Genomic DNA, 55,028 nt, shown 5'->3' on the forward strand with positions numbered 1-55,028 from the left:
CTGGAGCTCAAGCTCAACGGCACCCGTGGCAGCACCGACAAGCACCGCATCCCGTACGACGACGCGCCGAGCCGGACGCTCACCCGGGAGGCGTTCGACTTCGTGCGCGACACCCTTCTCGCCGAGCTACACCTCATCGCCCCGGAGACGCTGGGGCCGGTGCTGTCCACCGACTACAAGCGGGTGACCTTCATTGACCCCTCGGGCGCGGCCAGGCTCACCTGCGACACGGGCCTGCTCTGCCACGACGGGTGCTCCAGCGCACCGGCGCGCCGCGACCTGGTGCTGCTGGAGTCGAAGTCCGCCGACGGGAAGGCGCTGGTGGACAAGGTCCTGCGCGGGCTGGGGGTGCGGCCGGTCACCGTGAGCAAGTACTGCCTGGCTGTCGCGGCGCTTCGGAACCTGCCCGCCAACCGCTGGCACCCGGTGCTGCAGCGCTATCTCGTCCATCGTCCCGAATCGGGTGCCCAACGCCTGGTGTCCAGGGGCTCAGCAGGGTGCTGGGGCCAGGCGGCCGCGCGGGGAAGGAGGCGGGCGGCGCCTCGGGGAGCACACGCCGGGGGGAGGAGCAGCGGCCTCGGCATCGGCATCCAGGGGTGATTCGGTGTCCGGGTTTGCTTCGGCGGGAGGGGGGTCGAGAGGGGGATCGCCGCGTTCGGATTGGTTCGGCGGGCGGGGGGATCGGTGTGTCTCCCTTCGTTGTGACGGCGGCTGATCAGGGTGGTGCGGTTTACGGGGTCCAGGCTGGGTCGCGGCCGATGATGCCGAGGAGGCGGTCGAATTGCGGGGCGCTGTCCGGCACGTCTACCGGTGGGCCGAAGGCGCCGCGTTGCCGGCCCATCTCCGCCATCTGGTCGGTGAAGTGGAGCGCCCGCGAGACGGTCTCAGCGTCCGGCTCGTAGTCCTGGCCGGTGGCTCTGGCCAGGTCCCAGCCGTGTACGACCATGTCGACGAGGTACATGTGGGCCAGCGTGGTCATCGGCAGGCCCATGGCGGGGCTGGTGCCCTCCCACGCCTCGGGCCGGGACCAGGCGGCTAGCGTGCGCTCCGCGCGCTCGGGGAAGTCGCCCGCGTACGGTTCCTGCTCGATCCTCTCCCCCTGGCGGCCCAGCGACTCGAACAGGTCCGCCACCCACTCGAGGTGGTTGATCAGGTCCTTGACGTCGAACTTCGCGCACGGCGTCGAGGAGCCGAACTGCTCGGGTCGCATCGCGCGGACCAATCCCGCGGTCCGTTCGGTGGCGCGCGTCATCAGCGGCATCATGTCGTCCATGGCAGCCATGATGCCCCGCCTGACCCAGGCGCGGCTTGTAGAAACGCGACAGCGCGGCTGGGTCGACCCGTACGCGGGGCTCGACGCCTTCGATTTCTTCAGACAGGCGCCATCAGCGGAGATTGCGACGTTTGTGGAGCACTTCTGGGTCGTCACGTGGACCGACCTCGCCGAGCCGTACGAACAGCGCATCGTCTCGCACCCCACCGTGAACATGACGATCACCACGGACTTCCATCAGTTCGCGGGAGTGATCAAGGGCGGGTTCTCGTACACGATGCGGGGCAGCGGCCGCGTGCTCGGCACGCGCTTCCGTCCGGGCGGCTTCCGGCCGTTTCTCGGCGGTCCGGTGTCGCAGTTGACCGACCGTTTCGTGGAGATCGGCGAGATGTACGGCTCGGCGGGCGCCTCGCTGGTCGAGCAGGTTCTGGCCGAGCCCGATGCCCGGGCCGCCATCGGGCTGGTCGAGAGGTTCCTGCTGGGTCTGGGGCCGGAGCGGGATCCGCTGGCCGAAGAGGTCGCGGCGCTGGTGGAGATGGCCGAGAACGAGGTCTCCATGACCCGGGTCGATGAACTGGCCGCCAGATCGGGGCGGTCGGTGCGCTCGTTGCAGCGGCTGTTCCGGGACTATGTCGGCATCGGCCCCAAATGGGTGATCCGCCGCTTCCGCCTGCACGAGGCGGCGGAGCGGGTCTACGAAGGGCTGGACCTCGCGACGTTGGCCGTCGAACTCGGCTATACGGACCAGGCTCACTTGACCCGCGACTTCACCGCCGCGGTCGGGATGCCGCCCGCGGCCTACGCCCGCCTCAGAGGATAGGCGCGAGCGTATAAGTGATTAGTCGATGAGGTGATTTGCTGGGGTTCGGGTGGATTTCTGGTAATTGCGGGTTTCTGCGCATTCGAGTGTTTCGGATAGCAGCCGTCGCACCGTTTCATCGAGCGAACTGTTCTGATCGATGACGGTTTCGTAGCCGCCGGGCAGCAGGTCCCGTTCGATGTACCATTCGCGCATCATGTCCGGGCCGAACTCCGCGCTCTGCGGGCGGGTGGCGTGGCGGCGGAGCGTTTCCTCGAAGGGGATGTCGAGGTAGAAGAAGCGGCTGCGGCCGGGGAAGTCCTCGCGCAGGGACTGGAGCATCGGGGCGTACCTGCCGGCCGTGAGGATGCCCTCGAGGATGACGTGGTGGCCGTGGTCGAGCGCGTAGCGGGTGACGGTGTCGATGAGGCCGATGTTGACGCCGTCCGGGACGTCGAGTTCGCGGAGGATGTCGCGGCGCAGCACGTCCTGGCTCACCACCGCGAGGCTGCGCCTGCCGTACGCCTTGCGGAAGGCTCGGGCGACGCTCGTCTTGCCCGAGCCGGAGTTGCCGCGCAGGACGATCAATTGTGTGAGCATCCCGGCCAGCGTAGCCGCTGCTCACGGGTTCGTGCCGCGAATCTGATGGGTACGGTCGTCATATGCTTGAGCGCATTCACGAGATATCGGGAGTCTTGCTAAGTGCGGACGGATATCTTGACGATTTCTGGCCGAATTTCCGGAACATTGATGACGTGTTCTGGAAACTCCAGCGTATTCAGCGCTTCGAGGCCGGGGAGCCAAGCTGGCTCGCGATGATGGACTGCGACTGGGAACGCTCGCTCAAGCTGGTCGACGACACGGGCGACGAGGGCCGGGGCAGGGCCTACCCCTGCCGGCGGATCCGGATCGTCGAGCAACCCGTCACGCCGTACCTGCAGTGGGAGATGCACGTGCTGGCGCTGCGGGTGGGGGTGGCCGAGCAGGTGCGGGTGCTCGACGCGGCGGAGGTGTCCGACCTCGAGATCGACCGGCGCCTGCCGGAGCTCGTCGTGCTGGGGTCGTCCGTCATGTACGAGGTGACGTACGACGCCTGCGGGACCCACAGCGGTGCGAGGCGGATTGACGACCCTGATGTGATCGCGGCGTGCCGGGGCGAGCTCGACAAGCTGTTCGCGGCCGGGGAGGACTTCCGGGCCTATTACGAGCGGGAGATCGTGACGATGCCGGCTCCCCGGGTGACGACCGTCTGAAGCCGCCCCGGGTGACGACCGTCCGTCACAGGGGGAGGCCGCCGGTGGCGGAGTTGGTGGAGCCGGTGGCCCGGTAGGCGGCGATGGTGCGTTCGGCGATGCGCATCTGGTGGATCTCGTCGGCGCCGTCGGCGAAGCGGGCCCAGCGGGCGTGCTGGAACATACCGGCCAGCGGCGTGTCCGTCGAGTAGCCGAGCGCCCCGTGCACCTGGATCGCCCGGTCCACGATCCGGTTGAGGCTGTTGGCCACGAAGTGCTTGGCCATCGACACCTCCGTACGGAAGTCCTCACCCTTGTCGATCTTGGACGCGGCGTGCAGGACCATCAGCTTGCACTGGTACAGCTCCATGGCCGAGTCGGCGATCATCCACTGGATGCCCTGCTTCTCGGCCAGCAGCGAGCCGTGGCTGTAGCGGTTGAGCGCGCGCTCGACCATCATGTCCAGGGCCGTCTCCGCCTGGGAGATCCAGCGCATGCAGTGGGCGAGCCGGGCCGGGCCCAGGCGGTACTGGCCGAGGCGGTGGCCGTTGCCGCGACCGCCCAGGATCTGGCTGTCGGGCACGCGGAGATCGGTGATGACGATCTCGCTGTGGCCCGTGGAGCCGTGCATCGTCTCGACCTCGCGCACGTCGTTCCAGCCCGGGTCGGGGAGGTCGATGAGGAAGGCGGTGTTCGCGCCGCGCGAGCCCTCGGGCACGTCCGGCTCCGTCCGCGCGATGAGGATCGCGAAGTTGGCCCGGCGCGCGTTGGAGATGAACCATTTGTGGCCGTTGATCAGCCACTCGTCCCCGTCCCGGACGGCCGTGGTGCGGATCAGGGTGGGGTCGGAGCCCGCCACCTCCGGCTCCGTCATGGCGAAGCAGGACATCTGCGTGCCCTCCAGCAGCGGCCGCAGGTACTTCTCCTTCTGCTCGTCCGTCGCCCAGTGCAGGAGGGTGTGCATGTTGCCCTCGTCCGGGGCCATGCAGTTGAGCACCCACGGCCCGACGCGGGTCTTGGCCGCCTCCGACTGCACCATGGCCAGCTCGACGTGGCCCAGCCCCATGCCGCCCCACTCCTTCGGCATGTGGGGCAGCCACAGCCCCTCGGCCTTGGCCTGGGAGCGGAGCCGGAAGATCGTACGCAGGTAGGCGTCCCGGTCGGCCTCCTTCACCTCCTCCATGGCGGGAATGACGGTCCCCTGGATGAAGGCGCGGACCCGCTTGCGGATCTCCTCGTGCTCGGGAGCGAGGGTGAAGTCGATGGCCATACCCGCCACCGTGTCACGGCCGGCGGAGCGGCGTGAAGGCCCAGGACATGCGCGGCTCCACGGCCCAGTGGAAGAGCTTGCGCACCGGCGGCGTGCAGAGCAGGGTGGCGGCGGCCACACCGAGCAGGATCGACAAAGGCACGCCCAGCTCGAACCGCTCGGCGACCTTGACCACGAACCCGTGGAGCAGGTACGCGTACATGGTGGCCGAGCCCAGATCGCTGAACCACGTGTGCCGCGCCGGGGTCACCGCGAGAAATGCCGCCACCAGCACCGCCCCGGCCACCAGCAGCCCCAGCCGCACGGCCGTGCCGGTGAGGTCGTCCACGTGCAGCGCCGAGTTGGACAGCCGCCATCGGATCCACTCCGTCGGCACCTGGTCGTGCACGAGCAGCGCCGCCGCCAGCCCCAGCCCGAGCGTCAGGAAGCCGGTCAGCCGCATGTACGGCCTGCGCAGCCACGCGAAGTGCTCCGGCTTGAGCATCAGCCCGAGCACGTAGAACGGCAGCAGCGCGAACGTCCGGTTCATGGCCAGCTCGTCGGGCAGCGCGCTCATCCCGGTCAGCAGCGACAGCACGACCGCGACCGCCAGCGGCCACCTGAGCTGCTGCCACACCGGCGTCGACAGCCGCCAAAGGAACAACGACAGCAGGAACCAGGTCAGGTAGTACGGATCCAGCAGGGTCAGCTCGAACTTCCCGTACAGGATCAGCCGCGGCAGCGAGTACGCCACCTCGAAGATCAGGTACGGCACCGCCAGCGTGGAGATGAGCTTGCGCGCCTTCCCCGCCGAGAACGTGAACCGGCGCGACAGATAGCCGCTCAGCACGATGAACAGCGGCATGTGGAAGACGTAGACGTAGAAGTAGAGCGCGTGGGCGATGGGGTGGTCCCGCTGGTCCTCGATGAGGTGACCGCACACCACGAGCAGGATGGCCAGGTATTTGGCGTTGTCGAAGAACGGGTCCCTGGCGGTCACGGACCGGGTGTCCAGGGCTACGGGAGCAGTCACAGATCACGCACCCTAGCCACCGAACGCGTAACCGCCAGGAAACGCCGAGTGAGGGCTTACCGAAGGGCCGGTGTCGCTTCGCGTACCGTGTCCGCCAGCGCGGACGCGGCGGCGGCGTCGAGCCTGCCGTCCACCACCGCCGTCACGACCCGCCTGGTCAGCGTGTCCTCGACGACGAGCGGCCGGTCCCAGGCCAGCGCCTGCCCGACCCCCGGATAGTGCTCGACCCGTACGAACCACGGGTCGCCGTCCGACTGCACGAAGACGAGCGTCCAGTCCCGCCCCTCCGGCGTGGTGCCGGACAGGCCGACCCAGGGGTCGCGGCTGCCGTGCACGGCCTCCTCGTCCCCGGGGAGCGCGATCCGGGCGGTGGAGGTGCCGGGGGCGCGCCAGAAGAAGCCGCCGTACCCCGCGCCCACGCGCCCCTTGGTGGCCGAGCTCCGGACCTCCAGCGGCGCGCCGGTGAGGTTGGTGAGCGTGAACGCGAAGTCCAACGCCCAGAAGTCCCCGAACGGCCGGGCCGTCACGGTCCGCTCCTCGCGCGCCACCACCCGCCCGCCGGGCCCCGCCCACTCCAGGTGCTCGACGAAGCCGGAGTCGTCGAGCCGGGAGAACGACAGGTGCCGCTGAGCGCCGTGATCGTCCAGCCAGGCGGGCCCCTGGTCCTTGACGTACGTGCGGCCGCCCCAGAAGTTCGCCCCGCCCAGGTCGGAGATCGCCACCCCGACCCCGAGGTGGTGCACGTGGTCCTCGGGACGCACCTCGGTGACCTCGACGCCGCCCAGCGTCCGCACCCCGTGGAGGTAGGGCCGCGGGGAGTCGGTGGCCGGCAGGTCGGGCCGCAGCTCGTACGAGGCCACCGCCCGCCCGGAGGCCAGCAGCTCCACCCGGGTCCAGGGGACGTCCAGCTCCGAGTAGAGCGACAGCGTCTCGGCGCTGCGGGCCGTCACGTCGGCGACACCCGGCAGGAACCGGTGCGTGACCTCGCCCGACGCGGCGTCCCGCTTGACGTCCTGGTAGCGCTCCGGGATCGGCAGCGGCTCGGGAGCCAGCCGCACCGCGTCCAGCACCTGCGTGAACGTCTCCGTGGCGGACAGCGGCACCATCAGCTCGGCGCCCGTGCGGACATGGTCGATGAGGTTCTCCAGCAGGTCGGTGCGCTCGTACGCGGTCGTCGTGACCGTGCCGTCCGGCAGCTCGACCTTGAGCCGGTCCTGCGTGTAGACGAGCGTGGCGCGGCCCGCGTCGCCGTGCACGACCAGGTACGGCTCGCTCCGGCCGGTCGCGCAGAGCGTCACCGCGATCGTGATCACGAAGCCGTCGTCGAGACGGATCCGCAGGCAAGACGTGTCGTCCGACTCGATCGGATGGGCGTGGTAGAGCTCGGCCTCGATCTCCGCGACAGGGCCGTCCACCAGGGCGAGCGCGGTCGCGACGGCGTGCGCGAACGGGTTCGTCAGCGCGCCGTCCACCACGTCCACGCCGTCGAGCCGGCGCTTGCCCGACCAGGCCGACCTGGTGAAGTAGGACGAGGGCCGCTCCCAGGCGCCCGCGCCGCCGATGCCGCGCACGCGCCCGATGGTGCCGTCGGCGATCAGCGAGCGCAGCGCGGGGACCGCCGCCGAGCCCAGCGACTGGAAGCCGACCTGGCAGGCCAGCCCCGTCTCCGCCACCGCCGCGGTGATCCGGGCGTGCGCGGAAGGGCTCGCCGCGGGCGGCTTCTCCAGCAGCACGTGGGATCCCGCGTGCAGAGCGGTCACCGCGAGGTCGGCGTGCGTGTGGATCGGCGTGCAGATGACCGTGATCTCCGCGCCGGTCTTCGCGAGCAGCTCGCCCAGGTCGGGCGACTGCAGCGGCGAGCCGAAGTCCACTTCGACGGGCACCACGTCGCAGATCCCGGCCAGCTCGATCAGCCCCTGGTCGGCCAGCCTGCGCAGATTGCCCAGATGGTGCCGCCCATGGCCGTGCGCACCAGCGAGTACCACCTTCATCGCGACCACCTCAGTCCGAGCCCCGCGTGCGCGCCCGCCCGCAGGACCCCGTCGGAAATCTGCACCGGGTACGGCTCCGCCAGCAGCCCGAGGGCCGCGAACGAGGCGTCCTCCACGTCCTCCGCCATGACCGGCAGCGGCAGGGCCAGCGCGAGCTGCCCGGACACCTCGCTCAGCAGATGCGGATAGACCGGCACGTCGTACGTCCTGGCCAGCTCCACGATCCGCAGGAACGGCGTGATCCCGCCGACCCGCACCACGTTCGGCTGGACGATGTCGCACGCCCCGGCCGCGAGCAGGTCACGGAAGCCGTAGGTGGTGTAGACGTTCTCCCCGACCGCCACCGGCACGTCGATGGAGCGCCGCAGCTCCACGTGCGCGGCCACGTCGTCGGCGGGCAGCGGCTCCTCGATCCAGTGCAGCCCGAACTCCCGCAACGCGGAAAGAGCCCGCCTGGCCCGGTGCAGGTCCCACCGCTGGTTGGCGTCGATCATCAGCAGCCGGTCGGGCCCGATCACCTCGCGCACGGCGGCCACCCTGGCCACGTCCTCCGCCAGGTCGGGCCGGCCCACCTTGATCTTGACCCCCCGGTACCCGGCCGCCACCCAGCGCCGCGCCTGCTCCACCAGCTCCTCCAGCGGGTAGTGCAGGTTGACGCCGCTTCCGTAGACCGGGACCTCGTCACGCCGCCGGCCCAGCACGTCGGTCAGGCCGCTGTCACCGCAGCGCAGGTCCCACAAAGCCAGGTCGATCCCGGCCAGCGCGATCGTCGTGATCCCGCCGGGCCCCGCCTCGCGCAGGTGCCGCCACAGCCGGTCCCACACCACCTCGGGGTGCGCGGGCAGCCCGATCAGCGCCTCCCGCAGGTCGTGGTCGAGCAGCGCCCGCACGGCGTGCGCCCCGATCTGCGGCGTCCACGAGAACCCGGTGCCGGTCCGCCCGTCCTCCAGCGTGACCTCGCACACGACCACGTGGTTGGCCGGCACGTCCGCGCCCCAGGGCCGCGGCAGCGGGGCCGTCCGCAGCGAGGTACGCAGGTCGGCGATCGTCATGACGCGGCCAGCTCCAGCCCCGTCTTGATCAGCGCCTCCAGCTCCTCCAGGTGCTCGTCGGTCGGCTCGACCAGCGGCGGGCGGACGGCGCCCACGTCCAGGCCGCGCAGCCGTACCCCGGCCTTGACCAGGGCGACCGGGTAGCCGGGGACCTTGCCGCGCAGCCGTACGAGCGGGGCGTAGAACCCGGTGAGCAGCCGCTCGTCACCGTTCAGATAGGCCAGCGCGATCTCCGGCGCGAACGCGAACACCGCGCTGGAGTACAGCTCCACGCCGATGCCCCGGTAGGCGGGCATGGTCAGCTCGGCCGTCGGCAGCCCGTTGAAGAACAGGAAGTCCGGGTACACCTCCCGCACCGCCAGCACGATCCGCTGCATCCGGTCGATGTCGCCGACGCCGTCCTTGAGCCCGATCACCCCGGGGATCCCGGCCAGCTCCACCACGGCCTCCGGCTCCAGCACCACGGAGCCCCGCTGGTAGACGATCACCGGCAGCTCCGCGGCCACCGCCGCCACGTAGGCGGCGAAGCCGTGCCCCGGCCCCTGCGCCAGGTACGGCGGCATGAGCAGCAGCCCGTCGGCGCCCGCCTCGCGAGCCGCCCGCGCCTGGTTCAGCGCCGTGCCGAGCGGGCCGCCCGCGCCCGCGAACACCGGCACCCGCCCGCCCACGACCTCGGCCGCCACCCGCACCGCCCGCGCGTGCTCGGCCTCCGACAGCGCCGAGAACTCGCCGGTTCCGCACGCCACGAACACGCCGCCGGGACCGTGCTCCATGCCCTGCCGGATGTGCTCGGCCAGCACCTCCTCGGCGAGCCGGCCGTCGGCGTCGAAGGGGGTCACGGGGAAGAACAGCACACCGCTCAGGTTCATTCAGCATCCTTCAGTTCGGTACGCCAGCTCCGCTTGGGCTGCCAGCCGAGCAGGCGCTCTGCCTTGGTGATCGAGAAGGCGGGGGTGGTGCCGGTGAGACCGGCGGCGAACGGTTCGGTGCCGGGCACGACCTGGGGCAGCAGGTCGGCGAGCGGCTTGCGGGCCAGCGCGTCCGCGGCCCCGGCGAAGAACACCTCGCCGTTGGGCAGCTCGGGCAGCGCCGCGGCCAGCACCGTGATCATGTCGGCGCAGTCACGGGCGTCGATGTAGTTGAACAGCGAGACCCCGCCCAGCTCCGGCCGGTCGAGGCGCTCACGTACCGTGTGGCCCGACTGGGTGGGCGCGCCCGCCCACTCCTCGGGCGGGATGACGAAGCACGGCCTGATCGCGGCCATCTTGGTCGTCCCGGCCAGCGCGAACGCCTTCATGGTCTGCTCTGCCGTGACCTTGGACAGGTTGTACGCGTTCCACGGGCGCACCGGGTGGTCCTCGTCGATCGGCAGGTACGCGGGCGCCCAGCCGCCGGGGGCGCCGTACCCGATGACGGTGGGGCTGCTGGCCACCACCACGCCCGGTACGCCCAGCGCGACGGACGCCTCGCAGACGTTGAACGCGAGCTGGGTGTTGACCTTGAAGATCACCGATTCCGGGAGGCTGAACGGGGTCGCGATCGCGGCCAGATGGATCACGGTCTCGGGCCGGAACCTGGCGATGACCTCGAAGGTCTCGCCCGTGTCCGTGAGATCGGCCGGTAAGGCCATCGCGGCCTCGGATGGCGTGCCGGGCGTTCGGTCGACGCCGATGACCTCGTGCCCGGCCGCCGCGAGCGTGGTGACCACGCTACGGCCGAGGCGTCCTGCGCTTCCGGTGACGAGGACTCTGCTCACCGTGAGGGCTCCTTCAAGACTGCAAACAGTTGCACTAAACCTTTGTGTCCTCAGGGCGAGGTCGTCAAGGGGTGATTTCGCCCCCCTCGCTGGAGCAGGGGTTTCCTGATGCAACGGGGCGGCAAGCGCTTTCATGGTACTCAGGGATTCTGCAAGCGGTTGCGTTAGGGTGGGCGACTGTGACAGTGACGATTCGTGATGTGGCCCGGGCTTCCGGTGTCCATGTATCGACCGTGTCGCGGACGTTCTCCGCACCGCACATGGTGAACGCGGCCACCCGTACCAGGGTGCTCACGGTGGCCGAGGAGCTGGGATACCGCCCCAACCGGGCGGCCAGGGCGCTCACGACGGGCCGCACCCACAACCTCGGCCTGATCGTGGCCGACATCGCCAATCCGTTCTTCCCCCCGCTGATCAAGGCGGCCCACTCGGCGGCCAGGCAGCGCGACTACCACCTGTTCGTGGCCGACACCGACGAGGAGGCGGCCACCGAGGAGGAGCTGGTGCAGGCGTTCTCCAAACAGGTGGACGGCCTGGTGCTGTGCAGCCCGCGCTCGTCCAACAAGGCGCTGGAACGGCTGGCCGCGCGGGTGCCGTTAGTGGTGATCAACCGGCGGCTGCGCGGCGCCGCCACGGTCCTGATGGACGTCGGGCACGGGGCCAGGCTGGCGGTCGAGCACCTGACCGGGCTCGGGCACCGCCGCGTGGCGCTCGTGTCGGGCCCGGCCGGCTCGTGGACCAGCGCGGAGATCCGTACGGCCGCCGAACAGGTGGAGGGTGTCGAGCTGATCGTCATCGGCCCCAACGCGCCCACCGAGCGGGGCGGGCTCGCCGCCGCGCGGCGGGTGCGGGACTCCGGGGCGACCGGCGTGCTCGCCTACAACGACCTGGTGGCGATCGGGCTCATCGAAGGGCTCGGTGACCTGGGGCTGAGCGTGCCGCGGGACGTCAGCGTGATCGGGATCGACGACATCGTCTCCGGACGGCTGAACCGCCCCAAGCTCACCACTGTCGCCATGCCCACCGCCGCGGCCGGCCGGCTCGCCGTGGATCTGCTCATCCAGGAGGTCACGGCCACCACCTCGCTGGAGACGCGCCTGGTGATCAGGGACTCCACTGCTCCGCCACGGTAGCGGGTCGGCTGCAAACGGTTGTACTAACTGAGCAGCGAATTCATCTGACTTCTCGGACGGGCAGGCTCTCTACCTGGGAAAACGTCGTAACGATATATCGGTAACGGCTATGTAACGTCTGCAAAGGGTTGACGTAACTTTCCCGCCAGCTATAGGAAAGCGCTATCCATTCACATCTCGCCGGAAGGTCCGTGAATGACGAATGAGTTCCGTCATGGCTGACACGGTGGCGGTGAAGACCCGAGCCCCGCGCGAACCGGCCACGCAGGCCGGCGGAGGCGGACCCCGCTCCCTGCGCGCCCGCCGCGAGGCCAGGGCCGCCTACCTGTTTCTGGCGCCCTGGTTCGTCGGCCTGCTTGTCATCACGGTCGGCCCGATCATCGCCTCGCTCTACCTGTCCTTCACCGACTACAGCCTCCTCAAGGAGGCCAAGTGGGTCGGGCTGGACAACTACATCAAGATGTTCACCGAGGACGAGAGGTTCATGTCCTCGCTGAAGGTGACCACGATCTACGTGGTCGTGTCGGTCCCGCTGCAGCTGGCCTTCGCACTGGGGCTGGCCCTGGTGCTCGACCGGGGGCTGCGCGGGCTGTCGTTCTACCGCTCGATCTTCTACCTGCCCTCGCTGCTGGGCGGCAGCGTCGCGATCGCGATCCTCTGGCGCAAGGTCTTCGGCGCCGACGGCCTGGTCAACGCGGCGCTGTCGATCTTCGGCATCCAGGGGCCCGGCTGGGTCGGCGACCCCGACACGGCGCTGGGCACGCTGATCCTCCTGCACGTGTGGACGTTCGGCGCCCCGATGATCATCTTCCTCGCCGGGTTGCGCCAGATCCCCAGCAGCTATTACGAGGCGGCGGCGGTGGACGGCGCCGGGACGCTGCGCCAGTTCCGCTCGATCACGCTGCCGCTGCTGACGCCGATCATCTTCTTCAACCTCGTGCTCGAGGTCATCAAGTCGTTCCAGTCGTTCACGCAGGCGTTCATCGTCAGCAACGGCAAGGGCGGCCCGGCCGACTCCACCCTCTTCTACACGCTCTACCTCTATCTGAAGGGGTTCAAGAGCTACGACATGGGCTACGCCGCGGCGATGGCGTGGGTCCTGCTGCTCATCATCGCCGCCCTGACCGGAGTGAACTTCCTCGCGTCTAAGTATTGGGTCTTCTATGGCGACACCAAGTAGGCCGCTCCCGGTGCTGTTCCGCCCTCTCAAGGGCGGGCCGGTGGTCAAGCACATCCTGCTGATCGGCTTCGGCCTGGTCATGCTCTATCCGCTGCTCTGGATGATCTCCAGCTCGCTCAAGCCGGAGGAGCTGATCTTCCGGGAGCCGGGGCTGTGGCCCAGCCAGGTCACGTTCGAGAACTACACCGAGGGCTGGACGGCGCTGAAGCACCCCTTCGGCTACTACCTGTGGAACTCCGCGGTCGTCACCGCGCTGTCCGTGGTGGCCAACCTGGTGGCCTGCTCGCTGGCGGCCTACGCCTTCGCCCGGCTGAACTTCCCGCTGAAGAAGCTCTGGTTCGCCATCATGCTGGGCACGATCATGCTGCCCCACCACGTCGTGATCGTGCCGCAGTACATCATGTTCTCGAAGCTCGACCTGATCAACACGATCTGGCCGCTGGTGATGCCCAAGGTGCTGGCGACGGACGCGTTCTTCGTCTTCCTCATGGTGCAGTTCATCCGTACGCTGCCGAGGGAGCTGGACGAGGCGGCCGAGATCGACGGAGCGGGCTATTGGCGCATCTTCATCAGAGTGGTCATGCCGCTCTGCCTGCCCGCGCTGGCCACGACCGCGATCTTCACGTTCATCTGGACGTGGAACGACTTCCTCAGCCAGCTCCTTTACCTCAACAACCCGGACAACTTCACCGTCCCGGTCGCGCTGCGCACGTTCCTGGACGCCAGCAGCGACTCGCAATGGGGACCCATGTTCGCCATGTCGATCATCGCGCTCGGTCCCATCTTCGGCTTCTTCCTGGCCGGCCAGAAGTACCTGATCCGTGGCGTGGCCACGACGGGGCTGAAGTAGCTCCATCCACCCCCCAACAAGAGGAAAACCCCTAGGAGGTAGAGCCGTGAGCTCTGGCAAGAAGGTGTGGTCGGCGGCATTGCTCGCCACCGCGATGCTGGCGGTCACCGCGGCCTGCGGCAGCGGCAGCGGCGGCGAAAGCGCCGATGGCAAGGTCAAGCTGCGCTTCTCCTACTGGGGTAGCGCCGCGCGACAGCAGATGACCGAAGAGGCGATCAAGAAGTTCGAGGCCAAGAACCCGACCATCGACGTCGAGGGCGAGTTCTCCGACTTCGCGGCATACTACGAGTCGCTGTCCACGAAGGTCGCGGCCAGTGACGCGCCGGACGTCATCACCCTCGAGATCCGCGGCCTGCGCGAGTACGCCGACCGCGGCACGCTGGCCGACCTGGCCAGCTCGGTCAACACCGGCGACATCGACCCCAAGGTGCTGGCCACCGGCGCCATCGACGGCAAGCAGTTCGCCATCCCCACCGGCGTCAACGCCTTCTCCCTGGTCGTCAGCCCGACCGAGCTGGAGGCCGCGGGTCAGAAGCTCCCCGACGACACCAAGTGGACGTGGGACGACTACGTCAACCTGGCGTCGAAGGTCAGCGAGAAGAGCGCCGGGAAGATCTACGGCACGCAGCAGAGCTTCAACCCGGCCTACCTCCAGATCTTCGCCGCGCAGAAGGGCGAGCCCTTCTACAACGGCAACAAGATCGGCGTCTCGCCCGAGACGATCAAGGCCTGGTGGGCCACTCACCAGAACCTGATCAAGACCAAGGGCTCGCCCGACGCCGCCAAGACCGCCGAGATCGGCGCCCAGAGCGTGGACCAGTCGCTGCTGGCCACCGGCACCGGCGCGATGGGCATGTGGTGGAGCAACCAGCTCGGCGGCATCGCCAAGAAGTCCGGCAAGGACGTGGACCTGCTCCGGATGCCGAAGCTGCCGGGCGCCACCACCGGCGGCATGTTCCTGCAGCCCGCGATGTTCTACACCGCCTCGTCGAAGTCCGAGCACGCGGCCGAGGCCGCCAAGTTCATCGACTTCATGATCAACGACCCTGAGGCGGGCGGGATCATCCTCAGCGACCGCGGCCTGCCGGCCAGCTCCAAGGTGCTGGCGGCGGTCAAGGACAAGCTGCCGCCCACGGACAAGAAGACGCTGGAGTTCCTCGACAAGGTCAAGGGTGAGCTGGCCGACCCGCCGGCCGCTCCGCCGAAGGGCGCCAGCGCCATGGAAGACATCCTCACGCGCTACTCCGAGGAGGTCCTGTTCGGCAGGATGACCCCCGACGACGCCGCGCAGAAGTTCATCACCGAGGCCAACGCCTCGATCGCAGGCTAAAGGAGAGACATGAAGTACGCGTTCGTCGGGCTCGGGCATCGTGCGCAGATGTATGTCGACGCGCTGCTCGGGGAGTGGCGCGACGCCGGCACCATCGTCGCCCTGTGCGACACGAACCGGACCCGCATGGACTACTACGTCGAGCGGATCGGTCACGAGGTGCCGCGCTTCGCGCCCGATGAGTTCGACAAGGTGCTCGAGCTCGCCGACGCGGTCATTGTCACCACCGTCGACGCTACCCACGCCCGGTACGTGTGCGCGGCGCTCGACGCCGGGCGCGACGTCATCGTGGAGAAGCCGCTGACCGTCGACGCCGAGGGCTGCGCGGCCATCGCCGAGGCGGCCGAGCGCAGCAGCGGCAAGCTGATCGTCACGTTCAACTACCGCTACTCGCCGCGTAACTCGGCCGTGCGCCGCCTGCTGCAGGAGGGCGCGATCGGCCGGGTGACGTCCGTGCACTTCGAGTGGACGCTCGACACCATCCACGGCGCCGACTACTTCCGCCGCTGGCACCGCGAGCGGATCAACTCGGGCGGGCTGCTCGTCCACAAGTCCACCCACCACTTCGACCTGGTCAACTGGTGGCTGGCCGCCGCCCCGCAGACCGTCTTCGCCCAGGCCGACCTGCGCTTCTACGGCTCGGAGAACGCCCGCGAGCGCGGCGTCACCGACCGTCCGGTGCGGGGCCAGGGCGCCCCGGGTCTCGGCACGGACCCGTTCATCCTGGACATCTCCAAGGACCCCCGGCTCAAGCGGCTCTACCTGGACGCCGAGCACGAGGACGGCTACCTCCGCGACCAGGACGTCTTCGGCGACGGGATCACCATCGACGACACCATGTCGGTGATGGTCCGCTACACCAACGGCGCCGTGCTCACCTACGCGCTGAACGCCTACGCGCCCGCCGAGGGCTACCGGGTGGCGTTCAACGGCACGGGCGGGCGGCTGGAGCTGGAGGTCGTCGAGCGGGCGTGGACCCCGCCGCACGCGGCCATCGACCCGAGCTCCGCCTCCAAGAAGCACAAGGCCGACTCCTGGGAGAAGCTCACCCTGCACCGCCACTGGAGCGAGGCGGAGGAGGTGCCGATCGAGAGCGGCGCCGGCGGCCACGGCGGCGGCGACCGGCTACTGCTGAACGACGTCTTCCGCGGCCCCGGCGACGACCCGCTGGCCCGGCAGGCCGGCTACCGCGACGGGATCCGCAGCGTGCTGACCGGCCACTCGGCCAACGTGTCGGCCGCGACCGGCGAGCCGGTGCACCTGGTGGACGACGGCACGCGTGTTCGCTGAGCTGGCCGAGGTCGCCGCCGCGCAACTCGGGCCGTACCCGTCTCTTCCGGGGCCCGAGCTGCGGCGGGCTGCGCGTGCCGCGATGGGGGTGCTCGACCTGGCCGCCGGTGACGTGCGGGTCGAGCGCTCGTGGACGGACGGTGACCTCGCCGGGGAGGAGCTCTCCTGGTCGGTGGGGTTCGGGCCGCGCACCCACGCCTACCTCCTGCGTCCCAGGGACGCGGCCGGGCCGCTGCCCGGGGTCGTGGCGCTGCACTGCCACGGCGGGATGAAGTGGGTGGGCAAGGAGAAGATCGCCGACGGCCCCTCCGTGCCTTCCCCTGGGCCATCCCTCGAGGTCCAGCGGGTCCGCGAGCGGCTCTACGGCGGTCGCGCGTACGCCAACGAGCTGGCCCGGCGCGGGTTCGTGGTGCTGGCCCCCGACGTGCTCACCTGGGGCAGCCGCCGCTTCCCGCTCGGCGTCGACGAGCCCGGCCCTTACGACGCGGCGGCCAGGGATCACGAGCACGTGGTCGCCAAGTACTGTGCCGCGCTCGGCACGTCCTTCGCGGGCGTGGCGGCGGGCGAGGACCTGGCCGCGGCGGCGTACCTCCGATCGAGGCCCGACGTGGGCACCGTCGGATGCGTCGGGCTCTCCGGCGGCGGCCTGCGGGCCGCGCTGCTCGGCGCGTTCGACCCTGACATGCGGGCCGTCGTGGTCGCCGCGATGGTCTCCTCCTACCGCGACATGATCGACGGGTACGTCGAGAAGCACACCTGGATGCTCTGGCCGCCGGGGCTGCCGCGCCTGGGCGACTGGCCCGACCTGGTGGCCGCCCGCGCGCCCGAGCCGCTCATGGTCCAGTACGCCCTGCGCGACGAGCTCTTCCCCGAGCCGGGCATGCGCCGGGCGCACACCATGATCGAGGAACGTTATCGCGAGGCTCCTGACGCCTACGAGGCGGTGTGGGCAGACGTGCCCCACAGCTTCGACGTGACCAGGCAGGAGCAGGCCTTCGACTGGCTGGCTCAGCGGTTGAAGGCCTAGGAGAATGCCGCCGCCCGGGACCTGCCCCCGGGCGGCGGCGCTCTGCGTTCATTGGCCGAGCCAACTCGGCGGTCTGAGATGGATGTCCTCGCTTCGCTGCGGATCCATCTCAGCGGTTAGTTCCCCGACTTCCAGGTGGCGATGAGCTTGTCGTAGTCGAGCGTCTCCGGCTTGCCCCGCTCGTCGGCCAGCTTCGGCGCGGGCGCGCCCGGCTGGTCGAGCCAGTACTGGGCGGGCCGCTCCGGGTTCAGCTTCGGCGCGCAGTTGCCGCCGTAGCCGCGCCGCTCCAGCCGGGCCAGGATCTCGTCCTGCTGCTTGGCCAGGTTGTCCATCGACTGCTGGGCGGTCGTCTCACCGGTCACCGCGGTGGCCACGTTCTGCCACCAGAGCTGGGCGAGCTTGGGATAGTCGGGAACGTTCGTCCCGGTCGGGGTCCACTGCTTGCGGGCCGGCGAGGCGTAGAACTCGATGAGCCCGCCGTACTTCTTGGAGTTCTCGGAGAAGAAGTCGCTGCGGATGTCGGAGTCGCGGATGAACGTCAGGCCCTTGATCGACTTCTTCAGCGACACCGACTTCGACGTGACGAACTGCGCGTACAGCCAGGCCGCGGCCCGGCGGTCCTGCGGCGTGTTCTTGAGCAGCGTCCACGAGCCGGCGTCCTGGTAGCCGAGCTTGTTGCCCTGCTTCCAGTAGGCGCCGTGCGGGCTCGGCGCGATGCGCCACTTGGGTGTGCCGTCGCTGTTGACGACCGGCAGGCCCGGCTTGGTCATGTCGGCCGTGAACGAGGTGTACCAGAAGACCTGCTGGGCGATGTTGCCCTGCGCCGGGACCGGGCCCGCCTCGCTGAAGTTCATGCCCGCGGCCTCCCGGGGCGCGTACTTCTTCAGCCAGTCCACGTACTTGGTGAGCGCGTAGACCGCCGCGGGGCCGTTGACGTCGCCGCCGCGGGTGACCGATGAGCCGACCGGGCGGCAGTTCTCGACTCTGATGCCCCATTCGTCCACCGGCAGGCCGTTGGGGATGCCGGGGTCGCCGTTGCCCGCCATGGACAGCCAGGCGTCGGTGAAGCGCCAGCCCAGCGACGGGTCCTTCCTGCCGTAGTCCATGTGGCCGTAGACCTTCTTGCCGTCGATGGTCCCGTTGCCGTTGATCTTGTTGGTGAAGAAGTCGGCGATGTCCTCGTAGGCCGCCCAGTTGACCGGGACGCCCAGGTCGTAGCCGTACGCGGCCTTGAACTGCTTCTTGATCTCCGGGTCGGTGAACCAGTCGTAGCGGAACCAGTACAGGTTCGCGAACTGCTGGTCGGGGAGCTGGTAGATCTTCTTGTCGGGGCCGGTGGTGAAGCTGATGCCGATGAAGTCGTCCAGGTCGAGCGTGGGCGAGGTGACGTTCTTGCCCTCGCCCGCCATGTAGTCGGACAGCGGGAAGACGTAGTCGCCGCGCGAGTGGGTGCCGATGAGGTCGGAGTCGTTGACGTACGCGTCGTAGATGTTCTGGTTGCCCTGGATCTGGGTCTGCAGCTTCTCGATGACGTCACCCTCCTGGATCAGATCGTGCTTGATCTTGATCCCGGTGATCTCGGTGAACGCCTTGGCCAGTGTCTGAGACTCGTACTCGTGGGTGGTGATCGTCTCGGAGACCACGTTGATCTGCATGCCCCGGTACGGCGCCGCGGCCTTGATGAACCAGTCCATCTCCGCCAGCTGCTGGTCCTTGGACAGGGTGCTCGGCGTGAACTCCTCCGTCACCCACCGCTGCGCCGCGGCCTTGCCGTCGGACTCCTTGAAATCACTCGTGGGCTTCTTCGCGCCCTGCGTGCAGCCGGCCACTACCAGGACGAGCGCGGCCAGACCTACCGCCGCGGACCTGCCTGCCCGATGCCTCATCGCTCGGCTCCTCCTCTGTTAGCCCCATATCCCGATCACGACCGCCACCAGCAGCGCGCAACCGAGTGCGAGCCACATGGACAGGTCGGTGACAGCTATCCAGCCGGCCAGCACGACGGCCGCGCTGATCAGGCCGATGTAGAGCCGGTCGCCACGGTCGGTCTCGATGCGCAGGAAGCCGCGCCTGGCCACGGGAGGGGAGACGCGGGCCCAGACCGCCATGACGACCAGCAGCAGGGCGAGCCCGGCGAACACCAGGGCCGTCGGGACGGTCCAGACCATCCACTCCAGCATCCCTAGACCCTCCCCATGGTGAATCCCTTGGCTATGTAGTTGCGGACGAACCAGATGACGATCGCGCCGGGCACGATGGTGAGCACGCCCGCCGTCGCCAGCAGCGCCCAGTCCACGCCTGCCGCGCTCACCGTCCGCGTCATCGTGGCGGCGATCGGTTTGGCGTTCACCGAGGTGATCGTCCTGGCGATCAGCAGCTCGACCCAGCTGAACATGAAGCAGAAGAACAGCGTCACGCCGATCGCGGACCGGATCATCGGCAGGAATATACGAATGAAGAAACGCGGCAGCGAATAGCCGTCGATCGCCGCGGTCTCGTCTATTTCCCGGGGAATTCCCGACATGAAGCCCTCGAGTATCCACACGGCGAGCGGCACGTTGAAGAGCATGTGCGCGATGGCGACGCCGAGGTGCGTGTCGAAGAGCCCGACACTCTGGTAAATCTGGAAGAACGGCAGCAGGAACACCGCCGGCGGCGCCATGCGGTTCGTCAGGAGCCAGAAGAACAGATGCTTGTCCCCGGCGAAACGGAACCGCGAGAACGCGTACGCCGCCGGCAGCGCCACGACGAGCGACATCACCGCGTTCATCGAGGTGTAGATGATGGAGTTCAGATAGCTCGAATACCAGGAGGAGTCGGAGAAGAAAGTGGCGTAGTTGTCGAACGTCACGCGCTGCGGGATGAGCGAGAAACTGCCGAGGATGTCCTCGTTCGGCCGGATCGACATGCCGAACATCCACAGCAGCGGCAGCATCAGCGTGGCCACGTACAGCCAGAAGACCGTCCGTGCCCAGGGCAGTCGCCGCTCGGTGCGCCTGGCCATCGGGTCACCTCCCCGACCTGGTCAGCACGGTGAAGAAGACGTAGCAGAGGATCTGCACGATCAGGAAGTAGAGCAGCGAGAACGCGCCCGCCGGGCCCAGGTCGAACTGCCCGACCGCGATCTTCGACAGCAGGATGCTGAGGAACGAGGTGGCGTTCCCCGGGCCGCCGCCCGTCACCACGAACGGCTCGGTGTAGATCATGAAGCTGTCCATGAACCTGAGGAGGATCGCGATCGTCAGCACCCCGCGCAGCCTGGGCAGCTGGATGTGCCGGAACGTGGCCCACGCCGACGCGCCGTCGATCTGCGCGGCCTGGAAGTACGGCTCCGGGATCGAGCGCAGGCCCGCGTAGGCCAGCAGCGCCACCAGCGGTGTCCAGTGCCAGATGTCCATGACCAGGACCGTGATCCAGGCGTCCGTGGAGTCCAGCGTGTAGTTGAAGTTGATCCCGAGGACGTTGTTGATCGTCCAGCCGCCCAGCCCGATGTCGCCGCGGGCGAAGATCTGCCAGATCGTGCCCACCACGTTCCACGGGATGAGCAGCGGCAGCGCGACCAGCACCAGCGCCACCGACACCCAGAAGCCGCGGCGCGGCATCACCACCGCGAGCGCCACCCCGAGCGGGATCTCCAGCAGCAGCACCTGCGCCGAGAACAGCAGCGTCCGCACGAACGCCGAGCGCACCTCAGGGTCGCGCGAGATCGAGCGGAACCAGTCCAGGCCCACGAAGATCCGGTCATTGGGGTTGAAGACGTCCTGCACGGAGAAGTTGACCACGGTCATCAGCGGGATCACGGCGGTGAACGCCACCGACACGACCACCGGCAGCACCAGCAACCAGGCCCGGTTGTCCTTCCGCTTCAGGTCCGCGGCCCGCGGCTCCTCCTGGACCTCGGTCACGCCGTACCCCTTCCGTTCAAGGGCGCGAGGGAGCCGCACCTGACCTCGTCCCGGAACAGGAACGTCCGGTCCGCGGGGAAGTGGAGGAACTCGACCGAGTCGGGCCGGTAGGGCGATCCCGCCTCGGTCCTGGCGATCATCGGGTGCTCGCCGACCCTGGCGTGGACCAGGTCGTACGCGCCCATCCGGTCGATCCCGGTCACCGTGGCCGGCACGCCCGGCGACCGGCCCGCGCCGGTGATCTCGACGAACTCGGGGCGCACCCCGATCCTGACCGGCCCGGGAGGCAGCTCACCGGAGACCTGGCCGACGTCCGCCTGACCGACGCGTACGACGTCGCCGACGATCTCGGCCGGCAGCATGTTCATGCCGGGCGAGCCGATGAAGTGCCCCACGAACTCGTGCGCCGGCGACAGGAACAGTTCGGCCGGCTCGCCTGCCTGCACGATCGCCCCGTCGTTGAGCACCACGACTTCGTCGGCGAACGTCAGCGCCTCCGTCTGGTCGTGCGTGACGTAGACGAGCGTGTGGCCGGTGTCGCGGTGGATCTCTTTGAGCTTGCTGCGCAGCGTCCACTTCAGCGCCGGGTCGACCACGGTGAGCGGTTCGTCCAGCAGCACCGCCGCCACCTGGGAGCGCACCAGGCCGCGGCCCAGGCTGACGATCTGCTGGCGGCCCGCGTCCAGGCGGCGCGACCTGCGGCCGAGCAGGTGGTCGAGGCCGAGGAGCCGGGAGACCTGGCGGACCCGCTCGTCGATCTCCTTCTTCGGATATTTCCGGTTCCGGAGGGGGAAGGCGAGGTTGTCGTAGACCGACATCTCCTCGTACAGGACCGGGAACTGGAAGACCTGCGCGATGTTGCGGCCCGAGGTGGGCACGTCGGTGACGTCGCGGTCGTCGAAGAAGATCCGGCCCACCGTGGGGGTGAGCAGGCCGGAGATGATGTTCAGGAGTGTGGTCTTGCCGCAGCCGCTCGGGCCGAGCAGCGCGTACGCCCGGGAGCTCTGCCAGGTCCAGGTCATCGGCTTGAGCGCCCAGGTCTCGCCGCCGTCGTAGCTGTGGCCCACGCCTTCCAGACGGATGTCAGCCATGCAGGTCGACCTCCGCGGCGCTGGTGGCGAGCAGGCGCCCGCCGTCCTCGTCGAAGACGAAGACGTGGGCCGGGTCCACGTACGCGACCGCGGACTCGCCGGGCGTGAACAGCCGGGTGCCCGTCAGGTGCGCGACCAGGTGCACGCTCCCCTGCAGGAGGAGGTGCACGAACGTCGCGCTGCCGGTCACCTCGGCCAGCCTGATCTCGGCGGGCAGCTCCAGCGCCCCCGGTCCGGCGCGCTCGATGCTCACCTGGTGGGGACGGATGCCGAGCATGACCTCGCGGCCCGACGCGTGCGCGCGGGGCGCGGGGAACGACGTGCCCAGGACCTCGATCCGGCCGTCGCGTACGACGCCGGGCAGCAGGTTGAGCGGGGGATCGCTGAGCGTGGCGGCCACGGCCAGCGTCGGCGGGTGCGCGTACATCTCGGCCACGTCGCCGACGTGCTGGATCCTGCCCTCGCCCAGGACCACGGTCGGGGCGGCGAACGTCAGCGCCTCGTTCGGGTCGGCCGTGGAGTAGAGGACCACGCCGGGGGAGTCGGCGAACATGGTCTTCAGGTCGGCGCGTAACTGCTCGCGGAGCTTGAAGTCCAGGTTGGCCAGCGGCTCGTCGAGCAGCAGCAGGTCCACGGGGCGGGCCAGCGCCCGGGCGATGGCGGTGCGCTGCTGCTGGCCGCCCGACAGCTCGGCGGGGCGGCGGTCGAGGAGCCCCGCGATGCCCATGAGCTCGGCGACCTCGCGCACCCGGCGGTCGATCCCCGCGCCCCGGAACTTCGGGTCGAGGCGGAGGGGAGAGGCGATGTTCTCGTGGACGGTCAGGGACGGGTAATTGATGAATTGCTGATAGACGAAGGCGACCGAGCGTTTCCGCACCGAAATCGCGGTGACGTCTTTTCCGTCGACCACGACGCGGCCCGAATCCGGCGGTAACAGTCCGGCGGCGACGCGCATCAATGTCGTTTTTCCCGCGGTCATCGGGCCGACGAGTGTGGTCATTCCGTTGGATAATTCCAGGCGAACGTCGTCAAGCCAGGTCTCCCCGCGCTGCCGTACGAAGACGCCATCGAGAATCAGCGTCACTGTGCCGGTCCTCTCTGCTCGCCTCCATCTAACATGATCTGTAACTGTGTGCAAAGAGGGCATGTGGTGTTACTGTGCAGAATGTGACGGATGAGTAATCACGATTCGATGTCGGGACAGCCGTGAACGGCCGGGCCTATCACTCCGGCGGCTTTTTCCCTGCTCATCGCCGTTATCTGAAGATTTTCGTGATCAGCTCGTGGAGTCGCTCCCGCTCGTCCGCCGTCAGCGGCGCCAGCGTCTCCCGTTCCACGCGCTCCACCAGCGCCCGCCCCCGCTCCAGCGCGTCGCGGCCCGCGGGCGTCAGCGAGACCCGGTAGCGCCGCCGGTCGGCCGGGTCGCGGTCGCGTTCGGCCAGCCCCGCGCCGATCAGCTCGTCCATCAGGCGCACCATGTCGCTCGGATCGAGCCCCAGCCGGCCGCCGATCTCGCGCTGGGCGGCGGGTCCGGAGTCGGCCAGGGTGGCCAGCACGGCGAACTGCCACAGGCTCAGCCCGGCCTCGTCCGCCAGCCGGGCCGCCACGGCGCGGCGGCTCCCCACCCCGACCTTGTGCAGGACGAAGGTCGTGATCGCGAGCAGGGTGGGCGGCAGGTCCATGCCCTTAGTGTAGGTTGTCACCAATAATTGGTAGTTACCCACTATTTTTCGCTGGAGGCCCTCCGATGGACGCGCTCTACCCCCGCCTGCTGGTGCGTGACTTCCCGGCCAGTGCCGCCTTCTACCAGGCCGTGCTGCGCGAGCTGCTCGGCGTCGAGCCGGTGAAGGTCCTGCCCGGATACGCCAACTGGGACATCGAGGGGCAGGCCGGGCTGGTCCTGTTCGGCCGGGACCGGCTCGCGGCCGCCGTCGGCACCGCGGACCTGCCCCAGGCTGCTCAGGACACGGCTCAGAACACGGCTCAGGACACGGCCATGCTGGTCATGAAGGTGGACGACGTCGACGCGGCCGCCGACTGCCTGACCCGCCACGGCGCCACGGTCGTCGCCCCGCCCCAGTACCGTCCCGACTGGGCGCCCACCCTGCGGACCGCGCACCTGCGCGACCCGGAGGGCAACCTCATCGAGCTCCAGTCGTACTGATCATGGAAGATCTTCAGGGGAGATCTTCGGAGGAGGTCTTCACGGGAGGATCGAGTCCACGTAGCCGCCGTCCACCCGCACCGCGCCGCCCGTGGTCGCGGAGGCGAAGGGCGAGCTGAGGTAGACGACCATGTTCGCGATCTCCTCGGGCTCGATCAGGCGCTGCAGCAGCGACTGCGGCCGGTGCTCCCGCATGAACGCCCGCTGCGCCTCCTCCCACGGCAGGTCCTTGTCCACGAGCTGGTAGACGAACTCCTCCACGCCCCCGGTGTGCGTCGGCCCGGCGAGCACCGAGTTGACCGTCACCCCCGTGCCCGCCGCCGCCTTGGCGAAGCCCCGGGAGACGCCCAGCAGCGCGGTCTTCGTCATGCCGTAGTGGATCATCTCGACGGGGATGGCCACGGCGGAGTCGCTGGCGATGTACTGGATCCGCCCCCAGTCGCGCTCGATCATGCCTGGCAGGTACGTACGGGTGAGCCGGACCGCGGCCAGCACGTTGACCTCGAAGTAGCGCCGCCACTCGGCGTCGTCGATCTCGAGCGCGGGCCTGGCCCCGAAGATCCCCAGGTTGTTGACCAGGATGTCCACCTGCGGCAGCGCGTCCAGCACCGCCGCGCAGCCCTCGTCCGAGGTCACGTCGCCTGGAGCCTCGATCAGGTCGCCGACACCGATCTGCTCCATCGCCATCGCGACGGAGTTGGCGGTGCGGCCGTTGATCCCTACGCGGGCCCCCGCCATCACCAGCCCTTCGGCGATGGCCGCCCCGATGCCTTGCGTCGAGCCGGTGACCAGCGCGGTCTTGCCGCTGAGATCGATGCGCACCATGTCATTGTCGGTGATCAGGTGCCGCAGGTCACGCCGGGACACGTGCACGGCGCGCCGGATGCGTAGGCTTGGGGTGGCGTGGAAGGGGCGTGGGTGCACCGGATCATCCTGTGGCTGGTCGTGGCGGGCGCCTTCGTGGCGAGTCTGGTCGTGCCCGGCGACTCCTCCGGCGTGGAGGAGTGCCAGTCGCGTGACACCCGGGTCGTCGCCCCGTACGCCGTCACCGGCTACTGGGTTATCCCCCGCGCCGATCCCTGCGTGACGCGGCGCATGGTCGAGGCCGTCCACGCGATCGGCGGTGACACGCTCATCACGTTCGGGCCGAGGTTCAGCGCCCGCGAGGATCCCGTCTTCGCCGACTGCCTCGTGGACGGGCGGCCGTGCGCCGAGGTGCCCGGGGTCCGTCACGTCTACACGTACGTGACCAGCGAGGAGTTCGGGAAGGGGCTGCTGCGCTGCCCGGGGCTGGACCGGCGGATCGAGAGCCGGGGCCGGATCTTCTACCGGGTCTCGCTGGCCGGGTCCTGCGCGGACCCCGTCCAGGATCTCGTGCTCGTCTCCACGGACGGCGACGGGCTCGGCAACCTGATGACCGAGGCGGCCGCGTACGGGATGACGGTGTTCCCCGGACTGCCCGCCGCGCCGCAGCAGGAGGGCAAGCCGTGGGAGCCCGACAGCGCGCACACCCCCGCGCTGAGCGCCTTCACCGCGCGGGTGCTGGCCGACTACCGGGAGCGGTTCGGGAGGTCGGCGGCGTTCGGCGGGGTCTACCAGTCGTTCGAGCTGGCCATGCGGGGGCGGGGGCCGAAGGATCCGATCATCGAGCTGTACGCGGCCCAGCACGCGGTCGTCGCCGCGGCCCTGCCCGGGAAGAAGATCGTGGTCAGCCCGTACATCGACGCCCGGAGGGGGCGCGGGTTCCCGCCCGGGCAGGTGGAGAAGGGGCTGGCGGACATCGCCGCGACCCGGGCCGGGGCGCCCATGGCCGTCGCCGTGCAGGACGGGCGGGGGACGGGGAAGGTGCCGGTGTACGGGGTTCATGAGGAGGAGGCGCACGTCGCTGCGCGATTGGTGCCGGTGGTCGGGGATGTGAGCAATGCCCGGGCGTACTACGGGTCCACGCGCGACTACATCGAGGCCGCGGCGCGGCGGGTGCCGTCCGGGGTGGAGCTGTGGGTGAACGTGGAGGGGTTCGAGCCGACGCCGGTGGACGGGGAGTGCGGGCGGGTGGATCCGCTGCCGTTGCGCGGGCGTACCACGAAGGGCCGAATCGATACGCAGGTGATGGCGGCGGGGACCTACGCCGGAAAAATCATCTCTTATGGGTGGGACCCGTTCTTCACCTGCCAGGCCCGCTACGACACACCCTCGCTGGCCGACGACATCGTGAACGGCTGGCGGCAGCCGATCATCGTCGGTGGCACCCGCAAGGAGATGAACGGGCGGCAGGGCATCCTCGTCGAGGGCTACAACCTGCGCGGCGGGACGCTCCGCTTCGACCCGCAGGGGGCGGTGGTCAGGCAGGAGTGGTACGGGCGGGGGCGGCTGGAGTCGGCGTGGGCCCCGTACGTACCCACGGGCCCCTGGACCTCGATCATCGCCACGAACGAGACCGGCCACTCCAGCACGAGCGGCTACGCGATCCGTTAGGCCCTTAGGTCAGCCCCTTAGGTCAGTGCCGACACGAGGATGTCGGCCAGCAGGGCGGCCTGGCTGCCGTCCTCGTCCAGGTCGGGGTCGAGGATCGTCACCTCCAGGCCGGCGGCTCCCGGCAGCTGCGCCAGGCCGCGGATCAGCTCGGTGAGCTGCGCGGCGTCGAGCCCGCCCGGGGTGGGGGAGTCCACGGCGGGCAGCACGGACGGGTCGAGGACGTCGGCGTCCACGTGGATCCAGAACCCGTCGAGCTCGTCACGCACCAGCACCTTGCTCGCGTCGTCGAGGGAGATGTCGGTGCCCGGGAGGTGCGCGATGCCGCTGTCCGCGATGTCCCGCAGGTCCTCTTCGTCCCGGACCCCGATCACGATCACGTCCTCGTCCCTGACGTACGGCCGCAGCCCGTCGATGTCCGCCAGGTAGTCGTCACCGCGCCCGGTGATCAGCGCCAGGTCCTCCCCGGCCGCCGCCCCGACGTGCGGGCTGTTGCCCAGGTGCCGGAAGTCGGCGTGCGCGTCCAGGTACGCCACCCCGTACCGCCCGCTCCTGCGCAGGGCGAGGGCGGGGCCGAGCAGGATCGAGCAGTCCCCGCCGAGCAGCACCGGGAACCCTCCCGCCGCCCGGATGCCGGTCACCTTGTCGGCGAGCCTGCGGGCGTACGAGGCGATGGCTGGGCCGTTGCGCACGCCGCTCCCGGGCTCCCATGTGGCGACATAGCGGGGCGGGACCAGCGTCCCCGCGTCGGCGGCGCCGAGCCGCCGCACGAGGCCCGCGTTCCGCAGCGCCCAGGGGGCTTTGTAGCAGCCGGGGATGGTGTCGGGGGCGAGCGGGCGCAGGCCGAGATTGGACGGGGCGTCGAGGATCGTCAGGTGCCTGTCAGGGGTTATTCTGTTCATAGTCGTGACGGTAACAGAGGGGGGATGGATGCGCCAGTTCGCTGAAACGGGTCTTGTGGCACTGGATCTGGCCAACACGTGGGACGAGTACCTGGACGACCCGGAGCGCCTGCCCGACACGGCGGCCCTGCACCGCTTCTGCCACGAACTGCACCTTTCACCGGAGGCGCGGGCGAGAGCGCTGTCGGTGGGGGAGCCGCTCAGTGGTGCGCCGAGCGAGGACTCGGCGGGAACCGGCGGGCCGGACGCGGGGGACCTGCGGGCGGTGCGGGCGGTGCGAGAGCGGCTGCGTGCCGTGCTGTCCTGCGACCCTCCCGATCGGACGCGCGCCCTGGCGGAGTGGGCGGGCGAGCTGCCGATTCGGGTGGCGGTGGAGGACTCGGACGGTGCACCCCGACAACGCCTCACCGCCCCGGAGGGAGCCGACCTGGCCGAACGGCTCGCCGTACGATCCGTCGCCGAGCTGCTCGACCTCGCCGCCACAGGCGATTGGGAACGGCTGCGCCTCTGCGCGGCCGACCCCTGCAAGGACGCATTCGTGGACCACAGCCGCCCGGGCAAGCGCCAGTTCTGCTCGACCCGCTGCGCCAACCGTGCCCACGCCGCCGCCTCCCGCGCCCGCCGCCGCTGAGCCTCGGGCGTACGGCGATATCCCGGCGACCGGCACGTGCACCGGTTCGGCGGTGATTGCCGACCTTGCGCTGGATCTTCTACGGGGGACCGGGATGACGTCGGGCGCGAACGTCTCCATAAGGCCCGCTGGAGGAGGTCGTCTGGTCGCGCCGCGCGCTCATCGCGCTGTCAGGGCGCTTCGCTGGATGTGCAGGGGTGCCATTGGCGCGTTTGACCGGGCTGACGCGGTGCCGGTTTCACGCAGGGCGTGGTGGAGGGGATTCAGGTATCCCAGCTGTGGGCAGTCGGGCTTCAGCTGAGCCGGGATCCTTAATCGAGGAGTTCTTCGGCAGTGGTGGCCTTGAGTGATCGGACGAGCCAGCTCTCAAGGAGGGCGAGATCGGTGCATGCCAGGACTCTCTCCCGGATGGAGTCCGAGACAGGTATGTTGCGCTGCTCCAGGATCTTCAGCACGGACTTCGCTTCGCCACGGGCCTCACCTTCGGCCCGTCCTTCAGCCCGTCCTTCAGCTCGGAGCATCTCTGCGAACTCGGACTTGAATCGATAGTTCTGCATGGCCATCAGAGATCTCCAGATCTGCCGGGCTTTAGTGTTTCCGAGGCCTATTTCCGTTTGTTCGGCGAGGTATGCGGCGGTGTCGGTGTCGACCGCGGTCAGCGCGACGTCCAGGGCCTTCAGTATCGCATTGACCTTGGGTGAACGCGCATGTGTGAGTGCCGAGAACATGGTGAGCACCGCGTCTTCGCACGCTTCGGCCGGGTCGATGATCTGAGGCACATTGTCAGGGCCGAGCGCTATGGGATGGACGATCAAGCACGGGCAGCCGGGCAGGCCGATCCGTTTCGGCTCGCGGGCCCATGTGGCCGTGGCCTCGTCCTGGCAGGTCACGAGGAGCATGGCGGGACAGCGGAACTTGATGTGCGCGTGGCTGAGGTAATAGGCCCAGGCGGACGCCTTGTCGTCGTCTATGCGTGATTGTGACTCGATGATCACCACGGTTTTGGACCCCCACCGGGAGGTGAACATCATCACCGTGTCAGCGCGCCGCTCAATCGGCACTATTTCCGTCATGTCGGTATCGACTACAGCGACCTCGGAAGGGGTCGGGAAGTCGATGTCGAGGATCTTGAAGGCATGAGCGAACAGCTCTGGTTTGTCGCGGAAGATGCGATGGAGTGCCTCATGCTGGGAGGAGGGCATGCGCGGAACGTTATCATTCGATGACTCTAAGTTCAGGCAGATGTGTCGAAGCGCGCACGGTTTGCCTGGGCGAGGGCGGCCCGGTGTTGCGCGAACCGCGCCACGAAGGCGGGTCCGCCTCGCATGAGCCCGGTGACCAGGGGGTGGCCGGGTGCGGCCGTCGGTTCGATTCCGCCGTCGGCTCGCCATCGCCCCAGTTCGGTGCCCTGTCTCCGTCCGGTGGTTGCGGACCGCGTGGTGTGTTGCCGACGTGGGATCCGGTCGCATGCGGGCGTGGGCGCGCGGCGTCCCGGGCAGCGGGAATTGTCGGTCCGGGTCGATAGCTTTCGATCATCCCCCCGACGATGGAGGTTGGTCGATGTATCGACAGGGCGACATCCTGATCATGCCCGTGCCGGAGGAGTCCGCCCCGCGCACGCTGCGGCCGGAGCCGCGGGACGCTCGCGGGCGGCTGGTGCTGGCCTATGGCGAGGCCACCGGACACTGCCACGCGATCCCCGGCCCCGGCACCCTGGCCGGCGGCTTCCTGCACCTGCCCGAAGGCGGGCGGCTCGTGCACGAGGAGCACGCCGCGATCTCGCTGCCCAAGGGCTGGTACAGGGTGATCAGGCAGCGTGAATACGTGCCCGGCTCCTACCGGGTGGTGGCCGACTGATGACGACCTTGACGTGGGAGCAGGTGGCCGTGGCCACCGGGCCGGGCGAGGATCCGGAGGCGGCCGTCCGGCAGGCGTACCGCGAGGCCGGGCTGGCCGAGCCCGAACACGTGCTGGTGCTGCCCTCGCCCGCGGCCGGTGCCGTCGCGGCGGCCTGGCTGACGGGCGGCGACGCGGTGCGCCGCGCCCTGGAGGAGGCCGGGTTGGGGGTCCTGCCGGACCGCTCACCGAGCGGCGGCGGCTCGCCGACCGGGTCACCGAGCGGCGGCGGCTCGCCGACCAGGTCACCGAGTGGGGACGGCTCGTCGGGGGATGGCCGCGCCGTGATGCGCGATCCGCGCGGTGAGAGCGGCTCCGACGAGCAGGAGCCCGGTGACCAGGGCGTTCCAGAGCTGCGTCGGGCGGTGGGTGAGGCGCTCAGGTCGTGGGAGTCGTTCGGGGATCCCGGCCGGTCGGTGCGGGACGCGGTCCGTACGGTGCCGTGGGAGCGGGCCAGGGCGGCCGCCCACGCCGAGCTGGGCCCCGTCGGCTGGGCGGCCTTGTGGGACGAGACCGGCGGACGGCTCTGGCCGCAGGTCAACCGGCTGGTCAACGACATCCGCCGGGGCATCGCCGAGCTCGGCGGCGAGGTCGGCGGGGGCGGCGAGGCTGGTCAGGTCGGTGTGGCGTTGCGCCGGGTGACGCTCGACGCGGTGCTGGGGCAGCACGACGCCCCCTGGCTGTCGGCGTTCGACGGGCTCGACGGGCTCAAGCGGGCGGCCGAGCGCACCGGCTGGTGGTGGCCGTTCGAGCGGCTGGCGATCGTCACGGAGCGCCCCGCCGAGCTGCACCTCGACGAGGTGGGGCGGCTGCATCGGGCGGTCGGCCCGGCCCTGTCCTACTCCGACGGGTTCGCGTTGCACGCCTGGCACGGCATGCCCGTTCCCGCCGACTTCGGCGCCGCGATGCGCGAGCTGACCGTCGAGCGGATCCGCGAAGAGGAGAACGCCGAGCTGCGCCGGGCCATGCTGGAGCACTTCGGCCTCGACCGCTACCTGGCCGAGTCGGGGGCCAAGCCGGTGCACTCCGACGAGACAGGCGTCCTGTGGCGGGTGGAGCTCTCCGACGACGAACCGCTGGCCATGGTGGAGGTCGTCAACTCCACGCCCGAGCCCGACGGCACCAGCCGCACCTACTTCCTGCGGGTGCCGCCGTGGGTGGAGCGGGCGCGGGAGGGCGTCGCGTGGACGTTCGGGGTCACTGAGGAGGACTACCGGCCCGAGCGCGAGACCTGAGGTCAGGGCCAGACCGCCGGGATGCGTTCGAGGATGCCGCCGGTGAAGACGTCGTAGAGGCCGAGCGGCTCCAGATGCACGTAGCCGATGTGGCAGTCGCAGGCCGCGGCGGGGCAGGGCCGGGGCCGCAGCGCCGCGCGGTAGGAGCCGTCGTACAGGTTGCCCAGCACCTCCGGGATGAAGTGGCAGCGGCGCACGGTGCCGTCGCCGTTCACCGAGATCACGCTGTCGCCCGTCCGGCACGGCAGCCCGGCGCTCCGGTGCGGGAAGCGGCTTACGCGGAAGAGCGGGTCGATCGCCGACCATTCGGCCGCCTCCTCATCGGTGTAGAGGCGGCCCTCCTCGGCGTTCACCCACACGTACGTCTGCGCGGGCAGGTCTGACCGCAGCCGCCGCGCGTCCGGCAGGTGCGCGGGGTCGCCGACGATGCCGACGCTGTGGCGCACCGGCAGCGAGCGGAGCTTGCCCAGGAAGCGGTCGTACGTGACCTGCGTCGGGTGATACGTCACCCACAGCGCGGCCCGGTCCGACGCCTCGGCGAGCCAGCCGGTACGGCAGCTCAGGTTCGTCTGGATGGCGACCTTGGCGACGTTGGGCAGCCAGGAGAGCTCCACGAGGGCCCGGCGGTACCACGACCTGACCAGGCCCTCACCCCACGGCGTGAACAGCACCGACACCTCGAACGGCTGCTCGCCCACCCAGCCCGCGAACCGCTCCAGCGCCTCCCGGTCGGCCCGCAACTGCTCGGGGCTGTCGCGCCGCTTGGCGAACGGGCAGTAGGCGCAGTCGTAGTCGCAGCTCGCGAGGGGCCCGCGATAGAGGATGGTCAGCACGCCGCGTACCCCTCCATGAGCCTCCTGACCTCGGGCGAGAAGAGGGCGGGCCCGATCGCGTCGGAGTAGGCCAGCCCCTCCGGCGTCAGCCGGACCGTCGCCGGGTCCGCCAGCAGCCACTCGCCGAACTCGTCCAGGGCGAAGTCGGCCAGCACGTCTCCGCCGAACCGCTCCGCGTACAGCCGCCGCGAGAGCCCGTCGCCCTGCAGCAGCGACTGGATGAGGTGGCGCCGCTTGCGCTCCTCGAGCGACAGGGAGAAGCCCACGTTGGCCACGTCGAACTCGTCCTGCCGCACGTAGTCGTCGATGATCGAGCGCACGTGCCGCGCCCCCACGGCGTACTCGAACGAGTAGTGGAGCTCGCTCGTGTACGAGCGCGCCCCGCACCCCAGCCCTACCATCCCGTCGGTCTGGCAGCAGTAGCCGATGGTCGAACCCGTGCCGGGCAGCCGGAACATCCGCATCGAAACCTGCTCGTACCCGGCGGCCAGCAGGTGCTCGCGCCCGGCCCAGTACAGTTCGAGCCGCTGGTCGTCCCATGCCCGGCCCTGCTTGCCGAGCCCCGTCAGCGGCCGGACGTAGAGCGGGTACAGGTACAGCTCCTCGGGCCGCCACCCGAGCGCGGTGTCCAGCGAGTACAGCCACGACTCCGGCGTCTGCCCGTCGATGCCGTAGATCAGGTCGATGTTGAGCACCGGCACGCCCGAGGCCCTGATCGCGTTGAGGGCCGCGTCCACCTCGGCCCGCTTCTGCGGGCGTACGGCGGAGCGGGCCTCGGCGTCGACGAAGCTCTGCACGCCGATCGAGACGCGGGACGTGCCGCGCTCGGCCAGGACGGACAGGCGGTCGGGGGTCGCGGTGGCGGGGGAGGTCTCCACCGAAAGCGGGATCCGGGCGAGATCCACCCCCATCGTGCGCTCGGTCAGGTCGAACAGCCGGGTCAGCTCGCGAGCACTGAGGTACGTCGGCGTCCCGCCACCGAACGCGGCCGTGGTGAACGCGGTCTCCTCCAGCGCGTCCCGTACCTGGACGGCCTGCCGCTCCAGCGCGTCGAGGTAGGCCGCGACCAGCTCCTCCGGGGCGCCGGTGCGGGTGAAAAGGTTGCAGAAGCCGCAGCGCATCTCGCAGAACGGGATGTGTACGTACAACGCGCCCGGCCGTTCCCCGGCCCACACCTCCTTGAGCCGTGGTCGCGGATCGAGCGGCCGGTAGGCGGTCTTGTGCGGATAGGCGTAGACGTAACCCTCATAAGGCCGCATTGCTCTCCAGAACGAACTCGGTGTAGGGGACCGTCCAGACCACCTCGTGGCCGATCCGGTGGCCGACGTGGCCGTCCTCGCCGTACGCCGTGCCGTGGTCGGAACAGACGATCACCAGGCAGGGACGGCGGCGGCGCATCAGCGCGTAGAGGCGTCCGATGTGCCGATCGACGTACCGCAGCGCCGCCGCATGGCTCTCCAGCGAGTCTCCGACGGCTCCCGGCAGGTAGAAGTGGTTCGGCTGGTGCAGGGCCGACACGTTGACGAACAGGAAGACCGGTTCGCACCGGTCGGCCAGCACCTCCTCGGCGCGGTCGATCTGGCGCTCCAGCGACGACGGGTTCGTCACGCCGAAGGCCGGCTCCCAGTGGCTCTCGGCGAACAGGCTCGGCAGCGTGGACCCGAGCGGGGTCAGCTTGTTGAAGAAGCCGACGCCGCCGACGCACACCGTGTGGTAGCCGGCCCGCGCGAGGCCGGCGGGCAGGTCGGGCGCGTCGAACACCCACGTGCGCCCCCCGGTGGTCTCACTGCCCGGAAACGTGGCCGCGAACAGCCGGGGATGCGGCCCCGGGGTCACCGGAGTGGGCAGGAACCCGGCGAACATGGCGGCGTGGGCGGCGTACGTGAAGCTGCCCGGGCTGTGCCGCCGCTCCCAGGACGCGCCGGGCGGTAGGAGGTTCGGCAGCAGCCCGGCGGCCTCGAGCGCGACCGCGACGTCGTGGCGGAGCGTGTCGAGAGTGACGAGGAGGATGTCGTGGCTCCCCACGATCCCGTTCATGTCGAACGCCGGCTCGCCTGTGCTCACCACGCCTCCGCCAGGACCGCGCGTACCTGCTCGGCGTACGTGTCCCGCCCGCTCCCCGCGAGATCCCCCAACCCCGGCAGCAGATCCCCGAACGCGTTCACCTCGGCCACCGCCACCGACCGCCAATCCGCTCCCACCATGACGTCCACCCCCGTGCTGAGGCTCCGGGGAAAGCAGGCCGCCGCCCGCGAGCACGCCTCCAGCACCCGCTCCCACAGGTCCGGCCGCGACCGTACGGCGTCCAGATCACCCCGCGACCCGCCGAGGTGCAGGTTGGTCATCGGGCTGCGGCCGGCCCGCAGCACCGCGTGCGTCGGGACCCCGGCCACGGTCACCACCCGCAGGTCGAACACCCTCCCGCCGGTGGACGCCTTCGGAAACCACCGCTCGACGTGCAGCCCGTCGCCGGCGAGGAAGTCGACGATCCGCCGCACGTCACCGGCGGAGGTGTACGTGCGCACCCGCAGCGAGTTGCACAGCACCCCGTCGACCCAGGCCGCCGACGTGACGGCCCGCACCCGGTCGCCGTGCGCCTGGAACGCGATCACCCCGGACGCCGACGAACCGTGCGCGGGCTTGACGAACACCCGGGACCAGCCCCGGCGCTCCATCTCCGCCCGCAGCCCGTCGTACGAACCGGCCTCGAACGCGGGCGGCACCGGCACCCCCGCCCCGGCCAGCACGGCGTGGCAGCGCCGCTTGTCGAACATCACCGCGATCTCCTCGACGTCGCCGAGCAGCCGCACACCCGGGATGGCGGCCACCCGCGACAGCCCCGCCGTGAACGCCTTGAACCAGGCCGCCCCGCCACCGACCCGCGCGGGATCCCCGGGCCCGCGCAGCAGCTCGTCGGCCCCGGCGTCCTCGCCCGGTGAGTCCACCCGCAGCAACGAACCCTCGGGCGCGCCGATCTCCCGCCCGGCCAGCACGTCCCGCCACGGGATCACGTGGGGCTCCGCCAGCCCGGCGGCCACCGCGGCGTCCCGGAACATCGTCACCCGCCGATCCCCGGGCGTCCCGACCACGGCGAACCGCACGCCACTCACTCCGTCACGGCCACGTAGCCCGTGCCCGGGCCGGACAGGTCGACGTCGACGCCCGGCAGCACCGCGGTCAGGCGGGCCCTCATCTCGAGGCCGATGTCGTGGTGAGAGAGGTCCAGCCGGCGCAGGTGGGTGAGCGGCTGGCCGCTGAGCAGCGCCTCCGCCCCGGCGTCGGTGAGCCCGCCCATCGCCAGGCTCAGCGTCTCGAGCCCGGCCACGATCGGCGCGGACGCCACGGCGGCGGCCAGTTCGTCCTGGATCTGACTGTTCTGCAACCCGAGATGGCGCAGCCGGGGCAACCGCTCGCCGCGCAGGATCCCGGCGACGTCACCGACCGTGGCTTCACCCCCGTACATGTCGACCCCGAACCACATGTCGAGGTGCTCCAGCGCGGGCAGGTCGCACGCGCCGACCCCGCGGACCGCCTCTCCCGGCAGCCCTCCCGTCTCGAACCGCAGCACCTTCAGCGCTTCGTGCCGCGCCGGTGAGAACCGCAGACGGGTGCCGCCGCGCACCTCCAGCCGCTCCAGCTTCGGGTACTCCTCCAGCAGCGGCGCGACGTCCGACTGCTGGATCCAGGAGATCTCGCAGTCCTCCGGCGACATGGCGCCCAGGAAGAGCGAGCGCAGCGCGGGCAGCCTGCCGGCCTCGTCGACCAGCCGCCGGACGATGTGGCCGCTGTCGGTGTCGTAGGGCTCCTCCCACCCGCCGATCACGATGGCGGTGACCTGCGGGGTGTCGACGTGCTCGAAGAACCAGTCGAAGCACTCGGCGATGTGGTCGGGGAGGCCGTCGTCGTAGGTGTCGGCGCTGAGCCGCCAGGCCGCGGACCCGGCCTCGGGCAGCTTCTCGTCGTCGCCCTGCCACGGCACCTCGGCCACCGGCAGACCGACGTAGCTCTGGTCGTAGCGGTTGTAGTGGCTGGGCTGCTCGTCGAACTCCCGCATCACTCGTCCACCGCCACGTAACGCCACGTCTCGCCGTCCTCTTCGTCCACGTCCGGCTCCTCGTTGTCGGACACGTCGACCTCCACCCCGGGCAGGGCCTCGGTCACCCGCCGCATCATCTCGTCGGACATGTAGTGGTGGTGCAGGTCGAGCACGCGCAGATGGGTCAGCGGCTGGCCGCTGAGCAGCGCCTCCGCCCCGGCGTCGGTGAGCACGCCCATCGACAGGCGCAGCGTCTCGAGCCTGGCCACGATCGGCGCGGTGGCCACGGCGGCGGCGAGCTCGTCCTGGATCTCGCTGTCCTGCAGCCCCAGATGACGCAGCGCGGGCAGCCGCTCACCCCTGAGGATGGGGTCGACGTCGGGGACGTTGCCGTCGCCGCCGTACTCGGGGACGCCCAGCCAGAGCTCCAGGTGCTCCAGCGCGGGCAGGTCGCTGGCGGCCACGGCGCGGACCAGCGAGCCGTCCAGGCCGCCCGACTCGAACCGCAGCTTCTTCAGCGCCTCGTGCCGCACCGGCCGCATCCGGAGCCCGGCGCCGCCGCGCACCTCCAGCCGTTCAAGCTTCGGGTACGCCTCCAGCAGCGGCGTGATGTCGGACTGCTGGATCCAGGAGATCTCGGACTCCTCCGACGAGATCGCGCCGAGGAAGAGCGAGCGCAGCTCGGGCAACCTGCCGGCCTCGTCGGCCAGGCGGCGGACGATGGACGCGCTGCTGTCGCTGTAGCAGTCTTCCCACGCGCCGATCACGATGGCCGTGACCTTCGCGGTGTCGACGTGCGCGAAGAACCGGTCGAAGCACTCGGCGATGCGGCTGCCGTCCCAGCCGGCGCTGAGCCGCCACGCCACGGGACCGGCGTCGGGCCACGGCCCGTCCTCGTCCCCGGGCACCTCGGCCACGGGCAGGCCGGCGTAGGTGCCGGTGTAGCGGTCCGAGCAGCTCGGATTGTCGTCGTCGGTCACGGATGATCCTCGGGTCGGGGGGCCTGACGCGTCCTGTCCTACCAGAACCTGCCGACACTTCCGTCCCACCGGCTATGGTGCGCCGTACCCGATTTGATCTAGGAGCGCGCCGATGAACGTGCGGGAGCCCGACTGGGCGTACGTGGCCCGGTCCCTCATCAAGGTCCTGGCCGTCACCATGGCGCTGTACCTGGCCTTGAGCGCGGTCGACCGGCTTCTGTGGTTGTTCGTCGACGACGATCGGACGGCCTTGGTGTACGGCACCGCCGCCCGCGTCGCGAACCCGGACAAACGCCTGTCGGACGGTCACGACGACGCCGGATGGCTGCTGAACACCACCTACACCCTGCAGGGCGAGCCACGCCTGGCCGGTCCCAGCGGTGGGGGGAAAGAGTACGAGATCGTCCCGAACTGGTTCGGCACCGTCCGGGCCCCCTCCCTCGACGGGCCGTCCGGCAGCTTCTCCTACGCGATCTCCGTCCTGGAGGCGGACCCCGAAGTCGTCCCGGCAGACGTTCGGAAGACCATCGACGCGCTTCCCCAGACGCTCGATGCGGTCGCGGTCGTGCAGTTCGCGAAGCCGATGACCAGCGAGCGGCTCATCGCCTTCAACCGCAGGCACAAGATCTGCGGAGGACGGGACGTCTCCTACGTCTACGCGCCGTCCTGGTCCGACTACGACGACTCCAGCAACGATCCCCCGTTGAACGCGGTCGTCTGGAACCGCGACATGACCGAGGACCTCATCCAGGGCGAACTCACCTATCAGTGCGAGACCGAGCCCGAGCCGGCGCTGGCGGAGTTCCGCAGGTGGGTCGGGCAGCTCGACGAGGGATACGACCTCAGCGCGTTCATGCTGGACTATGGGTGGCTCGACGGGGCGGCCAAGGAAGGCCTCGTGTACGGGCTTGTCGTAGACAGCTGGGAACTCGCCGACGTGCGCAAACTCCTGGACGACTCGGAGGTGCGAACGGTCCGGCTCGCCGATGTCGCCTTCGACCTCGACGGGGATGAGTAGCGTGAAGGTGTATGTCCTGTGGCATGTCCATCATGTCGCGGTAGACGAAGCCGGAAACGTTCCGCACTTCGACAATGGCGAATTCTCGAACGTTTCGACCCTAGACGCCTGCCCCGCACAGGGAAATACGTGCTTTGGCGCGCTGACTAAACAGGCGGATTCTGTCAGAACAGAACTATGCGGGTTAGGATTACTTGCTGGTTCTTCCTGTCGATCCGATACTCCGCGATGCCATACCCTTTAGGTATCAAGATCTCCCTCCAATCGAGATCGGCACCGACTTGCTCGCTTCCAGCCAGCCATGGGTCCTCACAGATCGCGACCGTGAGTGCCGCCACCGTCGAGAAAACCTCCGCTGAGACCGACGGGTCAGCAAGCGTGTCAGCCACGATCTCTGAAGGCACAACAGGCCATAGATCGTCGTCCTCGCTCACCGGGTGCCGCTCTCCCGCCGTCGACGGAGGACCTCATCCATGGTCATGGTCGGCAGGGTTCCGGCTTCGGCCGCCGCGCGTACCCGATCCCGGTCGGGATCGGTGTCGAGCATCGCGCGACCCCACCAAGCGGTCAAGACCCCGTCTAGCTCAGGGCCCTGCTGAGCTTCCAGAAGCTCGGCGAAGAACTGAGCGCGGCGGCTTCCGCGCAGCGCGTTGGAGATGCCGCCGATCGTCTTCGGCACTCTCGGATGGTCTACCGGGCCACTGCCAACGGGCTGAGCACTCATGACACCGCCTTTCATGGTCTTCAGGGTACGACGTGAACGCGATTGCTCGCAGAGTTCCTGCAGCACGGGCGAACTCCTCCCCTATCGATGTCATATTCAGCGAGGAACCATGCGGCCCAGCCGATCCGAGGCCATCATCCGCTGGGCCACCACCGCCGGCCTGGCCCGCCGCCTCACCCGCGGAAACTCCACTACACACCAGCAGCGGTACGTCCTTGACCGGCCGACCTACCAGCCCTCCTGAACCCGCGCTCAGTCGTCAGCGGCGACCAGGAGCGACAAGATCTTGGCGGGGCGGTCGATGAAGACCAGCTCGTGAAAGTCGATATGAACCCCACCCCAGTCGTGAAAGGCCTCATGACCGAGATCTGAGAGCCGGTATCTCTCCGTGGCTCCTGCGACCAGCGGATGAACCTCGTGCTCCAGCCGGGCGGACAGAGCCACAGGAAGAGGGCCGGACTGTGCCGCCCAGTCGCGCAGCATGGCGTTCGCGCTCATCTCGTCCATGCGCACGTATGCGGCCGGGCTCACGTTCCGCAGCCAGTAGGGGCCATGGCGAAGCCCATCGGCCTCGACTCCCCCTCCGGCATAGTCGTCCCGGAACTGCTCATGGCCGATCAGCTCCGTCAGTATGTGGGTATCGCCGACATCCGAGTGAGACACACCGAAGCGCTTGATGCCGACCCAGCGACGTGCGTGATCCTCGAAGAGGAACTCACGAAAGTTGATGAATGTCTGATCTAGATACGTGAGCGCCTCTTGCACGCCTCAACGGTAAGGGCATGCTTCAGGTGAATGATCGCATCGGTATCCCGCCTCCGGCGGCAGAAATGTGGGGAAGTGGTGTTCGGCTGGCATGGATGTGGTTACGGTCGGGCTGAGGCCTGATCGTCCGTGACCTGGGCTATGAAGCGTCTCAGCGCGTACGGATTCCGGATCACATGCAGCTTCGCATCACCTGCGTGAGTCGCGACCGCCGTGAGGAGAAGCGGTCGGCTCCGGCGTCGGTAGGCCCATACCCACAACCAGAAGTCGGCGCGTTCCCGAGAGCGTCGGATCGCTCGCCAGGCGCAGCGCCAGAACGAGAAGTCCAGCAGGATGACGGTGTCCGCCGCTTGGAGTCGCACGTCCAAGACGTCGTAGGGACCGAGGTCGCCGTCCATGATCCAAGTCTCGGCCCGGACGAGTTCACCTTGGATGGCAGCCCACTGGTCGGGAGGGGTCGCTTCAAGATCTGGTCGCCAGAAGTGCTTGTCCAGCTCGATGACGGGGAGTCCGGTGATTGTGCCCAGACGGGCTGCGAGGGTCGACTTTCCTGAACCGCCACGCCCCAGGATCACGACTCGTTTCATGGCCGTCATGGTTCCAGGCTGGTTCCCAGGACGTACAACCATTAACGGAGCGGTGGCGTCGGGCCTTTGGACGGGGAGGGGGCGGGGATCGCACACCAGCGGCTCAGGCAGATCGTGGTGCGCGGGTGGATTCTGTGCTCGGCGGGTGAGCCGTGATTCGCGAGCAGTTCGCCCATTTCGTACGTGATCTTCCTGGCCGCCTTCCCGGTATGGTCGCGATCCTGGGTGTTGTAGATCTACGATCCAGGGCCACTGGTTCGACCCTAGATCCGCCCGCCCGCATAGGGAAATACGTGCTTCGGCGCGCTGACCCGGCTATTCCTTCTCGGTCGTGTTGCCGAGCGTCCACAAGGATGCCATGGGGAGCGCGCGCAGCCTCTCGCCGAAAGGCAGGACCTGTTCGCCGGTATAGAGGACGAACCCAGCGCGAAATCTTGCTCCGAGCCTGTCGGCCAGGTGGCGCAGTCCACGGAAGTCGTCGCCTCGGACGGTTTCGGCGGCTTTGATCTCAATGCCGATCACTTCGCCGGATGCGTGCTCCAGGACGATGTCCACCTCCACTTTGTCGCGGTCTCGGTAGTGGAACAGCTGGACGGGTTCGTTGGCCCAGGTGAGCTGACGTGCCACCTCACCGATCGCGAAATTCTCGAGCAGTGGGCCAACGGGGGCGGTGACGTCTCTGGCGCGTTCGGGTGACATGCCGATGAGCCGGCCGCCGAGTCCGCTGTCTGTGACGAGCAGCTTGGGCGTGGAGATGGCGCGGCGAGTGAGATTCGACGACCAGGCCGGTATGCGTTTGATCACGAAGACCAGTTCCAGGAGGTCCAAATAGCGGGAAAGCGTCATCCGAGGGAGACCCACGTCGCCGGCGATCGACTGGACCACCGCCAGTCCTCCCATCCGGGCCGCTATGACGCTGAGAAGCCTGCGCATCTCTGCCGGACGCTCGATGTCGGAGATCTGACGGACGTCTCTGGTGATCAGATCAGTTATGTAGGAGTCGAAGAACCTGTTGCGCCGGCGTCCCGGGTCCCGCCGGACCGCCTCCGGGTAGCCGCCGCGCAGCGCCCTGTCCACGTAGTCAGGCTTACGCAGCGAGCAGGGATGCATGGAAACGTCGGCGCCATGTGTGAAGACGTAATCCACGAAGCCGTCCGGAGCGCTGTCGATCTCCCCCTGGGACAGTGGCCACAACTCGATGGTCTCCGTCCTGCCCGGCAGGGCGTCTGGCAGATCGCGTAGGTCCAGTAGGCGTGCGGAACCGGTGAGGAGATAACGGCCTGCTCGCGGATCCCGATCAACCTCGTGCTTGATCGGCAGGAGTAGTTGCGGGGCACGCTGGATCTCATCGATCAGCAGAAGTGCGTCGTGCCGGACGAAGTCGACGGGATCCTCTTCGGCTGCGGCCAGGATCGCAGGGTCATCCAGGTAGAGCTGGCGGGCGTTGTCCACCTGGCTGGCGATCAAGCTCGCCAGCGTGCTCTTTCCAACTTGCCGAGCGCCATTGACGACGACCACCCGCGTGTCCGCCAGTGCTTCCAGGGTCATGGCTTGGGCGCGGCGAGAGAACAGAGCTGGCTGTGTCACACTGACGGAGATTACCGGAGGTCAACCGGTTGTATGGGCAGTTTGCCGCTAGCTATGTGGGCGTTCTGCCGAACATTACGTGGGCGTTCTGCCGCATGATGCGTGGGCGTTCTGCCGATGCCTGTGTGGGCGCTTTGCCGAAGAGTCTCCCAGCGAAGTGTTCAGGTCACCCGCCCACCGCCAGCGGGGATCAGTGTCAAACGGGCTCGCGAACCCGCGAGCAGGGCATGCCAAGCTGTACCTGCGCTGGATCCCGCGCCACACATATGTGTGGACCCGCCCCTGGAGGCCCTCCGAGGCTCCAGGGGCGGGTCCACTGTGTAACAGGTCCAGGAGTTCACGAGCCGGATGTCCCATTCACGACCCCTTTGGCCGACGCTGTCACTCTTCGACGACCGGAACACGCAGGCGAAGCCTGCGCCTTGACGAGGGCGTCTGAGCGAAGCGAAGCCCTACAGGGGTCGGGGCTTGGCCCGACTGGAAGCATCGCCTGAGCCCCGTGCGCGAAGCGCCCCCTTGCGAAGACCATGCGCGCCGTCAGGCGCGCCCCAGGAAGGCGACCGAGCGGTAGCGAGGACCGCTCAGGGCGGGGTCCAGCAGGCCCACCCGGTGACCGGGCAACGGGTGGGTGGCGCCGCGTAACCTACTGCTTACCCGAAGAGGGTGCGCCCCCAGTAGTCGCCGGCGTCGCGGACCCCGGGTGGGCAGGCGAACAGGCCGCTGGAGACGTGTTTGATGTACTCGTTGAGGGCGTCGTTCTTGGCCAGGTTCATCTGTACCGGGACGAACTGCTTGCGCGGGTCGCGCTGGTAGGCGATGAAGAACAGGCCCGCGTCCAGGCGGCCGAGGCCGTCGGAGCCGTCCACGAAGTTGTAGCCGCGGCGCAGCAGGTGCGCGTTGCCGTTGGAGGTCGGGTGGGCGAGCCGTACGTGTGCGTCGTCCTTGATGTTCGGCTGCCCGTCGGCCCCCTTGGACGCGAAGTCCACCGGGTCGAACTCGGCCTTCTTGCCCAGCGGAGCCCCCTCGCCCTTGTCCCGGCCGAAGATCTGCTCCTGCTCCACGAGCGACGTGCGGTCCCAGGTCTCGATCGCCATCCGGATCTTCCTGGTCACCATGTACGAGCCGCCCGCCATCCAGTCGCTGCCGTCCTGCGCGGCGGCCCACAGCTGGTCGCGGAGCAGGGCGGCGTCCTCCAGCTTGAGGTTGTTGGTGCCGTCCTTGAAGCCCATCAGGTTGCGCGGGGTCGTCTGGGAGCGGGACGTGGACGACGTACGGCCGAAGCCGAGCTGCGACCAGCGTACGGAGACCTTGCCGAAGCCGATCCTGGCCAGGTTGCGGATGGCGTGCACGGCGACCTGGGGGTCGTGGGCGCACGCCTGCACGCAGATGTCCCCACCGGAAATTTCCGGGATGAGCTGCTCTCCCGGAAATTTCGGCAAGTCGGCGAGAGCGGCCGGCCGCTTGTCCTTCAGTCCGAAGCGCTCGTCGAACAGCGACGCCCCGAACCCGATCGTCAGCGTCAGCCCAGACGCGGGCAGCCCCAGCGCCTCGCCCGTGTCGTCGGGCGCGGCCTCCGGCGCGCCGCCCACCGCACCGTACGACCCCGCCTCCTTGCCCTGCGTGAGCCGCGCGGCCGCCGCCGTCCACTCCTGCAGCAGCTCGACCAGCTCGGCGCGCTTGTCCGTGGTGACGTCGAACGCCACGAAGTGCAGCCGGTCCTGCGCCGGAGTGACGATGCCCGACTGGTGCTCGCCATAGAAGGGGAACGGGTCGGAGGTCGAGGAGGCGTGCGCGACCGGCGCCTCCTCGAAGAGTGTGTTCGCGGCCACGACACCGGCCCCGACCACGGCGGCGCCCGCGGCTCCCAGCCCGAACAGCCCCCTGCGGCTCACCCGCTGGCTCATTGCCGTCACCTCCCGCTACTTGGTGATGACCGGCGCGATCTTGCTGATCGGCTCGGCCAGCGCGTTGATCGCGTCCGACAAGGTCTTCAGCTCGGCCTTGGACAGCTCGTTGTGCAGCTGCCAGCCGTCGCCCTTCTGATGCGCGTTCAGCGCCGCCTCGGCCGCCGTGAACTTCTCGTCCAGCGTCTTGACCAGGTCGGGAGCCCGATCCTCCAGCACCGGCCTGAGCGACTGCACGGCCGCCTTGGAGCCTTCGAGGTTGGCGTCGAAGTCCCACAGGTCGGTGTGCGACCAGATGTCCTCCTCGCCGGTGATCTTGCCGGTGGCCACCTCGTCGAGCAGTTCCTTGGCGCCGTTGGCCAGGTTCAGGGGGGTCAGCTCGGCGGCGTTCGACTTGTCCACGATCGTCTTGACGTCGGCGATCAGCTTGTCCGCGATGGCGCCGTCCTTGCTGATGTCCTTCTTGATCCACAGGTCCTTCTCGATCCTGTGGAAGCCGGTCCACTCCTCGCCGTCGGCCAGGTCCGCCTCGCGGGCGTCGATGGCCGGGTCGAGGTCGCCGAAGATCTCGGCCACCGGCTCGATGCGCTCCCAGTACGTACGGGCGACCGGGAACAGCTCCTTGGCCTGGTCGATCTTCCCGCCCTTGACCGCGTCCACGAACTCCTGCGTCTTGACCAGCAGCGTGTCGCTCTGCGACTTGATGTAGCGCTTGTAGCTGGCGACCGCGTCGGCGAGCTTGGCGTCCTCGGTGAGCGCCTTGTGCTCGCCGGTCACCTTGAACGCGTTGCGGATGCCCTTGCCGACCATGCCGGGCTTGCACGCGGTCTCGTACGCGCCCGCCGGCAGTTCGGCGATGAGCTCTCTGGTCAGCCCGGGAACGATGTTCTCGACCTCGGCCATGACCCGGTCACCGGGGGCGAACACGTAGAACTCGGTCACCTTGGTGCCGCCGTTCGTGATCGTGAACGTCGTGGTGCCCGCCGCGACCTCGGACGCGCCGACCTTGCACTCCGTGTCGGACGCCGCCACGGTGATCTTGCCCGGCTTGGCGGGGGCGGAGCCGGAGGCGGGGGAGGCGGCGGGGGTGTTGCCCGAGCCGCAGGCGGCCAGCGTCGCCAGGGCGAGCGCCCCGAAGGACAGGCGGATGGGGGTGCGCATGATGCTCCTGTTCAGGCCGCGGAGGAAGCGGGCGACGGCGTGGACTTCACCCGCGTGTTGCGCAGGAAGAAGAAAAGGGTGGGGACGAGGTAGCAGGCCCAGGCGATGACCTCGGCGACGCTGGGCTGGGGCGTGATGTTCAACATGCCCGACAGCAGGGTGCCGTACCAGGAGTCGGCGGGGATGACGCTGCTGATGTCGAAGGCGTACGTGCTCAGGCCGGGCAGGATGTTGGCCTCCTGCAGGTCGTGCACGCCGTACTTGAAGATGCCCGCGGCCACGAGGATCAGCAGCAGCCCCGTCCAGGTGAAGAACTTGGTGAGGTTGATCTTCACGGCGCTGCGGTAGAGGCCCCAGCCGATGAGTACGGAGGTGAGCAACCCCAGGCTGATGCCGATGAGCGGCTCCGGCGTGGTGACGGCGCCCTGCACGGAGGCGAAGAACAGGATCGCCGTCTCCAGCCCCTCGCGGGCGACGGCGAGGAACGCCATCACGACCACCGCGATCGAGCCGAGCTCCAGCGCGTCGGAGAGCTTGCCCCGCAGCTCGCCGGAGAGCGCGCGGGCCGCCCGCCGCATCCAGAAGATCATCCAGGTGACGAACACGACGGCGAGCAGCGAGGTGATCGCGTCGAACAGCTCCTGCCCCGTGTGTCCCAGATGGGCGGCGGTGAACGTCAGCAGTGCCCCGAACCCCACGGACAGCGCGACGGCCGCGCCGACTCCCGTCCACACTTGCGGGAGCTTGTCCTTGCGGTCACTTTTGACCAGGAAGGCGACCAGGACTGAGACGACGAGTGCCGCCTCGAGACCTTCGCGCAGTCCGATGAGGTAACTGGCGAGCACCGTCACTCCCGTTTGCTGAGGTTTTGCTTGGCATTCCCTGAGGAAAGGCTTACCTAAATTAGGGCAAGCGAAGCATACCTAGCGCAAGAGCTGGAAGCGACAGTGTGCGGCGAGTCACGTTCGCAGGTGGAAGGTGATCACCCCTTCGTCGCGCCCGCGGTGAGACCGCCGACCAGGTGACGTTCCGCGACGGCGTAGAACCCGAGCGCGGGCACCATGGCCAGGACGAGATAGGCCAGGATGCGGGCGGTGTCGGAGGCGTACTGGCCCTGGAACTGCTGGATGCCCAGCGGCAGCGTCCAGCTCGACTCCTCGCTGAAGACCACGAGCGGCAGCATGAAGTTGTTCCAGCTCCCCACGATGGCCAGCACCGAGACGGTGGCGATCGCGGGCCTGGCCATCGGCAGCAGGATCCGCCAGAAGAAGCCGAACGGGCTGCAGCCGTCGATGATGGCCGCCTCCTCGATCTCGCCCGGGATGCCGCGGAAGAAGCCGCGCAGAATGATGATCGTCAGCGGCAGGCCGAAGGCCGCCTGCGTGAGGATCACGCCGAGCGGGTTGCCCAGCAGCCCGAACGTGCGCAGCAGCACGAAGATCGGCAGGATGGCCACCGCGAACGGGAACATCAGCCCGGCCGTGAACAGCGTGAAGAACAGCTCCCTGCCGCGGAAGGCGAACCTGGCGAAGACGAACCCCGCCAGCGCCGACACCCCGACGGTCAGCACGGTCGTCACGACCGCGATGAACGTGCTGTTCCACAGCTGCAGCCAGAACGAGCCGGAGCCGATCACGTCGGTGTAGTTGTCCGTCGCCCAGGTGCTGGGCAGGCCGAACGGGTTGGTGGACAGCTCGCTGGTGGACTTGAAGCCGCCGATCAGCGCGTACACCACCGGGATGATGATGAACAGGCCGACGATCCACGCGATCAGATGCAGCGGCAGGGTGTTGCGCCGCGGCGAGGACTTCTTCCGATGGATCATCGGCGCTCTCCCATCGAGGTGGTCGCGCCCTCAAGGTCGCGGCGCATCACGAACCGCTGGTAGACGAGGGCGAAGACGAGGCTGAGCGCGAACATCACGACGCTGATCGCGCTGGCGTAGCCGACCTGGGAGCGCTTGAAGCCCCAGTCCATCATCGTGACGGCCATCGTCTCGGACGAGTGCGACGGCCCGCCCTGGGTGAGGATCCACACCAGGTCGAAGAGCTGGATCGTGTAGATGACGGCCAGGAAGACGCTGATCCGGATCGTCGGCCCGAGCAGCGGCAGCGTGATGTGCCGGAACGTCTTCCAGCTCGTGGCCCCGTCGATCTGGGCGGCCTCGATGAGCTCGTTCGGGATGGCCTGCCGCCCGGCGAGATAGATCATCATGTGGAAGCCGAAATATTTCCACGTCATGACCAGGAAGAGCGACGGCATCACGGTGTCGGGGTCGGCCAGCCACTCCGAGTCGAGCCCGAACACCGACAGGAACTGGTTCGCCATGCCGGACTCGGGCGAGAGGATCATCGAGAACAGCACGCCGGTGATGACCTCGGAGAGCACGTACGGCGCGAAGAACACCACCCGGTACAGCGCCCGCCCGCGGATGCGCTGGTTCAGCAGCATCGCAATGGCCAGCGAGAACGGGAGCTGTACGCAGACCGACAGCAGCACGAGGACCAGCAGGTGCCACAGGTCCTGGCCGAAAATTTCGGTGCCGAAGAGCCGGGTGAAGTTGTCGAGCCCGATGAAGTTGGTCGGCAGGCCGCCGAAACCGTTCCACCTGAACAGGCTGGCGTAGAACGCCACGAGGATGGGTGCGACGACCAGCAGCAGGAAGAGGACCAGGGCGGGCAGCAGGAACAGGGCGATGGTCACCCAGCGGCCGCGCCGCCTGGCGGCAGGGGCGGGGGCCGGAAGCGTGACCGCCTCCGGCCCCTTGAGGAGGGTCGTCATCCTTCGCTCTTGGCCACTTCGGTGATGGCCTTGCCGACTTCCTCCGGCGTCTTCGTACCGGCGATGAGCTCGGCCACGCTGTCGTTGACCTGCTGGCCGACGGCGGGTGGGTAGGCCTGGTCGAGGTAGAGCTGGTAGCCGCCGGCCGCGGCCAGCTGGGTCGCCACCTGCTTGAGGTTGGGGTCGGTGACCGCGCTCTCCTCGCCCTTGAGCACCGGCAGCACGCCGCCGGCCGCCACGGCCTTGGAGTGGTTGTCCATCTCGGTCATGAACTTCACGAACTGCACGGCCTCCGCGGGGGCGTCCGCGCCCACGGCCAGGCCGCCGCCACCGCCGAACGCGTCGGAGATCGAGCCCTTGCCGCCCTCGACCGCGGGGAAGGGGAAGAAGCCCAGGTCGTCGCCGAGGCCCTTGCCGGCGTCCTTCTGCACGGCGGGCGCCCACTGGCCCATCAGCTCCATGGCGGCCTTGCCGTTCGCCACGGTGGCCGCCTGGCCGTCCGGGGTGCCGTACCCCGCGCCGAGGAAGCCCTTCTGGAACGGCTGCAGGTCCGCCAGCGCCTTGACCTGCTGTCCGGCGGCCACGAAGTCGGGCTTGGTGAAGTCGTGGTCGACGGCCGCCTGCTTGAGCGCGTCGAGGCCGGCGATGCGCATCGCGAGGTAGGCCCAGTAGTAGTGGCCCGGCCACTTCTCCTTGCCGGCCAGGGCGATCGGGGTGACGCCCGCCGCCTTGAGCTTCTTGACGTCCTCGAGGAACGCCGACCACGTAGCGGGCGGCTGCGTGACGCCGGCCTTGGCGAAGAGTTTCTTGTTGTACCAGAAGCCGACCAGGCCGATGTCGGTCGGGAGCCCGTACGTCTTGCCGTCGACCTGGTACGCGCTCAGCGCGGCCGGCGTGAAGCTGGGCAGGACGTCGGCGACGTCGGAGGAGATGTCCTTGACCAGCCCGGCGTCGATCTGCTGCTTGAGCACGCCGCCGCCCCACGTGGCGAACAGGTCGGGAGCCTTGCCGGACTGCGTGATCGTGGTCAGCTTGGCCTTGTACGCGTCGTTCTCCAGAACGGTCGCCTTGATGGTGACGTTGGGATGCTTGGCCTCGAAGTCCTTGGCCCGCTGCGCCCAGAGGGACTTGAGCGGCTCCGCGGTCGACAGGTGCCACCATTCAAGAGTGACCTTGGCGGCCGAGCCGCTCTGCTGAGGAGCCGTGCTGCTCCCCCCACCGCCCCCACCGCCGCAGCCGGTTATGAGCACTGCGGTCGCGATCAACACCAGACTGCGTTTCATCAGGGGTCCTTCCCTCAGACTGGCTCGGCCTGCCGTACGGACCCCTGCACGTGATTCGCGGGACTCAGCGTGACTCATGGGGCACAGCGCGACGCACCGGGCGAAAGTTTCGTTACCACCCCGATAGTTTCGCTTCCTGGATCGTAGGTAAACGCTGCGTAAAGCGTCAACACCTCGAATGGGAGCGATCCCAAACCGAAACTTTCGGATACACTCCCGAACGTGTCAGCGAAGCGGCGGGTGACGATCGCACTGATCGCGGAAGAGGCCGGGGTCTCCATTCCGACGGTGTCCAAGGTCATCAACGGACGTCCAGAGGTCGCTCCGGCGACCCGCCATCGAGTCGAACGACTCCTGCAGGAACACGGCTACCAGCGGCGCATCAGCCAGGACGACACCCCGGCCGGCCTGGTCGACCTGGTCTTCGCCGAGATCGAGTCGCCGTGGGCCATGGAGATCGTGCGGGGTGCGGAGGGGGCGGCCCACGAGGCCGGGGCCAGCGTGGTCATCTCCGTCCTGCACACCCATGCCGGACCGGGCCGAGACTGGCTCGAACGCCTGGCCGCCCGCCGTACCGACGGCGTGGTCATCGTCGCCTCGCGCCTGTCCACCGGCATCCAGGCCCAGCTCAGCGCGCGCTCGCTCCCGTTCGCGGTGGTCGACCCGGAGGGCGAGCCCGCCCCCGGCGTCGTCTCGGTCGGGGCCACCAACTGGAACGGCGGCCTGGCCGCCACCCGCCACCTGCTCGAACTCGGCCACCGGCGCATCGGCATGATCAGCGGCCCCACGGACATGCTGTGCAGCCAGGCCCGCGTGGACGGCTACCGCGCGGCCCTGGAGACGGCCGGAGTGCCGATCGAGCCCGAGCTGATCCGCCGCGGCACGTTCCTGGTGGAATCGGGCCACGACGAGGGCCACGCGCTGCTCTCCCTGGACACGCCCCCGACGGCGATCTTCGCCGGGAGCGACCTGATGGCCTTCGGCGTGTTCGAGGCGGCCCGCCAGCGCGGCCTTCGCGTCCCCGAGGACCTGAGCGTGGTGGGCTTCGACGACCTGCCCCTGTCCAAGTCGGCCTGGCCACCCCTGACCACGGTACGCCAGCCGCTGCAGGAGATGGCCGCCCTCGCCACCCGCACGGTCCTGGCCATGGGCCGCGGCGAGGTCCCGGAGACCAAGCGGGTCGAACTGGCAACGGAACTCATCGTCAGAGACAGCACGGCCCGCCACGAGTAGGCATCCGGGTAGGTGGGCCAGGCTCGCCCACCCGTTGCCCATCCGGGTGGTGGGCCTGCTGGACCCCGCCCCGCTCGCCAAAGGCCCCCGTGGGCCTGCCGATATCCCTGAACAGGCGAGACACCAGCAGATACCCCCGAGCTCGGGCCGGAGCCGGTAACTCGGTGTGCGACAGGAGCTGGTTTCGGGAAAGCCGGGGCGGTTCGCGTGTACCACGGTGGTGCCGGCGCTGACCGTCCGGTCCTCGCCCTCGGCCTGGTCGTGTCCGGCGACCGGCCCCTGCTGGACGACGGCCAGGAGTGCCACCTCATGACATTGGTTCCTCGCCGTCAGGCTTGGCGGGCGTAGGACGCGAGGTGATCGGCGAGCGCGATGACGCGGTCGCGCAGTTCGTCGGGGCGCTCGATGACGAACGGCCGGTTGAGTGCGGCGAGTGCCGGAGGCAACCAGTCGAGCCGCTCCACCCGTAGCTCGACGCGCAGCCAGCGCTCGCTCGCCCGGTCCTCGCCGGCCGCGGGCTCGTGCTCCTCCAGGCTCGCGACGCTGGCGGGAAGGTGGGCGCGAATCTGCTCAACTGTCCCGTGGATCCGCAAGGTCACCTCATGCTGGTACTCAGCCGTGGCGAACCCTGACAACACGCGCTGTGCCGGACCCGGACCTTCGGGCGCGTCGAATGAGCCGGGCAGGGCCCTCGCGTCCGCGATGCGATCGAGCCGGAAGGTTCGGTCCTCGCCGATCCCGGCGTCGTTGCCGGTGACGTACCACCGGCCCGAATGGGCGACGATCCCGTACGCGTGCAGCGTGCGTTCGCTGAGCCGCCCGTCGCGGTCGGTGTATCGGATCGAGACCGGTCGGCGGTGGCGTACCGCATCGGCGATGGTGAGCAGGACCCCGGCGTCCGGGGCGGCGAACTCGCCGGGCTGATCCGTGAAGGCGAGAGACTCCAGGAGTGTGTCGAGCCGGCGGGCGATGTGCTTGGGCAGCACCCGCCGGATCTTGGCCGATGCCGTCTCGCTCGCCGTGTGCTGCGTCGTCATCAACCCTGCTCGGCGGCCGGCGACCAGGCCGAGCAGCACGGCCAGTGCCTCGTCGTCGCTGAGCATGAGCGGCGGCAGGCGGTACCCGGGAGCGAGCCGGTACCCGCCGTAGCGGCCGCGTACCGACTCCACGGGCACGTCGAGATCGATCAGCTGGTCCACATACCGCCGCACGGTACGTCCTTCGACGCCGAGCCGGTCGGCGAGTTCGGCCACGGTCCGGATGCCGCCCGACTGCAGCAGCTCCAGGAGTGTCAGCACGCGCCCGGTGGGTCGAGGCATGTTCGCAGCCTATGCGAATACAGGACCGATTCTGTCCACTATTTCTCCTAGTCTGCGAAGCGCACAACGCCAGCACAGCCAAGGAGCTCCCCATGAACTTCGTCTCGATCCGGATCATCACCAGCGACGTCGCGCGCCTCGTCGAGTTCTATGAACGAGCCACAGGGGTGCGTGCGAAATGGGCCACCGAGGACTTCGCCGAACTCAAGACCCCCAAGGCCACCCTCGCGATCGCCGGCACTCGCACCGTCCCGCTGTTCGCCCCGGGCTCTGCCCGCCCGGCGGACAACCACAGCGTGATCACCGAGTTCCTCGTCGACGACGTGGATCGCGTTCACCAGAACCTGACCGGCTTCGTGACCGACTTCGTCAACGAGCCCACCACGATGCCCTGGGGCAACCGGTCGCTGTTGTTCCGCGACCCCGACGGCAACCTCGTCAACTTCTTCACCCCCGTCACCCCGGCGGCTGTCGAGAAGTTCGCAGGTTGACGCCACGCACCGCCGGCCACGAACGCCCCACCCTGCCCACGAGAACCGAGGGGTAGCCGTCGATCATGCGGTTCCCGATGACCTCGCCCTTCTCCGTCTTCTCGCGCCACTCGTGCAGAAGCGGCGTAGCCTGCGTCTCCCGGACGGTCGTGGCGATGTTGAGCGGGTGACTCGGGTCAGCCCCACGCCGGGTCGGCGTTCCGCGACAGAAGGCGCATAACTGGGGTTATCGAGGGGATTGATCGCTCAAGGCGGTGACCAGGCGGGCGACCAGCGCGCGCGTCTCCTCGAAGGAGGCGTCGCTCAGGGCGGGGCTGCCGAGGAGTGAGCGCATCACGCCCATGCCGAGCAGCAGCGCGCCCACCATTTCGGCCCGCAGGGCGGGGTTCTCGCCGCCCATCCGCTCGGCGAAGTCGGGCAGGTAGCCCTCGCAGATCTGCGTACGCAACTGTTCGCGGATGGCCGGGCGTCCCGCGGAGCGCAGCATCACCAGGAGCGGGTGCTCGCCGGCGAACTGCTCCCAGTCGGCGAAGACGACATCGTGCAGCAGCGTGTCGGTGATGTGGGTGAGCGGACGCGCCGGATCGTCCGTGAGGCCGGCCGGGATCTCCACGCGTACGGCCTCCTCGTGGAGTTGCTCCTTCGAGCCGAAGTAGCGGAAGACCAGAGCCGGATCGACGCCCACGTCGGCCGCGATTTCACGTACGCCGGTGCCGTCGTAGCCCTGACGGGCGAAGCGCAGGCGGGCGGCGTCGAGCAGCTTGGCGCGGGTGGCGGCTTTGTCGCGGCGTTTCGGCTGGTCCATGCAAATCATCCTAAGTCATCGTACGTTGACTTAACCATCCACCAGGCCTAGCATTCTTGTCACCGATCGATGACTTGAGAGGGCTCGGGAATGCGTACATACGTGATCACCGGCGGCACGGACGGCATGGGCAAGGGCCTGGGGCTGCATTTCCTGCGGCGCGGGGACAGCGTGATCGCCGTGGCCAGCGGGAAGGACAAGGGGCGTGCCTTCCTCGCCGAGGCGCACCGGCTCGGCGCCGAGGGCAGGGCCGTGTTTCTCCGGGCCGACCTGAGCACCGTCGCGGGCATGCGGCAGGTGGTCGAGGAGGTCAAGGCGACCACCGAGGCCGTGGACGGGCTGGTGTTCGCGGCTCAGCGGTTCCGGCCCAAGCGCGAGGAGACGGCGGACGGGCTGGAGTTCACCTTCGCGCTCGCCTACCTGAGCCGGTTCGTCATCGGTCACGGCCTGATGGAGCACCTGGAACGCGCGCAGGCGCCCGTCGTGATGAACATCGCCGGGCCCGGCGGCCTGCCGGGCCGCGTCAACTGGGACGACCTCCAATGGCGCGACGGTTACACGGGGATGCGCGCGGCGATGCAGTCCTCGCGCTGCAACGACCTGCTGGGAGCCGGCTTCCCCGCTCGCTACCCGGCCGCCCGTACGCGTTATGTCCTCTACAACCCCGGCTTCGTGAACACGAGCATGGCCGACCCGCTGCCGCAGCCCAGGCGTGCTGTCACCAAGGCGCTCGCCCGGTTCTTCGCGATGCCGGTCGGCAAGGCGATCCTGCCGATCGCCGCACTGCTGGACGCCGCGCCCGAACCCGCTGTCACCGCTTACATGCGCGGCAAGCCGTTGCCGCTGACCGGCAAGGATTTCGACCCGGACGCCGCGGCCCGCCTCGACCGCGTGACGACGGACCTGCTCGGACAGATCGCCGCAACTCGGTAACGCACCGCGGCGGTCCCGCGGTAAGCGCAAGGAGCGAGCTCGCTGGAGGTGAGCGGGGATCGGGCGCTCGATGACGAGATGGTGGTGATCAGCGCAAGAAGTCCACCACCTCGGCCTGGCCGGCGAACTGTGCCCACTCCAGCGGCGTGGCGTCGTAGTCGTGCTCCCGTACTGACGGGTCGGCTCCCAACTCCACCAGCGCTCGCACCATCGGCAGGTCGCCTGCCCGCGCCGCCTTGTGCAACGCCGTCGCCGGGAGGCGCGCGTTCACGTCGAACCCCAGCCCGCAGGCCAGCCGTACGCCAGGCACCCGGCCGTACTCCGCGGCCCTGATGAGCAGATCCCGCCGCCGCGTCAGGAGTTGCCCGCCCAGTCCGGGATCGGCGCTCAGCAGGTGCCCGGCCTGCTCCCGATCCCCTCGCATGATCGCGGCCTCCGCGGCGTCCAGCCCGCGCAGGGTGCCGGAGGCCCCCGCGTCGGACAGGAGCCGCGCGACCTCCGTATGCCCGCCCAGCAGCGCGAGCTCCGGCGCCGTGTGCCCGCCGAAGAACGGATGCCCGTCGCTCTTGGCGTCCGCGGGCGCGCCGTGTGCCAGCAGGCACCGCATCCGGTCTGCCTGGCCACGCAACGCGGCCGTCAGCACCGTGTTCGCCAGCATGCGGGCCGGGGAGTCCTGTACGCGTCCCAGCCTGGCCGCCCATGGCCCGCCGTCCCCGCCGCCGAGCCCGAACTCCAGCAGCAGCTCCAGGTAGCCGGTGTCGTCGCCCATGACTCCGCGGTTGTACAGAGCCCGGCCGTCGTTGGCGTCCGCCCCGGCCTCCAGGAGCACCCGGGCCAGTTCCAGGTCCCGCGGATGCGGCGGCTGCCCCAGCTCCCCGCCGCCCAGCGCGCCCGTCAAAGCGGTGAACGGCGGTCCGAGCCCCTCGGGGAGGTAGCCGGCGTTCGGATCGGCTCCCGCCTCCAGCAGGACCCGCGCCGTCCCCACGGCGTCGGCCTGCGCCACCCGTGAACAGGTCAGATACAGCAGCGGCTCCCAGCCGAAGGGGCCGCCGGAGGCCCGGGCCGACGCGGGGTCGGACGCGACCGCGCGGGCCGTC

At 69.2% G+C, this 55,028-nt stretch carries 57 protein-coding genes (2 of these 57 only partly in view); 19 read left to right on the forward strand and 38 right to left on the reverse strand.

Annotated elements, in window-relative coordinates:
- Positions 1 to 600 carry the 3' portion of a polyphosphate polymerase domain-containing protein gene (locus tag ACIHFD_RS53440; RefSeq protein WP_397373455.1) on the forward strand. Its footprint begins 315 nt before the window's first position, so 600 of the gene's 915 nt are visible here — the last part of the coding sequence; its start codon lies beyond the left edge, outside the window; it ends in the stop codon at positions 598 to 600.
- A 130-nt stretch (positions 601 to 730) separates the two neighbouring features.
- Here ACIHFD_RS53440 and ACIHFD_RS53445 read toward each other — a convergent pair whose 3' ends face one another.
- Positions 731 to 1,273 (reverse strand): TIGR03086 family metal-binding protein, encoded by a 543-nt coding sequence (locus tag ACIHFD_RS53445; RefSeq protein WP_397373456.1) that lies wholly within the window; start codon positions 1,271 to 1,273, stop codon positions 731 to 733.
- On the opposite strand from ACIHFD_RS53445, the gene ACIHFD_RS53450 reads away from it, so the two are divergent.
- Positions 1,239 to 2,093, forward strand: coding sequence for a DUF6597 domain-containing transcriptional factor (locus ACIHFD_RS53450; protein WP_397373457.1), 855 nt, complete (start codon positions 1,239 to 1,241; stop codon positions 2,091 to 2,093). The two genes, ACIHFD_RS53445 and ACIHFD_RS53450, sit on opposite strands and share 35 nt — an antisense overlap.
- Before the next feature lie 18 nt (positions 2,094 to 2,111).
- Here the strand turns inward: ACIHFD_RS53450 and ACIHFD_RS53455 are convergent, their stop codons facing one another.
- Positions 2,112 to 2,672, reverse strand: coding sequence for a kinase (locus ACIHFD_RS53455; protein WP_397373458.1), 561 nt, complete (start codon positions 2,670 to 2,672; stop codon positions 2,112 to 2,114).
- A gap of 62 nt (positions 2,673 to 2,734) precedes the next feature.
- Between ACIHFD_RS53455 and ACIHFD_RS53460 the strand changes: the two genes are divergently transcribed.
- A complete protein-coding gene (locus tag ACIHFD_RS53460) occupies positions 2,735 to 3,325 on the forward strand; it encodes a DUF6879 family protein (protein WP_397373459.1) in 591 nt (196 codons plus the stop codon).
- A 25-nt stretch (positions 3,326 to 3,350) separates the two neighbouring features.
- On the opposite strand, the gene ACIHFD_RS53465 is transcribed toward ACIHFD_RS53460, so the two are convergent.
- Genes ACIHFD_RS53465 through ACIHFD_RS53490 form a run of 6 tightly spaced genes read right to left on the reverse strand, consistent with a single transcriptional unit; the run spans position 3,351 to position 10,385 of the window.
- A complete protein-coding gene (locus ACIHFD_RS53465; protein WP_397373460.1) occupies positions 3,351 to 4,574 on the reverse strand; it encodes an acyl-CoA dehydrogenase family protein in 1,224 nt (407 codons plus the stop codon).
- A 13-nt stretch (positions 4,575 to 4,587) separates the two neighbouring features.
- Positions 4,588 to 5,586 carry an acyltransferase family protein gene (locus ACIHFD_RS53470; RefSeq protein ID WP_397373461.1) on the reverse strand — a complete coding sequence of 333 codons (999 nt, stop codon included), beginning with the start codon at positions 5,584 to 5,586 and terminating at the stop codon, positions 4,588 to 4,590.
- 56 nt (positions 5,587 to 5,642) lie between these two features.
- A complete protein-coding gene (locus ACIHFD_RS53475) occupies positions 5,643 to 7,577 on the reverse strand; it encodes a DUF6807 family protein (protein WP_397373462.1) in 1,935 nt (644 codons plus the stop codon).
- Positions 7,574 to 8,629 carry a mandelate racemase/muconate lactonizing enzyme family protein gene (locus ACIHFD_RS53480; RefSeq protein ID WP_397373463.1) on the reverse strand — a complete coding sequence of 352 codons (1,056 nt, stop codon included), beginning with the start codon at positions 8,627 to 8,629 and terminating at the stop codon, positions 7,574 to 7,576. The genes ACIHFD_RS53475 and ACIHFD_RS53480 overlap by 4 nt, the downstream gene beginning before the upstream one ends.
- Positions 8,626 to 9,498: a 5-dehydro-4-deoxyglucarate dehydratase gene (locus tag ACIHFD_RS53485; RefSeq protein ID WP_397373464.1), complete on the reverse strand. Its 873-nt coding sequence runs from the start codon at positions 9,496 to 9,498 to the stop codon at positions 8,626 to 8,628. The genes ACIHFD_RS53480 and ACIHFD_RS53485 overlap by 4 nt, the downstream gene beginning before the upstream one ends.
- A complete protein-coding gene (locus tag ACIHFD_RS53490; protein WP_397373465.1) occupies positions 9,495 to 10,385 on the reverse strand; it encodes an NAD-dependent epimerase/dehydratase family protein in 891 nt (296 codons plus the stop codon). Before ACIHFD_RS53490 ends, ACIHFD_RS53485 begins: the two co-directional genes overlap by 4 nt.
- Positions 10,386 to 10,564: 179 nt before the next feature.
- On the opposite strand from ACIHFD_RS53490, the gene ACIHFD_RS53495 reads away from it, so the two are divergent.
- The 6 genes from ACIHFD_RS53495 (at position 10,565) to ACIHFD_RS53520 (ending at position 17,195) form a co-directional block, all read left to right on the forward strand.
- Positions 10,565 to 11,518, forward strand: a complete 954-nt coding sequence (locus tag ACIHFD_RS53495; RefSeq protein ID WP_397373466.1) for a LacI family DNA-binding transcriptional regulator — start codon at positions 10,565 to 10,567, stop codon at positions 11,516 to 11,518.
- 214 nt (positions 11,519 to 11,732) lie between these two features.
- Positions 11,733 to 12,698 (forward strand): carbohydrate ABC transporter permease, encoded by a 966-nt coding sequence (locus ACIHFD_RS53500; RefSeq protein WP_397373467.1) that lies wholly within the window; start codon positions 11,733 to 11,735, stop codon positions 12,696 to 12,698.
- The gene (locus ACIHFD_RS53505; protein WP_350728615.1) at positions 12,682 to 13,548 is read left to right on the forward strand and encodes a carbohydrate ABC transporter permease; all 867 of its coding nucleotides are present in this window, start codon (positions 12,682 to 12,684) and stop codon (positions 13,546 to 13,548) included. The genes ACIHFD_RS53500 and ACIHFD_RS53505 overlap by 17 nt, the downstream gene beginning before the upstream one ends.
- A 46-nt stretch (positions 13,549 to 13,594) precedes the next feature.
- Positions 13,595 to 14,878, forward strand: a complete 1,284-nt coding sequence (locus tag ACIHFD_RS53510; RefSeq protein WP_355191186.1) for an extracellular solute-binding protein — start codon at positions 13,595 to 13,597, stop codon at positions 14,876 to 14,878.
- 9 nt (positions 14,879 to 14,887) lie between these two features.
- Positions 14,888 to 16,168 carry a Gfo/Idh/MocA family protein gene (locus tag ACIHFD_RS53515; protein WP_397373468.1) on the forward strand — a complete coding sequence of 427 codons (1,281 nt, stop codon included), beginning with the start codon at positions 14,888 to 14,890 and terminating at the stop codon, positions 16,166 to 16,168.
- Positions 16,158 to 17,195 (forward strand): dienelactone hydrolase family protein, encoded by a 1,038-nt coding sequence (locus ACIHFD_RS53520; RefSeq protein ID WP_397373469.1) that lies wholly within the window; start codon positions 16,158 to 16,160, stop codon positions 17,193 to 17,195. Before ACIHFD_RS53515 ends, ACIHFD_RS53520 begins: the two co-directional genes overlap by 11 nt.
- 116 nt (positions 17,196 to 17,311) lie before the next feature.
- Here ACIHFD_RS53520 and ACIHFD_RS53525 read toward each other — a convergent pair whose 3' ends face one another.
- The 7 genes from ACIHFD_RS53525 to ACIHFD_RS53555 all read right to left on the reverse strand — a co-directional run bounded on the left by ACIHFD_RS53525 (position 17,312) and on the right by ACIHFD_RS53555 (position 23,894).
- Complete coding sequence (locus tag ACIHFD_RS53525; protein ID WP_350728619.1) at positions 17,312 to 19,081, reverse strand: ABC transporter substrate-binding protein; 1,770 nt, start codon at positions 19,079 to 19,081, stop codon at positions 17,312 to 17,314.
- An 18-nt stretch (positions 19,082 to 19,099) separates the two neighbouring features.
- Positions 19,100 to 19,375 carry a DUF2160 family membrane protein gene (locus ACIHFD_RS53530; protein WP_350728620.1) on the reverse strand — a complete coding sequence of 92 codons (276 nt, stop codon included), beginning with the start codon at positions 19,373 to 19,375 and terminating at the stop codon, positions 19,100 to 19,102.
- A 2-nt stretch (positions 19,376 to 19,377) separates the two neighbouring features.
- Positions 19,378 to 20,130 carry a carbohydrate ABC transporter permease gene (locus ACIHFD_RS53535; RefSeq protein ID WP_378525702.1) on the reverse strand — a complete coding sequence of 251 codons (753 nt, stop codon included), beginning with the start codon at positions 20,128 to 20,130 and terminating at the stop codon, positions 19,378 to 19,380.
- Positions 20,131 to 20,203: 73 nt separating this feature from the next.
- Complete coding sequence (locus ACIHFD_RS53540) at positions 20,204 to 21,100, reverse strand: sugar ABC transporter permease (protein WP_364244379.1); 897 nt, start codon at positions 21,098 to 21,100, stop codon at positions 20,204 to 20,206.
- Positions 21,097 to 22,191: an ABC transporter ATP-binding protein gene (locus tag ACIHFD_RS53545; protein ID WP_355191196.1), complete on the reverse strand. Its 1,095-nt coding sequence runs from the start codon at positions 22,189 to 22,191 to the stop codon at positions 21,097 to 21,099. The genes ACIHFD_RS53540 and ACIHFD_RS53545 overlap by 4 nt, the downstream gene beginning before the upstream one ends.
- A complete protein-coding gene (locus ACIHFD_RS53550; protein ID WP_355191198.1) occupies positions 22,184 to 23,338 on the reverse strand; it encodes an ABC transporter ATP-binding protein in 1,155 nt (384 codons plus the stop codon). The genes ACIHFD_RS53545 and ACIHFD_RS53550 overlap by 8 nt, the downstream gene beginning before the upstream one ends.
- 109 nt (positions 23,339 to 23,447) lie before the next feature.
- Positions 23,448 to 23,894, reverse strand: coding sequence for a MarR family winged helix-turn-helix transcriptional regulator (locus ACIHFD_RS53555; protein WP_364244386.1), 447 nt, complete (start codon positions 23,892 to 23,894; stop codon positions 23,448 to 23,450).
- Positions 23,895 to 23,938: 44 nt separating this feature from the next.
- On the opposite strand from ACIHFD_RS53555, the gene ACIHFD_RS53560 reads away from it, so the two are divergent.
- Positions 23,939 to 24,355, forward strand: a complete 417-nt coding sequence (locus ACIHFD_RS53560; protein WP_397373470.1) for a VOC family protein — start codon at positions 23,939 to 23,941, stop codon at positions 24,353 to 24,355.
- 39 nt (positions 24,356 to 24,394) lie between these two features.
- Here ACIHFD_RS53560 and ACIHFD_RS53565 read toward each other — a convergent pair whose 3' ends face one another.
- The gene (locus tag ACIHFD_RS53565) at positions 24,395 to 25,177 is read right to left on the reverse strand and encodes an SDR family NAD(P)-dependent oxidoreductase (protein WP_397373498.1); all 783 of its coding nucleotides are present in this window, start codon (positions 25,175 to 25,177) and stop codon (positions 24,395 to 24,397) included.
- A 96-nt stretch (positions 25,178 to 25,273) separates the two neighbouring features.
- Here ACIHFD_RS53565 and ACIHFD_RS53570 point away from each other — a divergent pair, with 96 nt between their 5' ends.
- On the forward strand, positions 25,274 to 26,830 hold the full coding sequence (locus tag ACIHFD_RS53570; RefSeq protein WP_397373471.1) for a DUF4434 domain-containing protein: 1,557 nt from the start codon (positions 25,274 to 25,276) through the stop codon (positions 26,828 to 26,830).
- A gap of 17 nt (positions 26,831 to 26,847) precedes the next feature.
- On the opposite strand, the gene ACIHFD_RS53575 is transcribed toward ACIHFD_RS53570, so the two are convergent.
- Positions 26,848 to 27,729, reverse strand: coding sequence for an arginase family protein (locus ACIHFD_RS53575; RefSeq protein ID WP_397373472.1), 882 nt, complete (start codon positions 27,727 to 27,729; stop codon positions 26,848 to 26,850).
- A gap of 28 nt (positions 27,730 to 27,757) precedes the next feature.
- Between ACIHFD_RS53575 and ACIHFD_RS53580 the strand changes: the two genes are divergently transcribed.
- Positions 27,758 to 28,360, forward strand: a complete 603-nt coding sequence (locus ACIHFD_RS53580) for a CGNR zinc finger domain-containing protein (protein WP_397373473.1) — start codon at positions 27,758 to 27,760, stop codon at positions 28,358 to 28,360.
- A gap of 311 nt (positions 28,361 to 28,671) precedes the next feature.
- Here the strand turns inward: ACIHFD_RS53580 and ACIHFD_RS53585 are convergent, their stop codons facing one another.
- Positions 28,672 to 29,562, reverse strand: coding sequence for a hypothetical protein (locus tag ACIHFD_RS53585; protein ID WP_397373474.1), 891 nt, complete (start codon positions 29,560 to 29,562; stop codon positions 28,672 to 28,674).
- A gap of 358 nt (positions 29,563 to 29,920) precedes the next feature.
- On the opposite strand from ACIHFD_RS53585, the gene ACIHFD_RS53590 reads away from it, so the two are divergent.
- Both ACIHFD_RS53590 and ACIHFD_RS53595 read left to right on the forward strand, forming a co-directional pair.
- A complete protein-coding gene (locus tag ACIHFD_RS53590) occupies positions 29,921 to 30,217 on the forward strand; it encodes a hypothetical protein (protein ID WP_350728630.1) in 297 nt (98 codons plus the stop codon).
- Positions 30,217 to 31,491: a DUF6745 domain-containing protein gene (locus ACIHFD_RS53595; RefSeq protein ID WP_397373475.1), complete on the forward strand. Its 1,275-nt coding sequence runs from the start codon at positions 30,217 to 30,219 to the stop codon at positions 31,489 to 31,491. The genes ACIHFD_RS53590 and ACIHFD_RS53595 overlap by 1 nt, the downstream gene beginning before the upstream one ends.
- Positions 31,492 to 31,493: 2 nt before the next feature.
- Here ACIHFD_RS53595 and ACIHFD_RS53600 read toward each other — a convergent pair whose 3' ends face one another.
- The 6 genes from ACIHFD_RS53600 to ACIHFD_RS53625 are packed head-to-tail and all read right to left on the reverse strand — an operon-like array spanning position 31,494 to position 37,340.
- On the reverse strand, positions 31,494 to 32,324 hold the full coding sequence (locus ACIHFD_RS53600) for an STM4011 family radical SAM protein (RefSeq protein WP_397373476.1): 831 nt from the start codon (positions 32,322 to 32,324) through the stop codon (positions 31,494 to 31,496).
- Positions 32,318 to 33,583 (reverse strand): STM4012 family radical SAM protein, encoded by a 1,266-nt coding sequence (locus ACIHFD_RS53605; RefSeq protein WP_397373477.1) that lies wholly within the window; start codon positions 33,581 to 33,583, stop codon positions 32,318 to 32,320. The genes ACIHFD_RS53600 and ACIHFD_RS53605 overlap by 7 nt, the downstream gene beginning before the upstream one ends.
- Positions 33,570 to 34,361, reverse strand: a complete 792-nt coding sequence (locus ACIHFD_RS53610; RefSeq protein WP_397373499.1) for an STM4013/SEN3800 family hydrolase — start codon at positions 34,359 to 34,361, stop codon at positions 33,570 to 33,572. Before ACIHFD_RS53610 ends, ACIHFD_RS53605 begins: the two co-directional genes overlap by 14 nt.
- A gap of 23 nt (positions 34,362 to 34,384) precedes the next feature.
- Complete coding sequence (locus ACIHFD_RS53615) at positions 34,385 to 35,425, reverse strand: STM4014 family protein (RefSeq protein ID WP_397373478.1); 1,041 nt, start codon at positions 35,423 to 35,425, stop codon at positions 34,385 to 34,387.
- A gap of 5 nt (positions 35,426 to 35,430) precedes the next feature.
- Positions 35,431 to 36,378 (reverse strand): STM4015 family protein, encoded by a 948-nt coding sequence (locus tag ACIHFD_RS53620; RefSeq protein WP_397373479.1) that lies wholly within the window; start codon positions 36,376 to 36,378, stop codon positions 35,431 to 35,433.
- A complete protein-coding gene (locus ACIHFD_RS53625; protein ID WP_397373480.1) occupies positions 36,378 to 37,340 on the reverse strand; it encodes an STM4015 family protein in 963 nt (320 codons plus the stop codon). Before ACIHFD_RS53625 ends, ACIHFD_RS53620 begins: the two co-directional genes overlap by 1 nt.
- Before the next feature lie 112 nt (positions 37,341 to 37,452).
- On the opposite strand from ACIHFD_RS53625, the gene ACIHFD_RS53630 reads away from it, so the two are divergent.
- A complete protein-coding gene (locus ACIHFD_RS53630; protein ID WP_397373481.1) occupies positions 37,453 to 38,358 on the forward strand; it encodes a hypothetical protein in 906 nt (301 codons plus the stop codon).
- 164 nt (positions 38,359 to 38,522) lie between these two features.
- Here ACIHFD_RS53630 and ACIHFD_RS53635 read toward each other — a convergent pair whose 3' ends face one another.
- Complete coding sequence (locus ACIHFD_RS53635) at positions 38,523 to 38,792, reverse strand: hypothetical protein (protein ID WP_350728638.1); 270 nt, start codon at positions 38,790 to 38,792, stop codon at positions 38,523 to 38,525.
- Entirely contained in the window at positions 38,789 to 39,148 is a 360-nt protein-coding gene (locus ACIHFD_RS53640; protein ID WP_363962687.1) for a hypothetical protein, read from the reverse strand. Before ACIHFD_RS53640 ends, ACIHFD_RS53635 begins: the two co-directional genes overlap by 4 nt.
- A 43-nt stretch (positions 39,149 to 39,191) precedes the next feature.
- Here ACIHFD_RS53640 and ACIHFD_RS53645 point away from each other — a divergent pair, with 43 nt between their 5' ends.
- Positions 39,192 to 39,326: a hypothetical protein gene (locus tag ACIHFD_RS53645; protein ID WP_397373482.1), complete on the forward strand. Its 135-nt coding sequence runs from the start codon at positions 39,192 to 39,194 to the stop codon at positions 39,324 to 39,326.
- Between the two features lie 8 nt (positions 39,327 to 39,334).
- Here ACIHFD_RS53645 and ACIHFD_RS53650 read toward each other — a convergent pair whose 3' ends face one another.
- From ACIHFD_RS53650 to ACIHFD_RS53690, 9 genes are all read right to left on the reverse strand, one after another.
- On the reverse strand, positions 39,335 to 39,847 hold the full coding sequence (locus ACIHFD_RS53650; RefSeq protein WP_397373483.1) for a hypothetical protein: 513 nt from the start codon (positions 39,845 to 39,847) through the stop codon (positions 39,335 to 39,337).
- Between the two features lie 101 nt (positions 39,848 to 39,948).
- A complete protein-coding gene (locus tag ACIHFD_RS53655; protein WP_397373484.1) occupies positions 39,949 to 40,443 on the reverse strand; it encodes a hypothetical protein in 495 nt (164 codons plus the stop codon).
- Positions 40,444 to 40,749: 306 nt separating this feature from the next.
- Positions 40,750 to 41,982, reverse strand: a complete 1,233-nt coding sequence (locus tag ACIHFD_RS53660; RefSeq protein ID WP_397373485.1) for an ATP-binding protein — start codon at positions 41,980 to 41,982, stop codon at positions 40,750 to 40,752.
- 689 nt (positions 41,983 to 42,671) lie between these two features.
- A complete protein-coding gene (gene efeB / locus ACIHFD_RS53665) occupies positions 42,672 to 43,925 on the reverse strand; it encodes an iron uptake transporter deferrochelatase/peroxidase subunit (RefSeq protein ID WP_397373486.1) in 1,254 nt (417 codons plus the stop codon).
- A 15-nt stretch (positions 43,926 to 43,940) separates the two neighbouring features.
- Positions 43,941 to 45,086: an iron uptake system protein EfeO gene (efeO, locus tag ACIHFD_RS53670; RefSeq protein WP_397373487.1), complete on the reverse strand. Its 1,146-nt coding sequence runs from the start codon at positions 45,084 to 45,086 to the stop codon at positions 43,941 to 43,943.
- 11 nt (positions 45,087 to 45,097) lie between these two features.
- A complete protein-coding gene (gene efeU / locus ACIHFD_RS53675; RefSeq protein ID WP_350728642.1) occupies positions 45,098 to 45,931 on the reverse strand; it encodes an iron uptake transporter permease EfeU in 834 nt (277 codons plus the stop codon).
- Between the two features lie 137 nt (positions 45,932 to 46,068).
- Positions 46,069 to 46,911: a carbohydrate ABC transporter permease gene (locus tag ACIHFD_RS53680; protein WP_397373488.1), complete on the reverse strand. Its 843-nt coding sequence runs from the start codon at positions 46,909 to 46,911 to the stop codon at positions 46,069 to 46,071.
- Positions 46,908 to 47,867, reverse strand: a complete 960-nt coding sequence (locus ACIHFD_RS53685) for a carbohydrate ABC transporter permease (protein ID WP_397373489.1) — start codon at positions 47,865 to 47,867, stop codon at positions 46,908 to 46,910. Before ACIHFD_RS53685 ends, ACIHFD_RS53680 begins: the two co-directional genes overlap by 4 nt.
- Positions 47,864 to 49,150 (reverse strand): extracellular solute-binding protein, encoded by a 1,287-nt coding sequence (locus ACIHFD_RS53690; RefSeq protein ID WP_397373490.1) that lies wholly within the window; start codon positions 49,148 to 49,150, stop codon positions 47,864 to 47,866. Before ACIHFD_RS53690 ends, ACIHFD_RS53685 begins: the two co-directional genes overlap by 4 nt.
- Positions 49,151 to 49,372: 222 nt before the next feature.
- Here ACIHFD_RS53690 and ACIHFD_RS53695 point away from each other — a divergent pair, with 222 nt between their 5' ends.
- Entirely contained in the window at positions 49,373 to 50,383 is a 1,011-nt protein-coding gene (locus ACIHFD_RS53695; RefSeq protein WP_397373491.1) for a LacI family DNA-binding transcriptional regulator, read from the forward strand.
- A 329-nt stretch (positions 50,384 to 50,712) separates the two neighbouring features.
- Here the strand turns inward: ACIHFD_RS53695 and ACIHFD_RS53700 are convergent, their stop codons facing one another.
- Positions 50,713 to 51,702 carry a helix-turn-helix transcriptional regulator gene (locus tag ACIHFD_RS53700; RefSeq protein ID WP_397373492.1) on the reverse strand — a complete coding sequence of 330 codons (990 nt, stop codon included), beginning with the start codon at positions 51,700 to 51,702 and terminating at the stop codon, positions 50,713 to 50,715.
- Positions 51,703 to 51,794: 92 nt separating this feature from the next.
- On the opposite strand from ACIHFD_RS53700, the gene ACIHFD_RS53705 reads away from it, so the two are divergent.
- Positions 51,795 to 52,193, forward strand: a complete 399-nt coding sequence (locus ACIHFD_RS53705; RefSeq protein ID WP_397373493.1) for a VOC family protein — start codon at positions 51,795 to 51,797, stop codon at positions 52,191 to 52,193.
- A 226-nt stretch (positions 52,194 to 52,419) separates the two neighbouring features.
- Here the strand turns inward: ACIHFD_RS53705 and ACIHFD_RS53710 are convergent, their stop codons facing one another.
- Complete coding sequence (locus ACIHFD_RS53710) at positions 52,420 to 52,998, reverse strand: TetR/AcrR family transcriptional regulator (RefSeq protein WP_397373494.1); 579 nt, start codon at positions 52,996 to 52,998, stop codon at positions 52,420 to 52,422.
- A gap of 90 nt (positions 52,999 to 53,088) precedes the next feature.
- Between ACIHFD_RS53710 and ACIHFD_RS53715 the strand changes: the two genes are divergently transcribed.
- Entirely contained in the window at positions 53,089 to 53,931 is an 843-nt protein-coding gene (locus ACIHFD_RS53715) for an SDR family NAD(P)-dependent oxidoreductase (RefSeq protein WP_397373495.1), read from the forward strand.
- 88 nt (positions 53,932 to 54,019) lie between these two features.
- Here the strand turns inward: ACIHFD_RS53715 and ACIHFD_RS53720 are convergent, their stop codons facing one another.
- Positions 54,020 to 55,028: the 3' portion of an ankyrin repeat domain-containing protein gene (locus ACIHFD_RS53720; RefSeq protein WP_397373496.1), read on the reverse strand. It continues 413 nt past the right edge of the window; only the last 1,009 of its 1,422 coding nucleotides appear in the window; its start codon lies off the right edge, out of view; the stop codon is at positions 54,020 to 54,022.

The organism is Nonomuraea sp. NPDC051941, from assembly GCF_044593615.1.

Coding starts and splice junctions, on each gene's coding strand:
- ACIHFD_RS53445 (WP_397373456.1), bottom strand. CDS start 1,273: ATGGACGACATGATGCCGCTGATGACGCGCGCCACCGAACGGACCGCG.
- ACIHFD_RS53455 (WP_397373458.1), bottom strand. CDS start 2,672: ATGCTCACACAATTGATCGTCCTGCGCGGCAACTCCGGCTCGGGCAAG.
- ACIHFD_RS53460 (WP_397373459.1), top strand. CDS start 2,735: ATGCTTGAGCGCATTCACGAGATATCGGGAGTCTTGCTAAGTGCGGAC.
- ACIHFD_RS53465 (WP_397373460.1), bottom strand. CDS start 4,574: ATGGCCATCGACTTCACCCTCGCTCCCGAGCACGAGGAGATCCGCAAG.
- ACIHFD_RS53475 (WP_397373462.1), bottom strand. CDS start 7,577: ATGAAGGTGGTACTCGCTGGTGCGCACGGCCATGGGCGGCACCATCTG.
- ACIHFD_RS53480 (WP_397373463.1), bottom strand. CDS start 8,629: ATGACGATCGCCGACCTGCGTACCTCGCTGCGGACGGCCCCGCTGCCG.
- ACIHFD_RS53485 (WP_397373464.1), bottom strand. CDS start 9,498: ATGAACCTGAGCGGTGTGCTGTTCTTCCCCGTGACCCCCTTCGACGCC.
- ACIHFD_RS53500 (WP_397373467.1), top strand. CDS start 11,733: ATGGCTGACACGGTGGCGGTGAAGACCCGAGCCCCGCGCGAACCGGCC.
- ACIHFD_RS53505 (WP_350728615.1), top strand. CDS start 12,682: ATGGCGACACCAAGTAGGCCGCTCCCGGTGCTGTTCCGCCCTCTCAAG.
- ACIHFD_RS53515 (WP_397373468.1), top strand. CDS start 14,888: ATGAAGTACGCGTTCGTCGGGCTCGGGCATCGTGCGCAGATGTATGTC.
- ACIHFD_RS53525 (WP_350728619.1), bottom strand. CDS start 19,081: ATGAGGCATCGGGCAGGCAGGTCCGCGGCGGTAGGTCTGGCCGCGCTC.
- ACIHFD_RS53530 (WP_350728620.1), bottom strand. CDS start 19,375: ATGCTGGAGTGGATGGTCTGGACCGTCCCGACGGCCCTGGTGTTCGCC.
- ACIHFD_RS53535 (WP_378525702.1), bottom strand. CDS start 20,130: ATGCTGCCGCTGCTGTGGATGTTCGGCATGTCGATCCGGCCGAACGAG.
- ACIHFD_RS53545 (WP_355191196.1), bottom strand. CDS start 22,191: ATGGCTGACATCCGTCTGGAAGGCGTGGGCCACAGCTACGACGGCGGC.
- ACIHFD_RS53550 (WP_355191198.1), bottom strand. CDS start 23,338: ATGCCCTCTTTGCACACAGTTACAGATCATGTTAGATGGAGGCGAGCA.
- ACIHFD_RS53560 (WP_397373470.1), top strand. CDS start 23,939: ATGGACGCGCTCTACCCCCGCCTGCTGGTGCGTGACTTCCCGGCCAGT.
- ACIHFD_RS53575 (WP_397373472.1), bottom strand. CDS start 27,729: ATGAACAGAATAACCCCTGACAGGCACCTGACGATCCTCGACGCCCCG.
- ACIHFD_RS53580 (WP_397373473.1), top strand. CDS start 27,758: ATGCGCCAGTTCGCTGAAACGGGTCTTGTGGCACTGGATCTGGCCAAC.
- ACIHFD_RS53585 (WP_397373474.1), bottom strand. CDS start 29,562: ATGCCCTCCTCCCAGCATGAGGCACTCCATCGCATCTTCCGCGACAAA.
- ACIHFD_RS53590 (WP_350728630.1), top strand. CDS start 29,921: ATGTATCGACAGGGCGACATCCTGATCATGCCCGTGCCGGAGGAGTCC.
- ACIHFD_RS53595 (WP_397373475.1), top strand. CDS start 30,217: ATGACGACCTTGACGTGGGAGCAGGTGGCCGTGGCCACCGGGCCGGGC.
- ACIHFD_RS53605 (WP_397373477.1), bottom strand. CDS start 33,583: ATGCGGCCTTATGAGGGTTACGTCTACGCCTATCCGCACAAGACCGCC.
- ACIHFD_RS53610 (WP_397373499.1), bottom strand. CDS start 34,361: ATGAACGGGATCGTGGGGAGCCACGACATCCTCCTCGTCACTCTCGAC.
- ACIHFD_RS53620 (WP_397373479.1), bottom strand. CDS start 36,378: ATGCGGGAGTTCGACGAGCAGCCCAGCCACTACAACCGCTACGACCAG.
- ACIHFD_RS53630 (WP_397373481.1), top strand. CDS start 37,453: ATGAACGTGCGGGAGCCCGACTGGGCGTACGTGGCCCGGTCCCTCATC.
- ACIHFD_RS53645 (WP_397373482.1), top strand. CDS start 39,192: ATGCGGCCCAGCCGATCCGAGGCCATCATCCGCTGGGCCACCACCGCC.
- ACIHFD_RS53655 (WP_397373484.1), bottom strand. CDS start 40,443: ATGACGGCCATGAAACGAGTCGTGATCCTGGGGCGTGGCGGTTCAGGA.
- ACIHFD_RS53660 (WP_397373485.1), bottom strand. CDS start 41,982: ATGACCCTGGAAGCACTGGCGGACACGCGGGTGGTCGTCGTCAATGGC.
- efeB (WP_397373486.1), bottom strand. CDS start 43,925: ATGAGCCAGCGGGTGAGCCGCAGGGGGCTGTTCGGGCTGGGAGCCGCG.
- efeO (WP_397373487.1), bottom strand. CDS start 45,086: ATGCGCACCCCCATCCGCCTGTCCTTCGGGGCGCTCGCCCTGGCGACG.
- ACIHFD_RS53680 (WP_397373488.1), bottom strand. CDS start 46,911: ATGATCCATCGGAAGAAGTCCTCGCCGCGGCGCAACACCCTGCCGCTG.
- ACIHFD_RS53685 (WP_397373489.1), bottom strand. CDS start 47,867: ATGACGACCCTCCTCAAGGGGCCGGAGGCGGTCACGCTTCCGGCCCCC.
- ACIHFD_RS53690 (WP_397373490.1), bottom strand. CDS start 49,150: ATGAAACGCAGTCTGGTGTTGATCGCGACCGCAGTGCTCATAACCGGC.
- ACIHFD_RS53700 (WP_397373492.1), bottom strand. CDS start 51,702: ATGCCTCGACCCACCGGGCGCGTGCTGACACTCCTGGAGCTGCTGCAG.
- ACIHFD_RS53705 (WP_397373493.1), top strand. CDS start 51,795: ATGAACTTCGTCTCGATCCGGATCATCACCAGCGACGTCGCGCGCCTC.
- ACIHFD_RS53710 (WP_397373494.1), bottom strand. CDS start 52,998: ATGGACCAGCCGAAACGCCGCGACAAAGCCGCCACCCGCGCCAAGCTG.
- ACIHFD_RS53715 (WP_397373495.1), top strand. CDS start 53,089: ATGCGTACATACGTGATCACCGGCGGCACGGACGGCATGGGCAAGGGC.